The 57,509-nt window shown below is 59.8% G+C and carries 51 protein-coding genes, 1 tRNA gene and 2 pseudogenes (1 of these 54 running past the window's edge); 30 read left to right on the top strand and 24 right to left on the bottom strand.

Annotation, left to right across the window (positions count from 1 at the left end):
- A pseudogene (locus ABD013_RS00270) lies at positions 1-448 on the bottom strand (coniferyl aldehyde dehydrogenase); its annotated part reaches 1,001 nt to the left of the window's first position; the annotation flags it as partial.
- Positions 449-645: 197 nt separating this feature from the next.
- Here ABD013_RS00270 and ABD013_RS00265 point away from each other — a divergent pair.
- The 16 genes from ABD013_RS00265 (at position 646) to ABD013_RS00190 (ending at position 18,189) form a co-directional block, all read left to right on the top strand.
- Positions 646-1,614 (top strand): flavin reductase, encoded by a 969-nt coding sequence (locus tag ABD013_RS00265; protein WP_343800498.1) that lies wholly within the window; start codon positions 646-648, stop codon positions 1,612-1,614.
- Between the two features lie 35 nt (positions 1,615-1,649).
- On the top strand, positions 1,650-2,420 hold the full coding sequence (locus tag ABD013_RS00260; RefSeq protein ID WP_343800495.1) for a glucose 1-dehydrogenase: 771 nt from the start codon (positions 1,650-1,652) through the stop codon (positions 2,418-2,420).
- Between the two features lie 10 nt (positions 2,421-2,430).
- Entirely contained in the window at positions 2,431-3,237 is an 807-nt protein-coding gene (locus tag ABD013_RS00255; protein WP_343800492.1) for a fumarylacetoacetate hydrolase family protein, read from the top strand.
- A gap of 117 nt (positions 3,238-3,354) precedes the next feature.
- A complete protein-coding gene (locus ABD013_RS00250; RefSeq protein WP_343800489.1) occupies positions 3,355-4,266 on the top strand; it encodes an acetaldehyde dehydrogenase (acetylating) in 912 nt (303 codons plus the stop codon).
- A gap of 14 nt (positions 4,267-4,280) precedes the next feature.
- A complete protein-coding gene (gene dmpG, locus ABD013_RS00245; protein ID WP_343800485.1) occupies positions 4,281-5,309 on the top strand; it encodes a 4-hydroxy-2-oxovalerate aldolase in 1,029 nt (342 codons plus the stop codon).
- 36 nt (positions 5,310-5,345) lie between these two features.
- The gene (locus ABD013_RS00240; RefSeq protein ID WP_343800482.1) at positions 5,346-6,665 is read left to right on the top strand and encodes an MFS transporter; all 1,320 of its coding nucleotides are present in this window, start codon (positions 5,346-5,348) and stop codon (positions 6,663-6,665) included.
- 96 nt (positions 6,666-6,761) lie between these two features.
- On the top strand, positions 6,762-7,529 hold the full coding sequence (locus ABD013_RS00235) for an SDR family oxidoreductase (RefSeq protein WP_343800478.1): 768 nt from the start codon (positions 6,762-6,764) through the stop codon (positions 7,527-7,529).
- Between the two features lie 14 nt (positions 7,530-7,543).
- Positions 7,544-8,875 (top strand): serine hydrolase domain-containing protein, encoded by a 1,332-nt coding sequence (locus ABD013_RS00230; RefSeq protein ID WP_343800476.1) that lies wholly within the window; start codon positions 7,544-7,546, stop codon positions 8,873-8,875.
- A gap of 337 nt (positions 8,876-9,212) precedes the next feature.
- Positions 9,213-10,238 carry a hypothetical protein gene (locus tag ABD013_RS00225; RefSeq protein WP_343800473.1) on the top strand — a complete coding sequence of 342 codons (1,026 nt, stop codon included), beginning with the start codon at positions 9,213-9,215 and terminating at the stop codon, positions 10,236-10,238.
- 109 nt (positions 10,239-10,347) lie between these two features.
- On the top strand, positions 10,348-11,394 hold the full coding sequence (locus ABD013_RS00220) for a 2Fe-2S iron-sulfur cluster-binding protein (RefSeq protein ID WP_343800470.1): 1,047 nt from the start codon (positions 10,348-10,350) through the stop codon (positions 11,392-11,394).
- A gap of 188 nt (positions 11,395-11,582) precedes the next feature.
- Complete coding sequence (locus ABD013_RS00215; protein ID WP_343800467.1) at positions 11,583-13,583, top strand: sensor domain-containing diguanylate cyclase; 2,001 nt, start codon at positions 11,583-11,585, stop codon at positions 13,581-13,583.
- Positions 13,584-13,613: 30 nt separating this feature from the next.
- Complete coding sequence (locus tag ABD013_RS00210) at positions 13,614-14,702, top strand: 4Fe-4S dicluster domain-containing protein (RefSeq protein ID WP_343800464.1); 1,089 nt, start codon at positions 13,614-13,616, stop codon at positions 14,700-14,702.
- On the top strand, positions 14,699-15,541 hold the full coding sequence (locus tag ABD013_RS00205) for an FAD/NAD(P)-binding protein (protein ID WP_343800461.1): 843 nt from the start codon (positions 14,699-14,701) through the stop codon (positions 15,539-15,541). Before ABD013_RS00210 ends, ABD013_RS00205 begins: the two co-directional genes overlap by 4 nt.
- Positions 15,541-16,392, top strand: coding sequence for an NADH-quinone oxidoreductase subunit B family protein (locus tag ABD013_RS00200; RefSeq protein ID WP_343800456.1), 852 nt, complete (start codon positions 15,541-15,543; stop codon positions 16,390-16,392). Before ABD013_RS00205 ends, ABD013_RS00200 begins: the two co-directional genes overlap by 1 nt.
- Positions 16,385-17,680, top strand: coding sequence for a Ni/Fe hydrogenase subunit alpha (locus ABD013_RS00195; protein ID WP_343800454.1), 1,296 nt, complete (start codon positions 16,385-16,387; stop codon positions 17,678-17,680). The genes ABD013_RS00200 and ABD013_RS00195 overlap by 8 nt, the downstream gene beginning before the upstream one ends.
- Positions 17,677-18,189, top strand: a complete 513-nt coding sequence (locus ABD013_RS00190; RefSeq protein ID WP_343800451.1) for a hydrogenase maturation protease — start codon at positions 17,677-17,679, stop codon at positions 18,187-18,189. Before ABD013_RS00195 ends, ABD013_RS00190 begins: the two co-directional genes overlap by 4 nt.
- Here ABD013_RS00190 and ABD013_RS00185 read toward each other — a convergent pair.
- Entirely contained in the window at positions 18,129-18,956 is an 828-nt protein-coding gene (locus tag ABD013_RS00185) for an ATP-grasp domain-containing protein (RefSeq protein WP_343800448.1), read from the bottom strand. The genes ABD013_RS00190 and ABD013_RS00185 overlap by 61 nt on opposite strands.
- 168 nt (positions 18,957-19,124) lie before the next feature.
- On the opposite strand from ABD013_RS00185, the gene ABD013_RS00180 reads away from it, so the two are divergent.
- Positions 19,125-20,057, top strand: coding sequence for a DMT family transporter (locus ABD013_RS00180; protein ID WP_343800445.1), 933 nt, complete (start codon positions 19,125-19,127; stop codon positions 20,055-20,057).
- 22 nt (positions 20,058-20,079) lie between these two features.
- On the opposite strand, the gene ABD013_RS00175 is transcribed toward ABD013_RS00180, so the two are convergent.
- Positions 20,080-20,949 carry an oxygenase MpaB family protein gene (locus ABD013_RS00175; protein ID WP_343800441.1) on the bottom strand — a complete coding sequence of 290 codons (870 nt, stop codon included), beginning with the start codon at positions 20,947-20,949 and terminating at the stop codon, positions 20,080-20,082.
- Between the two features lie 38 nt (positions 20,950-20,987).
- Positions 20,988-22,439, bottom strand: a complete 1,452-nt coding sequence (locus ABD013_RS00170) for a DNA recombination protein RmuC (RefSeq protein WP_343800438.1) — start codon at positions 22,437-22,439, stop codon at positions 20,988-20,990.
- 130 nt (positions 22,440-22,569) lie between these two features.
- On the opposite strand from ABD013_RS00170, the gene ABD013_RS00165 reads away from it, so the two are divergent.
- Positions 22,570-23,958: a mannose-1-phosphate guanylyltransferase/mannose-6-phosphate isomerase gene (locus ABD013_RS00165; protein WP_343800435.1), complete on the top strand. Its 1,389-nt coding sequence runs from the start codon at positions 22,570-22,572 to the stop codon at positions 23,956-23,958.
- A 42-nt stretch (positions 23,959-24,000) separates the two neighbouring features.
- A tRNA-Gly gene (locus ABD013_RS00160) sits at positions 24,001-24,074 on the top strand.
- Positions 24,075-24,270: 196 nt separating this feature from the next.
- Here ABD013_RS00160 and ABD013_RS00155 read toward each other — a convergent pair.
- Positions 24,271-25,380 (bottom strand): carboxymuconolactone decarboxylase family protein, encoded by a 1,110-nt coding sequence (locus tag ABD013_RS00155; protein ID WP_343800432.1) that lies wholly within the window; start codon positions 25,378-25,380, stop codon positions 24,271-24,273.
- Between the two features lie 27 nt (positions 25,381-25,407).
- The gene (locus tag ABD013_RS00150; RefSeq protein ID WP_343800429.1) at positions 25,408-26,259 is read right to left on the bottom strand and encodes a class I SAM-dependent methyltransferase; all 852 of its coding nucleotides are present in this window, start codon (positions 26,257-26,259) and stop codon (positions 25,408-25,410) included.
- Between the two features lie 149 nt (positions 26,260-26,408).
- On the opposite strand from ABD013_RS00150, the gene ABD013_RS00145 reads away from it, so the two are divergent.
- Positions 26,409-27,107 carry a winged helix-turn-helix transcriptional regulator gene (locus ABD013_RS00145; RefSeq protein WP_343800426.1) on the top strand — a complete coding sequence of 233 codons (699 nt, stop codon included), beginning with the start codon at positions 26,409-26,411 and terminating at the stop codon, positions 27,105-27,107.
- On the opposite strand, the gene ABD013_RS00140 is transcribed toward ABD013_RS00145, so the two are convergent.
- The 10 genes from ABD013_RS00140 to dctP all read right to left on the bottom strand — a co-directional run bounded on the left by ABD013_RS00140 (position 27,108) and on the right by dctP (position 38,938).
- Complete coding sequence (locus ABD013_RS00140) at positions 27,108-28,355, bottom strand: OmpP1/FadL family transporter (RefSeq protein ID WP_343800422.1); 1,248 nt, start codon at positions 28,353-28,355, stop codon at positions 27,108-27,110.
- A gap of 155 nt (positions 28,356-28,510) precedes the next feature.
- Positions 28,511-28,843 carry a 4a-hydroxytetrahydrobiopterin dehydratase gene (locus ABD013_RS00135; protein WP_343800419.1) on the bottom strand — a complete coding sequence of 111 codons (333 nt, stop codon included), beginning with the start codon at positions 28,841-28,843 and terminating at the stop codon, positions 28,511-28,513.
- 95 nt (positions 28,844-28,938) lie between these two features.
- Positions 28,939-30,150 (bottom strand): glycolate oxidase subunit GlcF, encoded by a 1,212-nt coding sequence (gene glcF, locus ABD013_RS00130; RefSeq protein ID WP_343800416.1) that lies wholly within the window; start codon positions 30,148-30,150, stop codon positions 28,939-28,941.
- 11 nt (positions 30,151-30,161) lie between these two features.
- Positions 30,162-31,226, bottom strand: coding sequence for a glycolate oxidase subunit GlcE (gene glcE, locus ABD013_RS00125; protein ID WP_343800413.1), 1,065 nt, complete (start codon positions 31,224-31,226; stop codon positions 30,162-30,164).
- The gene (locus tag ABD013_RS00120; RefSeq protein ID WP_343800410.1) at positions 31,219-32,727 is read right to left on the bottom strand and encodes an FAD-linked oxidase C-terminal domain-containing protein; all 1,509 of its coding nucleotides are present in this window, start codon (positions 32,725-32,727) and stop codon (positions 31,219-31,221) included. The genes glcE and ABD013_RS00120 overlap by 8 nt, the downstream gene beginning before the upstream one ends.
- Before the next feature lie 24 nt (positions 32,728-32,751).
- A complete protein-coding gene (locus tag ABD013_RS00115; protein WP_343800407.1) occupies positions 32,752-33,177 on the bottom strand; it encodes a GlcG/HbpS family heme-binding protein in 426 nt (141 codons plus the stop codon).
- Positions 33,178-33,220: 43 nt separating this feature from the next.
- Positions 33,221-35,410 (bottom strand): malate synthase G, encoded by a 2,190-nt coding sequence (locus ABD013_RS00110; RefSeq protein WP_343800404.1) that lies wholly within the window; start codon positions 35,408-35,410, stop codon positions 33,221-33,223.
- Between the two features lie 73 nt (positions 35,411-35,483).
- Positions 35,484-37,040 (bottom strand): TRAP transporter large permease, encoded by a 1,557-nt coding sequence (locus ABD013_RS00105; RefSeq protein ID WP_343800401.1) that lies wholly within the window; start codon positions 37,038-37,040, stop codon positions 35,484-35,486.
- Entirely contained in the window at positions 37,037-37,738 is a 702-nt protein-coding gene (locus ABD013_RS00100) for a TRAP transporter small permease subunit (RefSeq protein WP_343800398.1), read from the bottom strand. The genes ABD013_RS00105 and ABD013_RS00100 overlap by 4 nt, the downstream gene beginning before the upstream one ends.
- A 75-nt stretch (positions 37,739-37,813) precedes the next feature.
- Complete coding sequence (dctP, locus tag ABD013_RS00095) at positions 37,814-38,938, bottom strand: TRAP transporter substrate-binding protein DctP (RefSeq protein ID WP_343800395.1); 1,125 nt, start codon at positions 38,936-38,938, stop codon at positions 37,814-37,816.
- A 281-nt stretch (positions 38,939-39,219) separates the two neighbouring features.
- On the opposite strand from dctP, the gene ABD013_RS00090 reads away from it, so the two are divergent.
- The 5 genes from ABD013_RS00090 to ABD013_RS00070 all read left to right on the top strand — a co-directional run bounded on the left by ABD013_RS00090 (position 39,220) and on the right by ABD013_RS00070 (position 45,384).
- Entirely contained in the window at positions 39,220-39,993 is a 774-nt protein-coding gene (locus ABD013_RS00090) for an FCD domain-containing protein (RefSeq protein ID WP_343800392.1), read from the top strand.
- Between the two features lie 94 nt (positions 39,994-40,087).
- Positions 40,088-41,248 carry a N(2)-acetyl-L-2,4-diaminobutanoate deacetylase DoeB2 gene (gene doeB2, locus ABD013_RS00085; RefSeq protein WP_343800389.1) on the top strand — a complete coding sequence of 387 codons (1,161 nt, stop codon included), beginning with the start codon at positions 40,088-40,090 and terminating at the stop codon, positions 41,246-41,248.
- Positions 41,249-41,475: 227 nt separating this feature from the next.
- The gene (locus ABD013_RS00080; protein ID WP_343800386.1) at positions 41,476-42,738 is read left to right on the top strand and encodes an aspartate aminotransferase family protein; all 1,263 of its coding nucleotides are present in this window, start codon (positions 41,476-41,478) and stop codon (positions 42,736-42,738) included.
- Positions 42,731-44,014 (top strand): ectoine hydrolase, encoded by a 1,284-nt coding sequence (gene doeA / locus ABD013_RS00075; protein ID WP_343800383.1) that lies wholly within the window; start codon positions 42,731-42,733, stop codon positions 44,012-44,014. Before ABD013_RS00080 ends, doeA begins: the two co-directional genes overlap by 8 nt.
- Positions 44,011-45,384, top strand: a complete 1,374-nt coding sequence (locus ABD013_RS00070) for an NAD-dependent succinate-semialdehyde dehydrogenase (protein ID WP_343800380.1) — start codon at positions 44,011-44,013, stop codon at positions 45,382-45,384. The genes doeA and ABD013_RS00070 overlap by 4 nt, the downstream gene beginning before the upstream one ends.
- Before the next feature lie 34 nt (positions 45,385-45,418).
- Here the strand turns inward: ABD013_RS00070 and ABD013_RS00065 are convergent, their stop codons facing one another.
- Positions 45,419-45,739, bottom strand: coding sequence for an SMR family transporter (locus ABD013_RS00065; RefSeq protein WP_343800378.1), 321 nt, complete (start codon positions 45,737-45,739; stop codon positions 45,419-45,421).
- Entirely contained in the window at positions 45,736-46,098 is a 363-nt protein-coding gene (locus tag ABD013_RS00060) for a DMT family transporter (RefSeq protein ID WP_343800375.1), read from the bottom strand. Before ABD013_RS00060 ends, ABD013_RS00065 begins: the two co-directional genes overlap by 4 nt.
- A 131-nt stretch (positions 46,099-46,229) precedes the next feature.
- Between ABD013_RS00060 and ABD013_RS00055 the strand changes: the two genes are divergently transcribed.
- From ABD013_RS00055 to ABD013_RS00040, 4 genes are all read left to right on the top strand, one after another.
- Positions 46,230-47,147: a LysR family transcriptional regulator gene (locus ABD013_RS00055; RefSeq protein ID WP_343800372.1), complete on the top strand. Its 918-nt coding sequence runs from the start codon at positions 46,230-46,232 to the stop codon at positions 47,145-47,147.
- A gap of 119 nt (positions 47,148-47,266) precedes the next feature.
- A complete protein-coding gene (locus ABD013_RS00050) occupies positions 47,267-48,133 on the top strand; it encodes an MBL fold metallo-hydrolase (protein ID WP_343803925.1) in 867 nt (288 codons plus the stop codon).
- Positions 48,134-48,173: 40 nt separating this feature from the next.
- Entirely contained in the window at positions 48,174-49,913 is a 1,740-nt protein-coding gene (locus tag ABD013_RS00045; RefSeq protein ID WP_343800369.1) for a bifunctional protein tyrosine phosphatase family protein/NAD(P)/FAD-dependent oxidoreductase, read from the top strand.
- Between the two features lie 33 nt (positions 49,914-49,946).
- Positions 49,947-51,704, top strand: coding sequence for a SulP family inorganic anion transporter (locus ABD013_RS00040; RefSeq protein ID WP_343800366.1), 1,758 nt, complete (start codon positions 49,947-49,949; stop codon positions 51,702-51,704).
- On the opposite strand, the gene ABD013_RS00035 is transcribed toward ABD013_RS00040, so the two are convergent.
- The gene (locus ABD013_RS00035; protein ID WP_343800363.1) at positions 51,688-52,155 is read right to left on the bottom strand and encodes a methyltransferase family protein; all 468 of its coding nucleotides are present in this window, start codon (positions 52,153-52,155) and stop codon (positions 51,688-51,690) included. The genes ABD013_RS00040 and ABD013_RS00035 overlap by 17 nt on opposite strands.
- Before the next feature lie 313 nt (positions 52,156-52,468).
- Here ABD013_RS00035 and ABD013_RS00030 point away from each other — a divergent pair, with 313 nt between their 5' ends.
- Positions 52,469-53,065, top strand: a complete 597-nt coding sequence (locus ABD013_RS00030) for a TetR/AcrR family transcriptional regulator (protein ID WP_343800360.1) — start codon at positions 52,469-52,471, stop codon at positions 53,063-53,065.
- A 52-nt stretch (positions 53,066-53,117) separates the two neighbouring features.
- Here ABD013_RS00030 and ABD013_RS00025 read toward each other — a convergent pair whose 3' ends face one another.
- From ABD013_RS00025 to ABD013_RS00005, 5 genes and pseudogenes are all read right to left on the bottom strand, one after another.
- Positions 53,118-54,404, bottom strand: a complete 1,287-nt coding sequence (locus ABD013_RS00025; RefSeq protein ID WP_343800357.1) for a TRAP transporter large permease — start codon at positions 54,402-54,404, stop codon at positions 53,118-53,120.
- Between the two features lie 9 nt (positions 54,405-54,413).
- Positions 54,414-54,890, bottom strand: coding sequence for a TRAP transporter small permease (locus tag ABD013_RS00020; RefSeq protein WP_343800354.1), 477 nt, complete (start codon positions 54,888-54,890; stop codon positions 54,414-54,416).
- A 55-nt stretch (positions 54,891-54,945) separates the two neighbouring features.
- On the bottom strand, positions 54,946-55,983 hold the full coding sequence (locus tag ABD013_RS00015) for a TRAP transporter substrate-binding protein (protein ID WP_343800351.1): 1,038 nt from the start codon (positions 55,981-55,983) through the stop codon (positions 54,946-54,948).
- Between the two features lie 178 nt (positions 55,984-56,161).
- Positions 56,162-57,151: an FAD-binding oxidoreductase gene (locus ABD013_RS00010; protein ID WP_343800348.1), complete on the bottom strand. Its 990-nt coding sequence runs from the start codon at positions 57,149-57,151 to the stop codon at positions 56,162-56,164.
- Positions 57,151-57,509: pseudogene (locus ABD013_RS00005) on the bottom strand (4-hydroxy-2-oxovalerate aldolase); the annotation flags it as partial. The pseudogene ABD013_RS00005 and the gene ABD013_RS00010, both read right to left, overlap by 1 nt.

Here is a 57,509-nt window from a genome sequence, read left to right as displayed (position 1 = left end):
GGTTACCGGCTGCCAGTGCACAGGCCAGCGGGCTGAAAAGGGTAAACAGCGGCGCGTTCCAGGTGCCGATAATGCCGATACTGCCCTTGGGCTGATGGAGCACTTCCGCCTGCCCACCCAGCTGATCGTAGGGTGCGAACGGAGTACGCGGGTCAGCCTGCATCCACTGTTCCAGATGGTCACGGGCATGCTTCAGCGAGCCCAGCGATCCCAGAATATCATTCATGATCGAGAAGGCTCGAGGACGGCCACCACTTGCGCCCTCACCGAAGTCGGTGCCCATGGCATCAGCAAGCGCATCGCAGTGATCCACCAGCAGATCGATCACCTGCTGGATGCGCGCCTTGCGGGTTTCAGCGCTGACCGCACCGGCACGATTGAAAGCCTGCTGCTGAGTGTCCAGCAGCGCATGGATACCGGAGGGGGTCGTTACGGCTGCAGCCATCGTTTTCTCCTTGGTTTCATCCGGCCACCGAGGCGGCCTTCTTTATTGTTATGACTGTCACATTACTACCGCCAATTGCCCCTGAAAACCTCGTCCGGACGGACGACAGCGGCAATCCGATCTTAGTCCATTAAGACGATGAACCCCCTTGTGGCCACTGCAATACTCGGCTCAGACTCACCGGCCAGCAGAGGCACACTATGACCAATAATAATTTCGACAGCAAAGCCTTTCGTACGGCGCTGGGCACCTTCACCACCGGTGTCACCATCATTACCGCCAAGGCTGCGGATGGCACACCAGTTGGCATCACGGCCAACAGTTTCAACTCGGTTTCTCTGGATCCGCCGCTGGTGCTCTGGAGCCTTGCCAAGAACGCCAACAGCCTGCCGGTGTTTACCGAATCCAAACACTGGAACGTGCACGTTCTGTCAGTCGAGCAGGAGCCGCTGTCCGGCCGCTTTGCCTCACGCGGCGAAGACAAGTTTGCCGGGCTCGAGCTGGACGATGGCATCACGGATGCACCCCTGCTACCCGCCTGCACCGCCCGTTTCCAGTGCCGAACCGCTTTTGTCCATGACGGCGGTGACCACCTGATCTTTATCGGTGAAGTACTGCGGTTTGATCACAACGACCTGCCGCCACTGGCATTTCAGAGCGGCCAGTACGCCCTGACCGCCCGCAAGCCCCGTGAAGAGGTCCGCCTGACCAAGAGCGAACCGCCACCGGAGTGCAGCTACACCGAAGACCTGCTCGGCTACCTGCTCGGCCGTGCACACTTCCAGATGGTCAATCGCCTCAAGGGGCTGCTGGACGAGCAGAAGCTGGCGCAGGAGCAGTTCTTCATTCTTTCCGTGCTCTGTATCCGTGACCGCCTGACCCTCGACGCTATCAACGAATATATCGCCTATACCGGTTATTCGGTCGATCAGAGCGACATGGAAGTGCTGATTTCAGGCGGCCATGTCGTGACAGAAGATGGACGCTATCGCCTGACGGCGGATGGCCGTGAGGCCTCGCTGCACCAGATCGCCCAGGCCAAGGCGATCGAGCAGGAAGTGGTCGAGGCATTGGGGCCGGGTGATGCCATGGCACTCAAGCTGCTGCTCAAGCGCCTGATCGAGCGCACCGACCCGGGCCTGCCGGATCTCTGGGCTGTCTCCGCCTGACGTTACCGCCGACTGAATAAGAACAAGGAGTTGCCGTGTCTATTTTGAACAAGTTCAACCTGGATGGTCAGGTCGCCGTGATTACCGGCGCCGGCCGCGGTTTGGGCCGTGCCATCGCGCTGGCCTATGCCGAAGCCGGAGCCGATGTGGTCTGCTCGGCCCGCACTCTGGCCGATGTGGAAGCCGTGGCCGAAGAGATCCGGGCACTGGGCCGCCGTGCGCTGGCGGTCAGCTGTGACGTGAATGACCAGAGCCAGCGCGCAGCCCTGGTGGCCGCCGCTGTCGAAGGCATGGGCAAGATCACTCACCTGGTCAACAATGCCGGCGGCTCCGGCCCCAACGACCCGCTGCAGATGAGCCCGGAAGACTTTGCCAGCGTGCTGGAGTTCAACGTCACCTCGGCCTACGCCCTGACTCAACTCTGCGTGCCGCACATGCGCGAGGCCGGCGGCGGCAACGTGATCAACATCACCTCCGGCGCCGCACGTTATATCCAGAAGCACTTTAGCGCCTACGGCACCGCCAAGGCCGCGCTGACACATCTGACCAAGCTGCTGGCCCAGGACTTCTCTCCGGACGTACGTGTAAACGCCATCGCACCGGGCCCGATCCGCACCGCCGCGCTGGAGAATGCCGCCCCAGCCGCCATGCTGGAAACCATGGCCAAAAACACCCCGCTGCAGCGTATTGGTGAGCCGGAAGATATTGCCGCTGCAGCGCTGTATTTCGCTACGCCCGCGTCCAGCTGGGTCACCGGCAAGGTGATCGAAGTGGATGGCGGTGCCGAAGGCAGTGTCTGGGGTTAAGGAGACAAAGATGAACACATCCCTGATCAACTCACCCCTTATAAATCAGCTGGGCAGCGAGCTGCATATCGCGCTGAAGGAAGGCTGCACCCTGTCGCCACTGGTCGAGCGCTATCCTGAGTTGAGCATCGACGATGCCTACCATATCTCGCTGCAGACGCTGAAACTGCGTGAGGCCGATGGCGAGCGGGTGATCGGCAAGAAGATTGGTGTCACCTCGAAAGCGGTGCAGGAGATGCTCAACGTGCATCAGCCTGACTTCGGCTTCCTGACCGATCGCATGCACTTTGCCGACGGCGCCGAAGTCAGCCTGTCTGAAACGGGCCTGATCCAGCCCCGCGCCGAGGGTGAGATCGCCTTCTGCCTGAAGGCGGACCTGACCGGCCCCGGCGTCACCGCCGAAGATGTACTGGCCGCCACCGAGTGGGTGGCGCCCTGCTTCGAGATCGTCGACTCCCGTATCGATGACTGGCGCATCAGCATCGTCGATACCGTGGCCGACAACGCCTCCTGCGGCGTCTTCGTCATCGGCGACACCCATACCGACCCGAACACTCTGGATCTGGCCGCCGTAGCGATGCAGATCGAGAAGAACGGCGAGCCGGCCGGCTCCGGCCTGGGCTCAGCCGTGCAGGGGCATCCGGCCGAGGCCGTCGCCTGGCTGGCCAACACTCTGGGCGAGTACGGCATCCCCTTCCGCAAGGGCGAGATCATCCTGTCCGGTGCCTTGGCGCCGTTGATCCCGGCCACAGCCGGTGACCATTTCAGCCTGACCGCCGAAGGGCTGGGCAGCTGCTCGATCCGCTTTGTGGAATAACCGTCGATTGATCGCCTGCAGGCAGGCTCCTACATCCAGCGTTTGTAGGAGCCTGCCCTTGTAGGAGCTTGCCTTGCAAGCGATAGGGCTACCAAAAAAGCACATGTGGAACTGACTATGTCCAAAAAACTGAAAGCGGCCATCATTGGCCCGGGTAACATCGGCACGGATCTGCTGATGAAGATGCAACGCTCCGAGTGGATCGAGCCGGTGTGGATGGTCGGTATCGACCCCGAATCTGAAGGCCTCAAGCGCGCCGCCGAGATGGGCATCAAGACCTGCTCAACCGGTGTCGATGGCCTGCTGGAACACGTCATCGAAGACGATATCCGCGTCGCCTTCGATGCCACTTCTGCCTATGTCCATGCCGAGAACAGTCGCAAGCTGAACGAGCTGGGCGTGATCATGATCGACCTGACCCCGGCCGCCATCGGTCCCTACTGCGTACCGCCGGTGAACCTGGCTGACCATGCCAAGAACCTGGAGATGAACGTCAACATGGTGACCTGCGGTGGCCAGGCGACCATCCCGATGGTGGCGGCGGTCTCCCGCGTACAGCCGGTGGAATACGGCGAGATCATCGCGACCGTTTCGTCTCGTTCAGTCGGTCCGGGTACACGCCAGAACATCGATGAGTTCACCCGTACCACCGCCGGTGCCGTTGAGAAGGTCGGCGGCGCCAGGAAAGGCAAGGCGATCATCGTGATTAACCCGGCCGAGCCGCCGTTGATCATGCGTGACACCATCCACTGCCTGACCGAAGGTGAGCCGGATCAGGCCGCCATCACCGAATCCGTGCAGGCCATGGTGAAGGACGTGCAGAAATACGTGCCGGGCTACCGCCTGGTGAACGGCCCGATCTTCGACGGCAACCGCGTGACTTGCTTCATGGAAGTGGAAGGCCTGGGCGACTTCCTGCCCAAGTACGCCGGCAACCTGGACATCATGACCGCGGCCGGTCTGCGTACCGCCGAGATGTTCGCCGAAGAAGTATCCAACGGCAGCATCAATCTGCCTGAGCGTGGCTAACGGAGGAAAGACACATGAATCTGAACGGTAAGAAAGTCACGCTGCACGACATGAGCCTGCGTGACGGCATGCACGCCAAGCGTCACCAGATCAGCCTGGATGAAATGGTCAACATCGCCACCGGTCTGGATGAAGCCGGCATGCCGCTGATCGAAGTCACCCACGGCGACGGCCTCGGCGGCACCTCGGTGAACTACGGTTTCCCGGCGCACAGCGATGAGGAGTACTTGGGTGCCGTCATTCCGAAGATGAAGAACGCCAGGGTCTCCGCCCTGCTGCTGCCGGGGATCGGTACCGTCGATCATCTGAAGATGGCCAAGGATCTGGGTGTGTCCACCATCCGTGTGGCGACGCACTGCACCGAAGCCGATGTATCTGAACAGCACATCGGCATGGCCGCCAAAATGGAGATGGACACCGTCGGCTTCCTGATGATGGCGCACATGGTCAGCCCGGAGAAAATCCTGGAGCAGGCCAAGCTGATGGTCAGCTACGGCGCCAACTGCATCTACGCCACTGACTCCGCGGGCTACATGCTGCCGGATGAAGTCAGCGCCAAGATCGGCCTGCTGCGTGCCGAACTGCCGACCAACGTGGAAGTGGGCTTCCATGGCCACCACAACCTGGGCATGGGTATCGCCAACTCGTTGGCGGCGATCGAGGCCGGTGCATCCCGCGTTGACGGTTCTGTGGCCGGCCTGGGGGCCGGTGCCGGCAACACGCCACTGGAAGTGTTCTGTGCCGTGCTGGATCGCATGGGCGTCGAGACCGGTATCGACCTGTACAAGATCATGGATGTGGCCGAAGACCGGGTGTTCCCGATCATGGACCAGCCGATCCGCGTCGATCGCGATGCGCTGATCCTGGGCTACGCCGGCGTCTACTCATCCTTCCTGCTGTTTGCTCAGCGTGCGGAGAAGAAGTACGGCATCCAGGCCCGTGACATCCTGGTCGAACTGGGCCGCCGCGGCACCGTCGGCGGTCAGGAAGACATGATCGAGGACCTGGCGCTGACCATGGCGAAAGAGAAGGGCCTGATCTGACCCACGGATTTGACCTGGCAAGCAAGGAGCCTGTTCATGACGATGCTTGACCCCACTGCTATCGCTCCGGCCTGGCGTCGCCACGGATTACTGCTCCTGCTGGCCCTGCTGTATTCCAACACTTTTATTGGCCGCCAGATCATGGCGGTCATGATCGAGCCGATCAAGCTGGAGTTTGACGCCAGCGATACCGCGATGGGGCTGGTATCAGGGCTGGCCTTTGCCGGTGTCTACGCCCTCTTTGGGCTGGGCGCCGGCCGTCTGGCCGACCGTTTGAAGCGAACCCATGTGCTGGCGGCCAGCGCCCTGATCTGGAGCGCAACCACCATGCTCTGTGGGTTCGCCACCGGCTTTGTGGTTCTGGTCATGGCCCGAATGCTGGTCGCCATTGGCGAATCCGCCATCACACCCAGCGCAATTTCAATGATCGCCGACCTTTACCCTCCCCACCGACGAGCCTTTGCCATCAGCTGCTTCAGCACTGCCCCGACACTGGCCGTGATCGTCGCCATGAGTGCCGGAGCCTGGTTGATAGAGCAGTATGGCTGGCGCACCGGCTTTATTGCCGTTGCAGTTCCAACCAGCCTGATAGCGCTGGTCATTTTGCTGGTTCGTGAGCCGGCTCGGGGTACCTGGGATCACCCGCAGACTGAGCAACAAGTGCCCCTGTCCCTGCTGGCGACGCTGAAATCGCTCTGGGCACTGCGTCCCTACCGCTACCTGATTTTCGCGGCCGGCATGAGTACGCTGGGCGCAAACGCCTATGGCATGTGGAACGCCACCTTTCTGGTACGTTCTCATGGGCTGGACCTGCAGCAGGCGGGTATTCTGGCCGGTTTCATTGGTGGCGGTTCAGCGGCGCTGGGCATGCTGTTCAGCGGCTGGTTCACCGACCGGTTGATCAGCGCCCACCCACGCTGGCAGTTGCTGATTCCGCAGTTGGGCCATGGCATCGGCATCATCGCGATGACCGCCTACCTGCTCTGGCCCGCCGACAGCACCCTGATGCTGTTCAACCATCAGATCCCGACAGCCATGATCTGGTGTGCGCTGAACGGCTTTTTTGCCGTCTGGTGGGTGGGCCCCTGTTTCAGCATGATCACGCGACTGGTCTCCCCCGACAGCCGAGCCGTCGCCATGGCCTGTCAAACCGTCCTGGTGACGCTGTTCGGAGTGGGGGTAGGCCCGCTTGCGGTGGGGGCTCTCAGTGACCTGATGGCTGCAACGCTGGGTACCGAGTCTCTGCGCTATTCATTACTGCTGGGCTGCGTCAGTACCTTTGCCGCCATGTTGCTGCTGCAGAGCGCCCTCCCGGGCTCAGCAAGCAAAATCGATATCCGCAGAACAGGAAGTTGAAGGCGCTATAGTCTGAACAGACGAAGCAGCACCGGCGCATCACTTACATAGTCAAAAGCGCCAAATGCAAAAACCAATAACAACGAGGAACGCCACATGTCCACTATCGCCGTAACCGGTGCCGCTTCAGGTATCGGTGCCGCCGTATGCCAGCATCTTGAAGCCGCCGGCCATACCCTGATTCGCGTTGATCTGCGCAATGCCGATGTCAATGCCGACCTGTCCACGGCCGAAGGGCGTCAGGCGGCGATTGCGCAGACATTGGAGGCCTGTAACAACCGTCTGGATGCTGTCGTGGCCTGCGCCGGCGTGGGCGTCACCGCACCGTCCATCGGCCTGATTCTCGGCGTAAACTACTTTGGCGTGACTGAATATCTGGACGGTCTGGAAGATGCCCTGACCGCCGGGTGCAACGGCAAGGCCGTGATCATCGGCTCCGTCGCCGGCAGTCACATGGTCGCCACCCCTCACCCCATGGCCGCGGCCATGCTGGAGAATGACGAAGCCAAGGCACTGCAGATGGCCGAACAGAGCGAGAACCCGTCGGCCGCCTATGCCGCCTCCAAATACGCCGTGACCGTGTATGGCCGTCGCAAATCCGTTGAGTGGGGCAAGCGCGGCCTGCGTCTGAACATCATCGCCCCCGGCGCCGTGGAAACCCCGCTGCACAAGGCCTCACTGGACGATGCCCGCTTCGGCGAAGCGGTGAAGAACTTTGTCGCGCCGATGGGCCGTGCCGGCGTGCCGGATGAGATCGCCGATGGCGTCGGCTTCCTGCTGTCCGACAAGTCCGCCTTTGTAAACGGCTCGGTGCTGTTCATCGATGGCGGTATGGACGCCATGGTGCGCACCAACACGTTCTGATCCAAGGAGGCAAGATGTCCTGTTTCAAGCCCGGCCTCCTTGCGACGGCCCTGTTCGGTTTTACCACATTATCGGCCCACGCCAGCCAGTGTCAGCCACCGGTCGAGAGCAACTTCCTGCCCGCGGCAGAATCCGCCGCCGACCTGATGGGCTGGATGCAGGGCAGCCCCCCTCCTGCAGATCGCCGCGTCAAGCTGGCAGACGGTTCCTTCTTCCGCTTTCCGGCGCTGCGCTACAGCGTGGCGCATATGGGCGAGTTCCTGCCCACCACGCTGGTCAGCCGACGCAACACGCCGCCGGCTTCGCTGGATTACGACCTGGACAAGGGTATCGAGCAACTGACCTATACTCCCTGGGGGCGTGAACAGGCGATCGACTGGCAGCAGGCACTGGGGGAAACCTATACCGATGGTCTGCTGGTCATGCACCGGGGCAAGGTGGTATACGAGCGCTACTTCGATGGTTTCAAGGACTATGACCGCCACCTGCTGATGTCGATGACCAAGGCGGTCACCGGCACCCTGGCGCTGGACCTGATCAAGCGCGGCGAGATCGACGAAAACCAGCTGATCAGCCACTACATTCCGGAGCTCAAGGACTCGGGCTTTGGTGATGCAACGGTCAAGCAAGTGCTCAATATGACCACCGGCATCGACTTCGACGAAAACTACGCGGACCCCAAGTCGGAGATCTGGATGTTCTCCGCCGCCGGTAACCCGCTGCCCAAGCCCAAGGGCTATCAGGGACCGACCGGGTATTACGAGTACCTGCCGATGGTGCAGAAACAGGGCGAGCATGGCACCGGCTTCCATTATCGCACCGCCAATACCGAGGTGATCGGCTGGCTGGTGGCGCGGGTGACCGGCATGTCGGTGGCGGATTACCTGGAGGAGAAGATCTGGAGCAAGATCGGCATGGAACGCGCCGCGCTGTTCCAGGTAGATGAATACGGCACGCCCTTCTCGGGTGGCGGCCTCAACGCCAGCCTTCGCGACCTGGCCCGCTTCGGCGAGCTGATGCGCAACAACGGTCGCTTTGGTGACGCGCAGATCCTGCACCCGGACGTCGTGGCCGATATCCGTGGCGGTGCCCAGTACCCGGCCTTTGCCGAGCCGCTGGATAACAGCATGGCCAGCTGGTCATTCCGCAGCATGTGGTGGGTCACCGGCAATGAGAACCAGGCCTTCATGGCGCGCGGCGTGCACGGCCAGAGCCTGTATATCGACCCGGCCCAGGAGCTGGTGATCGCCCGTTTTGCCTCTCATCCGATTGCAGCTAACAAGGCCAACGACTGCATCAGTCTGCCTCTTTATCAACGTCTGTCAGACTACTTCGCCAACCGCTAAGCTTCCTTCAGGCCTCCCTTCCGGGAGGCTCTTTACCCTCTCCTGCGCCCAGTTTTCCAACCTGTTCCAGGTGTCTATTTTTTGACCTCAGTCAAATACCCACACGCTTTACCCGCCTTAAATCTCACCTCGATCATCGTCGAAAAGCCTTTTTAAAGGCCAGAAATTGAAGACTAACCCTCTGTTTTTAAATGCCTGAAGAATACATCTAGCATTATTCGTGCCCAGCTTTAAAGCGATACAAAACCACAATTTTTTAATTTGATTTATGTATCACGTCCGCCTAGATTCTAGTGGTCTTCAACAACAAGAACACATCAATTCAGAGGTAAGCTCCATGCACGATAAAATCGCTAATACCATGGAATTCCCGCCGGAAACCCCGCAGCCAAACATCTACCCGCTGCGCTGGGAAACCAAGACCTCCAAGATGGAAGAGATCTGGGATGCATCCCTGCGTGAAGCCTGGAACCCGAAAGACCTGCCCTGGGATACCCTCGATGTCTCCAGCTACAGCTGGGAAGAACGTGAAGCGATCGCCTACTGGTGGACTCTGCTCTCTGTATTCGATGCGTCTGCACCGCCGGTGTTTGCTGAAGCCTTCATCAAGACCTATGAAGATCACGAGGAAGACGCCATCCGTCGCTGCTTCTTCTCCGTCACCCGTGACGAGCAGAACCATGAGCAGATGTGTGGCCTGGTGATCACCAAGATGCTGGAATCCGCCAGCCCGCTGGAATACGAGCCGAAGACCGAACTGGGTCGTCGCCTGCAGAAGAACGCCCGCTGGTTGTATTACAACGGCGGCCGCTACTGGAACGGCTACAAGCAGGCCGTACCCAAGTACAACCTGGCGGTCCTGTTCAGCTCCTTCCTGATGGGCGAAATCGCAGCCGCGACCATCTTCAAGCAGATGTCACAGAGCTGCGAAGAGCTGGTGTTCACTGAAGCGTTCAAGAACATCGGTCGTGACGAGGGCCGCCACATGGCGATCTGCCTGTCGCTGATGGAGCGTGACTATCCGAACCTGTCTGCCGAAGACAAGAAGATCATCACCAAGCAGATCCGTGCCGGTTACCTGTTCCTGTCTGCCGTGCTGTTCGAGCCGCCGGCCGAGTTCTGGGACCTGCCGGAAGACTTTATCGCCACTCAGCGTGAAGCCGAAGCGATCGCCCGCGAAGCCGGTTTCGGTATTCCGAGCTATGAGGACAAGCTGGACAACTGGCGCAGCGCCATGCTGAACCTGAAAGCGGTACTGGACAAGTACGACACTCCGTTCCCGGCGATCCCTGAAGTGGATATCACCGGTGAGGAAGTGACCCAGGCCGATCTGGACTCTGCGGACATCATCCCGATCTTCTGATCGCTGTCTGCATAATCCCGGCAGCAGCCGCCCGGCAGGTCCGGCCGGCTGCTTTTCCGTCCCATTTCAGTTTTTCAGGGTCACTGCCATACAGTGTCCGGAGGTACCCATGACAACGATCCGCTTATCCCCGTCCGGCAAGGAAGTCGAAGCCAAAACCGGTGAAACCGTACTCGAAACGCTGGAAAATGCCGGCTACGCCCTGCCCAACAACTGCCGCGCCGGCGCCTGTGGCGAGTGTAAGGTCAAGGTGCTGGACGGCGACTTCGACCAGGGCATGGTGCTGGACATGGCCCTGTCGCAGGAGGAGCGTGCCGAAGGCTACGGCCTGATGTGCATGTGCAAGCCGCTGGGCGAGGTGCTGGAGATCGACTGGGGCACCGACGACGCCAAGCCCAAGCTGTTCCCGCCACGCGAGAACGTGCGCTGCATGGTGGTGGACCGGATTGAGCGCACCGACCGCATCGCCGAGATTCGCCTGCGCCCGATCGGCGAACCGCTCCGCTTCTGGCCCGGCCAGTACGTCAGTCTGACCGACACCCAGAAGACGGTAACACCACGCTCCTACTCCATCGCCAACGCGCCCCGTCCCGATGGCGAAATCGTGCTGCAGATCACCCGTGTACCCGACGGCAAGACCAGCAACTGGGTGCATCAGGACGTACACCCGGGCAGCATGGTGAACCTGTCCGGCCCTTATGGCACCTTCATTGGCGACCCAAGTACCGATGGCCCCGTGCTCTGCCTGGCTGCCGGTACCGGCCTGGCACCGATCCTGAGCCTGACCGATGCGGCCCTGCGTCGCGGCTTCAAGCAGCCGGTACACCTGATGTTTTCGGCACGTACTGAAGCCGACATCTACTGCCGCGGCCTGCTGGAGCTGTGGAACACGCGTCATCGCCGCTTCAAGTTCCTGCCGACACTGACCCGGGAAGAGAAGGAAGGCATGCTGCACGGTCGTCTGCCGGAGCTGATCGCCAAGCAGTATCCTGACCTGTCGAAACACGCCATCTACATCGCCGGCAGCCCCGAGTTTGTCGAGGACTGCATCGCCGCCGTCAAGGCCCAGGGAGCCCAGGCGGAGATGATCTACACCGAAGGCTTCTTCGATCAGGCACTGCCGGAGACACCCTCCAGCGAACGCCTGGTGGGCTAGCATCGCCCCACCTGACGGTAGCCCAACAGCAGGGGGCTACTGTCAGGCATTACTGCGCGTCCCGCATGGAGGCCGAAGAGCCCTGAATTAAGTTGCCAAAAAGGAACATTTATCACGTAAACTGGTGCTCAACCGTGAGGTTTTCACTATACATAAAAAGGCCCCCGTACTTTTTATGAGCGGTTTACATGACAGATTCTTTTGCAACACCGGCGGCCAGCACTTCTGGCCACCTGGATTTGGGGCAGCTGCTTGGCGGGCACAACCCTAAACTGCGTAACCGGATTCTGCTGCTCTGGCTGGTCAGCGGGCTGGCGTCCGTGCTACTGGGCCTAGCGGCTGTTGAGTTCGACTGGAGCGCCCTGCCGATATCGGTGGGATCGGCCACATTCCATGTAACGCTTTATCCGCCCCTGATACTGGCCATGTTCTGGCTGTTCTGGTTCGGTTTCTGGTGGGCCGCAATCCCGACCTGGCTAACCACCTTCGTGCTGGCTACTCACTACGGCATGCCCTACGAATGGGCCCTGCTCTTTGCCTGCTCAGACCCGCTGGGGCTGGCACTGATCGCCATGATCTACCGGGCTCAACCCCAGTCGACAGACCTGCGCTGGCCGGGCAACCTTGTCCTGTTCATCCTGATCAGTTTCGCAGCGGCGGTCCTCAGCTCCATCGGCGCCTTCATCTGGAGCCATGCCACCCATGCCGATATTGCCAGCCTCTACTCCATCTGGGAGGGCTGGTGGCTGGGCTTCCTGCTGCAGAACATGCTGGTTGTCCTGCCCATCCTGCGGCTGGCCTATACCCGCATGCATGACTGGCAGCAAAGCACCCAGCTATGGTGCCGCCGCTATTCCACAGCCGACGGCTTGCGCATGACCCTGATCATCGCCGCAACCCTGGTCACTACGGCCATGCTATTTACCTGGCTCAGCGCCAACCTGACCAAAAACGCCATCGAGACCGCCGCCTTCAGCCGCGACCCCAGCCTCTGGCAGCCGATCGCGCAGATGGTCCGAGATTCGGTTGATGCCCTGATGAGCGTATTGCTGATCCTGATGGTGGCGATGGCCCTGTTCGGCATCTACCTGTTCCGCTACTGGTCCCGGCGCCTGACCCTGTCCAACCAGATGCTGACCCGCAGCAACCGCCAGCTCAGCGCCGAAATCAAGGAGCGCGAAAGTGTCCAGGCCGAACTGCAGGAACGCTACCAGATGCTCAACCTGATGGCAGAGCTGGATGCACGCCTGCATTCGGCCAATTCGACGCGGGAGATCATCAACGCCCTGGCGGAATACCTGCCGCGCCAGTTACCCCGGCTGGAAGGTGTGCTCTGCCGCTTTACCCAGGATCGTCGACTCGAGGTGCTGACCCACTGGGGACGCTTTGCACTGATTGGCGAACACTATGCCGCCAGCCTGGAATTGCCGGCAGAATCCGAGCACTGGGAGCAGGTGGCCCTCTACGACCCTGAGGGGATACGTAACATTCATCGCGTGCTCCCACTCAAGTCAGGGCGCAAGCTGCTTGGCGTCATCCTGCTCGGTCCCGAGCCGACGGACAATACGGCCATTGGATCGGTACTGCAGATCCTGTCCGAACACCTGTCACTGGCCCTGACCAACCTGCAGCTGAGGGAACAACTGAAGCAGGAAGCCAGCCACGACCCTCTGACCGGCCTTTATAACCGCCGCTACCTGCACAACTGGCTTGGCCCAGAACTGATCCGGTGCGACCGCCACGGACGCCCGCTCAGCCTGATGCTGATCGATATCGACCACTTCAAACGGCTTAACGACAGTCTGGGCCATGAGGCCGGCGACGAGGCACTGAAGGGTATCGCCGCGTTCATCACCAAGCAGATCCGCGAAAGTGATATCGCCTGCCGTTTCGGCGGTGAAGAGATCATTCTGGCACTCCCCGAGGCCAGCCTGTTTCATGCTCAGGAGCGTGCCAGCGACCTGGTGCAGGGTATACGTGCACTGCAGCTACATACCCACACAGGAGACCCTCTTCCCCACCTGACCGTTTCCATCGGGCTGGCTGCCTATCCTCAGCATGCCGACAGTGTCGAAAGCCTGATCCGGGCCGCTGACCAGGCGATGTACAGTGCCAAGGCGGAGGGGCGTGACCGCATTGCAGTCGCCGATAAGCCAGCCGGACTTGTGTTCTCACCGCCCGGCACCTAACGTAAGGTAAAAAACGAGTGGAAACGCCCCATGCCTGCTGCGGATTTCCTGCCACGTTCACGCCTGTCGTCCCTGTTTGACCTGCTCAAGCAGCGGGGCTACCTGCTGATCGGCCCCCAGGCCGTGGACGGTGCTATTCTCTACCGCCCGCTGCAACATCCCGAGCAACTGCCCAACGGGATCGAACAGATCCAGCAACCCGGCCAGTACCGTCTGATCCGAACTGACAACCCACGCCAGTTCAGCTGGGCCAATGGCCCGCAGGCACTGAAGCCGCTGACCTTTGCCCCGCGCGAAACCCTCTGGCACAGTGAACTCAACGCCGATGGCAGCCTCAGCTTCCATGAGGAGATAGCCTCACCCGACCCCACCGCCGTGATCGGCGTGCGAGGCTGCGATCTGGCTGCCCTGGCGTTGCAGGACCGGCACTTTGCAGACGATCCCTACTACCAGAAACGGCGCGCTTCCCTGCTGTTGATCGCCGTCGATTGCGCCCACCCAGCCGATACCTGCTTCTGCGCCAGCACCGGTGACGGCCCCGATGCCAAAGCGGGATATGACCTGGCCCTGAGCGAGCTGGACGAAGGGTTTCTGCTGCGCGTCGGCAGCGCGGCCGGCCAGACACTGATAAACGCACTGCCACTGGAAACCGCAACCGAGCAGCATCGCCAGCAGGCGGAAACTCAACAGCAGCAGGCTTGCCAACAGCAACGCCAATTGCCCGAATTCGAGCCGGCTCGGCTGATCCATCAGGGCCAGCACCCGGCCTGGGAGGCCGTCGCCGACGCCTGCCTCAGCTGCGGCAACTGCACCTCGGTGTGTCCCAGCTGTTTCTGCTTCAGCGAGAGCGAAGTGCCGGAGTTGGACGGCACGGCCTCCAGCCACCAGCGCCAGTGGGACTCCTGTTTCAGCGAAGGTCACAGTTACATCCACGGTCACCGCTTCCGCCCCGATACCAAAGGACGTTACCGTCAGTGGCTGACCCACAAGTTCGGCAGCTGGGTAGAGCAATATGGACGCAGCGGATGTACCGGGTGTGGTCGCTGCATCAGCTGGTGCCCGGTGGGGATCGACCCGTTGGAAGTGCTGACTCAGCTGGGCAGGGAGGACAAAGAATGAGTAACCCGGCACTGCCCACCGAGGCACTGATCCTGAACCGAATTCAGGAAACCGACGATATCTTTACTCTGCAGCTGAAGCTGACCGACCCAGAACAGCAGTGGCGCCTCGGCATCCAGCCCGGCCAGTTCAATATGCTGTACCGCTTTGGCGTGGGCGAGATTCCGATCTCGTTCAAGGCGATCAGCGAGGATGACCAGAGGCAACCGGTGCTGGAACACACCATTCGTGCCGTAGGCCGGGTCAGCCGGGCGCTGGCGGCACTGGAGCCTGGAGAGCGCATCGGCCTGCGCGGCCCCTTTGGGCGCGGCTGGCCACTACAGCAGGCTGAAGGCCAGGATCTGTGCGTCGTCACCGGCGGTCTTGGCTGTGCGCCGGCGGTATCGATTATCGAACATGCCTTCGCCAATCGGGAACGTTACGGCCACATCCATATCATTCAGGGCGTGAAGCACTCTGCCGACCTGCTCTGGCGCAGCCGTTACGAATACTGGGCGCAGCAGCCGAACACCACCGTGCTGATGGCCGCCGACGTGGCCGCTCCCGGCTGGCCCTGGTACAGCGGTCGGGTCACCGAACTGCTCAAACGGTTACCACTCAAGCCCGAGCAGACCCTGGTCTGCTGCTGCGGCCCGGAACCGATGATGCAGGCCAGTGCCGAGCAGCTGATCCGCCAGCAGGTACCAGCCGAGGCGATCTGGCTCAGCATGGAGCGCAACATGCAGTGTGCCAGCGGTCACTGCGGTCACTGCCAGTTTGGTGCCGACTTCATCTGCCGTGACGGACCGGTGATGCCTTACCCCCGGTTGCGTGACCGCCTGGGTCTGGAGGGCATTTAATGAAGAGCCTGATGACCAGCCCGAAGACCAGGCCGCGTATCGCCGTACACAAGTTCAGTTCCTGCGATGGCTGCCAGCTCGCCTTTCTCAACCTGGGCGAAGCCCTGCTGCAGCTGAACGAGCAGGTAGAAATTCTGCACTTTCTTGAAGCCGGCATGAGCGATGTCGCTGCGCCTGTGGATATCGCCTTTGTCGAGGGCAGCCTGTCGACCCCGGACGAACAGGAGCGCATCCGCCAGGTGCGCGCCAACAGTCGCTATCTGGTCAGCATTGGTGCCTGTGCCACCAGCGGCGGACTGCAGGCACTGCGCAATCTTGATAGCAGCCATGATGACTGGCGTGATGCCATCTACGCCCGTCCCGAATTTATCCACACGCTGAAGGATGTACGACCGATCGCTGCCGAGGTCAGGGTAGATCTGGAACTCTGGGGCTGCCCGGTCAGCAGCGCTCAGGTCCTGGCGGCGGTCCGCGCCCTGCTGTTCGGCGTAGCGCCGGTCGATGACCGCGACCGGGTCTGCCTGGAGTGCAAGCGCCAGCAGGCGGTCTGCGTGATGGTCACCCAGGGCGTGCCCTGTATGGGGCCGGTCACCCGTACCGGCTGTGGTGCCCTCTGCCCCCGCTTCGGTCGCGACTGCTATGGCTGCTACGGCCCCAGTGAAACGGCCCAAACCGAAACCCTGGCCCGGCGCTTTGCCGGCCTCGGCCTGCTGACCGATGCCATCGCCCGCCGCTTCCTGCTGATCAATTCCCAGGCGCCGGCCTTTTTGCAGACCGGGCGAGTCTTTTACCGCACTTCAGCGGAAGATCAGCCAGTACAACATCAACCGGCAGGAGATCAGGATGACTAGCCGCCGTATCCGCATCGACGTGCCAGCGCTGACCCGCGTTGAAGGTGAGGGCTCACTCAGGCTGGAGGTCAGTAACGGCCAGCTGATTGAACTGGGTCTGTCGATTTTCGAGCCACCGCGCTATTTCGAGAAGTTTCTGGAAGGCCGCGAAGCGAAAGAGGTAGTCGATATCGTCGCCCGCATCTGTGGCATCTGCCCGGTGGCCTACCAGATCAGCGCGCTCAGTGCGCTCGAATCCCTGTCACAGCAGACTGCTTCACCCTGGGTGCAACAGATGCGACGAGCCTTCTACTGCGGCGAGTGGCTGCAGAGTCATTCTCTGCATATCCATCTGCTGGCGCTGCCCGATTTTCTCGGTTTCGACAACGCCATCGCCATGGCCGAACAGTATCCGGATGAGGTCAAGCGCGGGCTCAAACTACAGGGGCTTGGCAACGCCCTGATCCGGCTGTTCGGCGGTCGCTCAGTCCATCCGGTCGGTGCCCGGCTGGGTGGCTTCCACCATGCACCGGCGCCCGAGGAGGTCGCCACGCTGGTAGCAAAACTCAAAGAGGCCAGGGATGACGCTCGTGAGCTGACGCAGTTCTGTGCCGGCTTGCCGCTGCCGGATGACCCTCAGGAATTCATCTGTGTCGCCCTGCACCACCCCGACCGCTACGCCATGGAGTGTGGCGAGATCCGCACCAGCACGGGACTGACTCTAAGTGCCGACCAGTTCGAACAGCACTTTCACGAAACCCACAAACCGGACTCCACTGCACTCTGGTCCGATCTTGACGGCCAGCCCTACCTGACCGGCCCGCTGGCGCGGCTGAACATCAATCACGCCCAGCTGCCCGATTTTCTGCAGGCACGCTTCGGCGAGATCGGCCTGCAGCTGCCGTCCAACAACATGTTCCACAGCCTGATCGCCCGAGCACTGGAGATCGAACTGTCGCTGCACGAAGCGATCCAGCTGCTGCACGAGTACGAGTCTCCGGAAGCTTCTTATACCGTGCTGCCACTTGAATCGGGTGTCGGCTGCGGCATGAGCGAAGCGCCTCGCGGCCTGCTCTGGCACCGTTATCAACTGGATGAGAACGGATTGATCAAAGCCGCCCGTATCGTGCCGCCGACCAGCCAGAATCAGGCTCGCATCGAAGCGGACCTGCACCGTTCGCTGACTGCCTTCGGGCTGGATAATGATGAAGATTCGCTGAGACTCAGGGCCGAACAGGTGATCCGCAATTACGACCCCTGCATCTCTTGCGCGACCCATTTCCTGACACTGATCAAGGATGAAAAGTGAGTACACACCCACCTCAAAAGCACCTGGTACTGGCTGTCGGATCGCCCTCTGGCGACGACCAGGCCGGTTGGCTGGTCATCGAGCAGATGCGCCAGATGGACCTGCCACTCCAGCTGCAACTGCTCTATATGGATCGCCCGGGGCCAGCGCTGATCGAGCAGATGCAGGGCTACGCCAGTGTGACGTTAATCGACGCCATTTACACAGAGCAGTATCCACCCGGATGCTGGCTGAAGCTCAACCTGTTCCAGCTGGCACAACACGACAGCTGCTCCAGCCACGGCTTCGGGCTGAGTGAAACCCTCGCACTGGCACAGCAGCTGGATCAGCTTCCGCCGAAACTCCGGCTGCTGGGTATCAGTATTTGCAAACCCGCGGTGGGTGAAAATGCATCCGAGGATGTAACCAGCGCCGCTCAGGCACTGGCACAGCGGCTGGCGCGAGAGTATCAAACCGCGATCGGCAACGGCGGTGTCGGGTCCTTGGGATCGTCGTCATCATCGTCGTGATCATTGGCCGCCTGCAGATGCGCCTGGATCGCCGCTGACACCTTCTGGCTCAACCCCTGCAGGCCGGTGTTGCCAAACAGACGGTTGAATTCTAGCAGGTAGGGGTAACCGTCCACCATCGCCACATCAAAGCCTGCATGGTCAATCTCCAGCTCCTGCGCTACCTTCAAGGCCAAATCGATGGCGGCCTGGGGCAGCGGCGTCTCGGCATCCACTGAGCCGCCCCGGGACAGGTTATTGTGGAAGCCGTTATGGCTCTGGCAACGCCAGAACCCGGCCACCAGTTGGCCGCCGACCACAACCAGACGCAGATCCCGGTCGATCGGTAACAGCTCCTGTGTGTAGATTACCGGTGTCTGCGCCAGATAGGCGTTCCAGCCCGCACGATTTTCAATCAGGAAAACGCCCTGCCCCATGCTGCTTTTGGGAATCTTGGCCACAAAGGGCAGTGCCATCTGATCCCAGACCCGATCGGCATTCTGGGGGTCATTGGGCTCAATCAGTGTCCAGGGCGTATGGCTCGGCACCAGCATATGGAAGGCACGAGTCATCTGCACCTTGTCATGCCCGATCAGGTAGGAGGACAGACTCGGGAAGATCCGTTTTTTCAGGCCAAACACCAAGGCGTTGACCTGCCAGTACTGCGGGAAGAGAACCCAGTCGGCCGCCTCGATTTCAGCGCGGTGGCGGAACATGTGTTCAGGTTTAATGTAGCGGACATCAGGAAGGTGAAGGGTGCGAAACGCATCAAAGGATACGCAGTTCATTCATAGGTACACCAGAAAGTTGAAAGCGGAATCATAGTGTTAATCAGATGAAGCACAAAGCATTTTTGAGCCTCCCAGCAGCAACTTTTTTCACTCGAGCAGCTGCAAACAAACAGGATAAAATGTAGCCTTGATTACATTCTAATAATTCGCTCATCAGGAGTGCACATGAGCCCCCAACGACGCCATCTCGACCTTTTTGCCATCAGCATTCTGCTGATACTCTGCCTTGGCTGGGGGTTCCAGCAGATCGCCATCAAACTGGCCGCCAATGATATCGCACCCACACTGCAGATCGGTCTGCGCTCGGCGTTTGCCGCCACGGTACTGCTGTTGCTGATGCTGCGCAGCGAAGGCCTGAAGCTGTTCAGTGACGGCACCCTGAAAGCGGGCCTGCTGGCCGGCCTGATGTTCGGCGTCGAATTCCTGTTCGTCGGCGAAGGGCTGGTCCACACCAGCGCCTCGCACATGGTGGTCTTTCTCTACACCTCGCCAATATTCACCGCCCTGGGCATGCATTTTATCCATCCGGATGAACGCCTGAGCCGCAGCCAGTGGAGCGGTATCGCCCTCGCCTTTATCGGTGTCTGCATCGCCTTCCTGGGTTCGGGCAACAGCGAGGGCACCAGTCTGCTGGGGGATGCCTATGCGCTGGCAGCCGGTGCCACCTGGGGCTTCACCACGGTGGTGATCCGTGGCTCGAAGCTGTCGGAAGCGCCAGCGGTGAAAACCCTGTTCTATCAGATGGCCGTAGCCGCTGTGCTGCTGATCGGCGCCGCCTTCCTGATGGGCAACGGCGCGATGAACTGGACACCGGAAACCACCATCAACATGGCGTTCCAGGCGGTACTGATCGCACTGGCCAGCTACCTGACCTGGTTCTGGCTGCTTAAACGCTACCTGGCCTCGCGCATGGCTACGTTCGTTTTCATCACCCCGCTGCTGGGGGTAGTGTTCGGCGTGCTGATTCTGGATGAGGTGCTGACCGCGAATTTCGTTGCTGGTGGCAGCCTGGTACTGCTGGGTATCTTTCTGGTCAGCGCCAAGGACCTGCTCAATCGGCGCAAGGCCAAGCGGATCAGCGAGGCACTGGACTCCTGATGTGACCCGCAAGCGGTCTCGCTCACTCCATCCCCAGGCGCCGCTTTGCGCGCCTTGAGACGCCGTTTCTGAGCGCCCAGCGCAGGGTCGGGGCGAGCAGCTGCATACCCGACTGGATCAGCAAACGCTGAGGCCGGCTGAGCCGGACACCGGCCATTTCCCGCCCCCACTCCGGTAACAGATCAAGCCCGGCTCGGGCCATCAGATAGCCCACCGGCTGGGTCAGTCGATTTGGGGCCGGTGCGGCGAGCAACAGTTGCAGCACCTCCTCCGTCCGGCTGTCGAAACAGAGTTGCGGCCGCATTCGTTCAATATACGCATCGATCTGCTGGCGGTTGCGGGGGACGTTCTCGGCCCCCAGGGCCTCTGCGATAGAGGCAACCTCGTCGAAATAGCGATCCTGATCGCCTGTACTCAGATTGGGGTCGCCATAACGCAGATAGCCTGCCATGAAGCTTCTGACCTCGGCCACATGGACCCAGGTAAGCAGGTCCGGATCATTGGCCGAATAGGCACGTCCATCCGGCGCATGGCCGTGAACATGGCTGTGAATCTCACGCACGCGCTCAATCAGCCACTGAGCATCAGCGGTGGCAGCGAAGGTAGTGCCGGCGATGAACTGGCTGGTTCGGCGCAGACGGCCAATCATGTCCTGTCGGAAGCTGGAGTGGTCCCAAACGCCAGCCAAAGCCAAGGGGTGCAGCATCTGCAGCATCAGCGCGCCGATCCCGCCACAGAGCATGGATGGGAAGTCAGCGTGCACTTTCCAGCAGATACTGTCAGGCCCGAACAGGCCAGGGTCTCCCTTGGGATTTTCGTAATCGATCTGATTGAGCGACAGCCCGGTGAGGCTGAACACCTGCTGCTCGATACGCTGCCTGATAAATTCCATGCGAGTCCTTGATATTCCTTTTACCTGAACCGGGCACCTCAGGTGCCGCTATCCAGCTCCAGCCGTGCCTTGTCGACCAGCTCGGCCGGCAGTTCCTTCTGTACCGACACCCCCAGATCCTTGAATTCGGCCGCCTGCTTGATCAGGTTGCCGCGCCCGGAATAGAGCTGAGCGAAGGCTCGGTCATAGCTGGTACGAGCCCCATCCAGCTTCTTGCCCACATCCTGCATGCTGGTCAGGAAGCTGTTGAGCTTGGTGTAGAACTTTTCGGCCCGATCGGCCAGTTCAGCAGTATGACGGCTCTGGTCCTCGAAGCGCCAAAGCTGACGCACGATGTTGAGGCTGGTCAGCAGCGTGGTCGGTGTTGCCACCAGCACGTTCTGCTCCAGCGCCCGCTGGTACAGCGTCTCGTCCGCCTTCAGCGCTTCCACGTACGCGGACTCAACCGGGATGAACATGATCACGATCTCCGGTGAGTTCAGCCCCGGCAAACGGTCATAGCGCCGCTCGGCCAGTTCCTTGATGCGGTCGGAGACAGCACGGGCGTGTTCACGCAGTGCCTGCTGTCGCTCGCTGTCCTGCTCGGCGTTGACATAGCGGGTGTAGGCCGCCAGCGAGGTCTTGGCGTCGATGATCAGATGCTTGTCACCGGGCAGATAGACGATGGCATCCGGGCGCTGGCGGCCCTCCTCAGTATTGATGCTGACTTCACGCTTGTAGTCTTGTCCCAGGCGAAGACCGGCGTTATCAAGCACGTTTTCCAGCATCAGTTCGCCCCAGTTGCCCTGCACCTTCTTCTGCCCCTGCAGCGCTGTGGTCAGCTTTTCCGCCTGGTCGGTGATCGCCTTGTTGAGCAGCTGCAGATTCTGTAGCTCGGTTCTCAGCTGCACCCGCTGCTCGGTCTCACGCAGGTGGATATGCTCCACCTTCTCGCGGAAGCCTTTCATTTCGTGCTGAATCGGGTTGAGCAGCTGGTTCAGGCTGTTCTGGCTCATCTCGGTGAACGCCTTGCCCTTGCGCTCCAGGATCTCGCTGGCCAGTTGCTCGAACTCCTTCTTCAACTGCTCGCGGCTCTGCTCCAGCTGACGTAGCTGTTCACGGAAATGCAGCTCCTGCTGCTCACGACGCGAGGTCAAAGCGCTGTGTTCAGATTGCAGCTGCTGATACTCGACCTGTAGCGCTTGATGGCGCTGCTGCTCCTGCTGCCACCAGCTCTGGTACTGCTGCAGCGCCTGATCACGCTCCTCGGCACGGGTCTGCAGCCGGCCCAGCTCCACCTGCAACTGGCCCTGCTCCTGCTGCAGAGACAGGCTCTGGTCACGCAGCATATCGGCCTCGTCCTGCAGCTGTTCGGCCTGACGTTGCAGCTGCTCATTGTCTGACTGCAACCGCTGCAAAGCGGTGGAGGCTTGCCAGCGGGTCAGGGCCCAGACCGACAGGGCAACCAGGCAGGAGGCGACAAGGGCAGGAAGCAGGATTTCAGGCGTCATCGGTTCTTAATTCACGGCAAGTTTTTCAAGGTATTAGCCGCATGTTAGCAGACCCGGTGCAGCTGTCTCACCCGTAGCGAGTTGATTCTGGAGTACAATCGCCCTTTTGCAGCAAAGATACGAGCCCGCGATGCAAGCCGTGATCCTGGCCGGTGGTACCGGCAGCCGCCTCTGGCCCCTTTCCCGCCAGCATTACCCCAAGCAGTTCCTGACCCTGGACGGAGAGGCCTCCCTGCTGCAGCAGTGCCTGCACAGAGCAGCCCGGCTGTGCCAACGGCCCGCACTGTTGATCGGACAGGACGAGCACCGCTTTCTGCTCGCTCAGCAGCTGCAGGAAAGCGGCCTTGAAGGTCAGATCATTCTGGAGCCGGAAGGTCGCAACACCGCCGCGTCGCTGACGCTAGCCGCCCTGGCCTGCATTGAAGACACGCCTGACGAACTGCTGCTGGTCCTGCCCGCCGACCAGCGCATCACCCCAGTGGAAGCGCTGCTGCAGGCCGTAGAAGAGGCCAAGTCCGCCGCGCAGCAAGGCGATTTCTGTGTCTTCGGCCTGACGCCGAGCCACCCCGAAAGCGGCTACGGCTATATTCTCGCGCAACAAGACGGCCGGGTGGAGCGCTTTGTGGAAAAGCCGGCGGTGGATAAAGCCGCCCAGTTGATCCAAGCGGGTGCCCTGTGGAACTCAGGCCTGTTGCTGTGCCGGGCGGACACCTGGCTTGAAGCGGTCGAGCGACAACAGCCTGAACTGCTGAAAACCTGTCGCCGTGCCTGGGGTCAGCGGCAGCGGGATCTGGATTTCATTCGGGTTCAACCCGATGCCTTTCGCCAGTCACCATCGATTTCGATCGACTATGCCGTGCTGGAGCATGAACAACGCCGCCACTGTACCCGCCTCGCCGCCGACTGGCAGGACCTTGGCAGCTGGGAAGCGCTGGCCCAACTGAAAGCCGACCAGGCCGATGAACACGGCTGCCAAATCCAGGGCAACACCTTGCTGCAGAGCTGCCGGGATACTCTAATCTTCGGCGAGCAGCGCCTGATCGCCGGTGTCGGGCTGGACCGGCTGCTGGTGGTCGACACGCCGGACGCTCTGCTGCTGGCCAACCGCGATCAGATGGACAGTTTCGCTCCGCTGCTGCGCCGCCTGGGGGAACAACAGCGCCGTGAGCTCAAACTTCACCCTCGGGCCTATCGTCCCTGGGGATGGCATGAGATTCTGACGGAAGGCCCGGGTTTCAAGGTCAAGACGCTGAGTATCAAGCCCGGCGAGTCCCTGTCGCTGCAACGTCATCAGCACCGGACCGAGCACTGGATAGTGCTGTCCGGCACCGCACAGATCACCCGAGGCGATCAATGTTTCGAACTGGAGGCCAACGCTTCCACCTTTATCGCTTGCGGCGAACGGCACCGGCTGCAGAATGCCACCGATGAAGCCCTGTTGATTCTGGAAGTACAGTCCGGTGAACGGCTGGATGAAGAGGATATCGAACGTTTCGAGGACCGGTACGGCCGAACGTAAAAGCTGTACCTCTGCCCTGATCGTGGTAGTCTGGGGTCCTTCGCGGGTGTAGCTCAATGGTAGAGCAGAAGCTTCCCAAGCTTAAGACGAGGGTTCGATTCCCTTCACCCGCTCCAGCCTTATTGGCATTCAGCAAGTCATCTTTACTCCACTTCTTTAAGGGGCTGATTGCTGCTCCCCATGATCAAGAGCACATCAGTAGAGGCTCGGTGGCCAAGTGCACTGGCTTGCAGCCAGCGCACCTGACCGATACAGCGTTCAGGCTTTAGTCAAGTTTCTCGGTTCTGCATCCGGTACCTCATCTAATGAGCTTCAGGCCACGCGTTTTTCCTGCTCTGGTGCTGCGGCAAGGCGGGCAACATGGTTCGCGAAGTAACGCGCTGCCGTGAAGGTCGACCAGGCCAGTATGCGGATGAAGCGTTCCTGATCCCGCTCGTCACCCAGTACCGCCTCAATGATCCGGTCGTCTATCTGGTATGACGCCTTGGCTATCAGCAGCGCAAAGCGGGCTATATCACGCGCCTCACCCTCAAGCCCCTCGGTTTCGGTTTCAACCCATTGGCGGCTGATCGGCATCTTCTCGTTCTGCCAACTCTGCAGCCTTGCATGTACCAGCCGCTGGGTTGCTTCAGGCACAATGCCCTGCGCCTGCCGTTCCACTGCTGCTGTCCACTGGGCCAGGGTGCGAGCGATTCGCGGGTTGGATTCCGCCCAGTGCAGGTCCGCCGGCAGCTCAGCGTCCGGCAGGAGATGCAGGCTTCGGCCCGGTTCCAGTGGCGAGATATGCGTAGCACGCAGCTCCCCGCCGAAAATCCATAGTGCAGCAGCTTTGGCGGTATCCAGACCCAAGGGGGCTTTAACAGGCGAACCATCCATGACGATGTGGCTGAAGCGATTGATATCACTCAACGCCATCAGCGCACCTATCGCTTCAGGCAACTCATCTTCGGTGAAGGGTAAACTCAGGGGAGCTTCGGCCCCTGAAGTGGCAACCGCTCGAACCCATAACAAACGCTCTCTGAGCAATGGGTCATCAATCTGATTTTCCCGCTCGTTGAGAATCCGGGCGGCATCTTCGTGACGATCACCCGCATGCACCAGACTGACCAGCATGTCTCCGCAGTAGGGGCAGTCATTGATACCTGACAGCGTTGCGGTCATCGCCTCCTTGGTGGTGCGATCGAGACGATCGTCCACCAGAGCGGTCTCTCGCCCGGCGCTCCAGATTGCAGCCAGAAGAGAGGGCACCCGAGAGCGACTGGTCAGTGATCCGTTAATGAAAAAGTCTTCGACGATCATGTCATACACTTCCGCCACGAGTCCTGTGGCCTTGTGACGTGGCACCGCCTCCACGTAGCGCATGGTTTTGAGTGACAGGGTATCGAACAGCCAAAAGCGCAGTTTTTTCGGTAAAAGAGCCATAACAGTGTCCTCCTGATTCAGGGCGTTTCAACGTCGTGTGGCAATCACGTCCAGATATTCACCCTGAATGCTGATACCACCGTTACCATCCGGCAGACTATGGGTGCGATAGATCTCCCGCAGCTCATTGAACAGGTCCTGCTGTTCGGTCGTATTGATGGCTTCAAACGCCCTCTTCACCGGCCCGAAGGTGGAACGAAACAGCGTCACCAATTCATCGCAGGAAAATGTGTAGCGCCACTTCGGGTATAGCTTTCGGCTGAGTCGAATATTGGTGAAATGCCCAGACAGTCTTTCTCTGACCGTGGATTCATCGCCCCACAGCATGGGGGAAATCGCTCCAGGCGGTGGCGGCACTCGTTTGGCGATCGCCTTGAACATCTGTGCCGGCATGCTATCAGGCGTCCAGTTACACATGTGGAGAGTGCCGCCGGGGCGCAGCACCCGTCCCAACTCGTGGCTGACTCGATCCGGACGGGGTGCGAACATGGCGCCAATCATGCTGACCACTACATCATAGGTGGCGTCTTCGTATTGCAGTGCCTCGGCATCTCCCTGGTCGAAATGTGCGTCGATTCCCTCGGCTCGAGCCCGCAGGTTAGCGCTGTCGATGAGATTTTGTGCAATATCCACACCGGTAACCCGAAGCCCCAGACGTGCTGCCGGCAGCGCCGACTGACCCGTGCCACAGGCTACATCCAGCAAACGCTGTCCAGGTTGCAGTTGCCAGTTCGACACGATTTCGATGGCGCCCTTCTCCATGTATTTTGCGAAGTGGGCATAATCACCATCCTCCCAGGTTGCCTTCTGTTTCTGCTTGAGGGCAGTAATCGCTTCGCCTGTCCATGTATCCGCAATGGATTGTGCTTGAATAGTCATGGCCTGATCTCCGCATTTCATCGGTTTCGTTGGATTTCGCCCTGCTTTGGGCTATGCCTAGAAGGTAGAAGCAGACCGGAATGGCTGTTAGTGCGTGATGTGTAGTAACCCACTACGCATTGTGTAGTTACTCTTGATGAGACAGTAAAATGCTGAAATACGGGCAGTTTTGCCCTGTTGCCAAAGCGACTGAGATACTCGGGGAGAAGTGGACTCTGCTGATCCTGCGCGAACTGTTGCTTGGTGCCACGCGTTTCAGCCAGTTACAAAAAGGGCTGAGCAGAATATCGCCTACCGTATTGAACAAACGGCTTCAGAGTCTGCAGGAAGCCGGCCTGATCATTCGACGGTGCGTTCCGGACCAGCGGGGTAGCGAGTATCAGCTCACCACAGCAGGCCGCGAGCTGTATCCCATTATCATGCAGATCGCAGAATGGGGCATGCGCTGGGCGCGTGGACAAATGTCCGACGACGAGCTGGACGTAGAGCTGTTGATGAACAACGTACAATCAAGGATCGACCCGGAACAGCTGCCGGGGGGGCGTACTATCGTTCATTTCCACTACACCGACCTTCAGCGCTACAACCACTGGTGGATAAAAGTGGATGGCCGGGATGTGGACCTGTGCATCGACAACCCCGGCGTCGATGTCGACGTCAATATCACCACTGACCTGCGTACCATGACTGAGGTATGGCTGGGTGATATTTCAATCAGGAAGGCCCGGGATACCGGCAAATTGAAGATCGTGGCTCCCTCCGCATATACCCGAAACCTCAGGGCCTGGCTCGGCCTGTATTGCCTTGCCGATGTCAGGCCCATGACGCCCGTTAAAACCGGTGTCTGATCAGAACCGATACTGCCAAGCCACACCAACGATGTTCTGACTCATGTTCAGATTGGCCTCACCGCCACCCAGCATTCCCGGAATGGAGTTCTGCCCTTTCACTTTTTCCTCCAACGCACGGGTGTAGGAGAAGGTCAGCGACTGTTTAGGGCTCAGCTGCCAGCTGGCACCGAAGCTGGCGTGGTCCTGAATCACCCCCGGGGCCAGGATGTTGAGCAGTGTCTGGCTGGCCGGGATCGGCTGATCCGCGTGGCTGATACCGGCACGCAGCGTCAATTTCGGGCTGGCAACGTAGATCACCCCCAGCTTGTAGACATCGATATCCTGCCAGCCGAAGCCCGGACCCTGACTGGCGCCCAGCGGCGCATTGGCCGGGAAGGCATTACCGACCGACTTGACCTCGCTGTATTCGATCCGCTCCCAGTCACCGGCCAACGTCCAGCGCGGGTTAACCTGCCAGGCGAAACCGACACCGTAACTTTCCGGCACGTCGAAACCGCCCTGCTCGGCGAACAGACCGCTGTATTTTTCAAAGCGGTCGGTCTCGATGCGGGATGACCAGCTGGCGCCCAGCGTCAGGCTATCGGTGACCTGGCCCTGCCAGCCCAGTTTCAGACCCCAGCCATCGGCACTGTCGTAGCCGTTGTTGGTGACCGAGCCTGGTGCCGAGCTCCAGCCGGCGTTATCGAAGGCCTGCAGGCCTTCGGCGGCAAAGCGCTGATAGACGTAGGTCACGCCGGCACCGATGCTGTGACGTTCGTTCAGCTTGTAGGCCACCGAGCCGGTGACGAACATCTGGCTCAGATCGACACCGGCAGAACCGCTGGAGCCAAAATTGCTGAAGGGGTTGTTGGCATAGGAGGTGTTCATGCCGCCGTTGGCGTACATCGCCAGACCATAGGCCAGACGGTCGTTATGACGGCGGGCGAAACCGGCCTCGGGAATCCAGAAAGGACCATCCTCGTTGCCGTCATAGTGACCGTCCAGGCCAAAGCCATTGACATTAATGTCGGCACTGCGATTCGGATCAAAGAAGGTCAGGCCGGCGTCGTACTGGCTGCCCAGCGCGATCAGCGAAGCCGGGTTACTGGCGGACTTGATGCTGTCATGGGCCAGCGCCAGGCTGACACCCGCCATACCCTGAGCCTTGACGCTGCTGCCGTGCATGAAATAGCCATTGGTCGCCTGAGCAGCGACTGGCAGAGAGGCAAGAGTCAAAACCAGAGTGGAACGAAGCGCGGGTGTCATCTCGATCTCCTTGGATCTTGGTTATTAATACCCGCGCATTTTAGATCTAAACGTTATAAAGAATAAATACCTTTTGGTTATTTAGGTATACCTAATTAAGGATCAGACTAACCAGCAACCGCTGATATTGCGCTCTGTCTGCCGGTACGAATGACTCAGACTTCAGGCAAGCGATCGATTCTCGCTGCCAGCACAAAATCGTTTTCGTGTAGTCCGCCGATCTTGTGGGTCCATATTTCGACGCTGGCGTACCCCCAGCCGAAACAGATTTCGGGATGATGCCCCATCTCCTCTGCCAGATGACCGACATGGTTCACGAAGGTCAGCGCCGTGTTGAAATCGGGGAAAGTGAATTCACGCCGGATGCGGCTGGCATTCTCCGACAGTTGCCAGTCATCGAGCTGTTCCAGATAGGGCGTAATCTCCTCCCGTGTCAGTGTCGGTACACCGCCTCTGCAGGGTATGCAGCGCTTGTCTGCCAATGACATTTTTCAATCTCCTTCATCCAGATGGGTTACTGACAGTCTAGCCGTTCGAGCCTGTGTTGCTTCCGCCCCGGCTTTCGAGCGGAAGGCAAGGTTCATCACTTCGGATCCAGCAGTTCAATCCAGTGCTGAACCGGAACGGCCGCTTTGGAGCCCAGATGCAGCTGGCAGCCGATGTTGGCCGTTACGATGCGCTCAGGCTCGTCAACGGTCAGTGCCTTGAGCTTGTTGTCCAGCAAGCGCTGGCTCATCTCGGACTGAAGGATGGAGTAGGTGCCGGCAGAGCCACAGCACAGGTGCCCATCGCGGGTTTGTGCCAGGTCGAACCCTGCGCCCTTCAGGAGCTTCTCCACGACACCGCTCTGCTTCATCGCATGCTGCAGCGTACAGGGACAGTGCACCGCCACCTTGCCGCTGTCGGCAGGGGGCTTGAGCAGTGACAGATCCTCCTGCAACAGTACCTCGCCAAGGTCCCTGGTCAGTTCGCTGACACGGCGCGCCTTGTCGGCATACTCGGGATCATGCCTGAGCAGATGGCCGTATTCCTGAACCATGGCACCACAGCCGGAGGCCGTCATCACGATCGCTTCGCAACCGGCCTCGATCGCCGGCCACCAGGCATCGATGTTGCGGCGCATGAAGTCCAGTCCCTCCTCGTGGGCCGACAGGTGATAGCTGACCGCACCACAACAGCCCGCCTCGGGCGCCTCAACCAGCGTAATCCCCAGCCGGTCCAGTACCCGCGCAGCAGCCGCATTGGTGTTGGGCGACGATACGGACTGGGCACAGCCGGCCAGCGCCAGCATCACGCGTTCGTGTCGCTGTGCCGGCCAGGGCGATGCCGCCTGAGGGGATGGCACTTTCTGCTTGAGGGATTCCGGCAGCAGCGGCCGTGCCCATTGCCCCAGCTTCAACAGGGGGGCGAAGCGGCCGGGATAGGGCAAAACCTGCCGGATCGCCCAACGCTTCCACTTCTCAGCGACGGGACGCTCCAGTTTCTCCTCCACCAGGCCACGGCCGATATCGATCAGCCGGCCATACTGCACCCCCGACGGACAGGTGGTTTCACAGCTGCGGCAGGTCAGGCAGCGGTCCAGATGGGTACGGGTGCGCTCGGTCACTTCGCCGGTTTCCAGCAGCTGCTTGATCAGGTAGATGCGCCCTCGCGGGCCGTCACGCTCATCGCTCAGCTCCTGATAGGTCGGACAGGTGGCGGTACAGAAACCACAGTGAACACAGGTACGCAGTATCTCTTCTGCTTCCTGCCCCTCGGGTCGAACCCGATAATGTTCGATCAGATCTGTCTTCATGTTGAGCCTGCTTACATCCAGCTATAGACACGTCCGGGGTTGAACAGATGGTCAGGGTCAAAGGCCTGTTTAAGCCGCTGCTGCAACTGCTGCATGGCAGGAGGCAGCGCGTGCATCACCTCCTGCTGGCGGTCGCCGCCGCGATAGAGGCTGACCTGACCACCCGCGGCGGCTGCAATCGCCTCCATGCGCTCCTTCTCGACCTCTCCCCGGTACCAGCGCTGGGCACCGCCCCAGTCCAGCATCCACTCGCCGTCAAGCGCAGCCATCGCCGCGGACGGATTGACCGAGAAACGCCACAAAGGTACCTCGCCATCGAACAGGGTCAGCTGCTGATCACGCAGCTGCTGCCAGAACTGATCCCCGGCCTCGTCGACTTCGCCTTCCCAGCGTGACACCGTTGCCTCCACCGCCGAGTGCGCTCCGCTAAGCCGCAGGTAGAGATGTCCCTGATACCAGCAGGCGGCCGTCAATGGCCGCGATTCCAGCGCGCGACGATTCATGATCCTGATGGCCTCCTCGGCGCCCACTGCCAGCTTCAGCGTGCAGCTGGCCGCCGGCTTCGGCAGTACCTTCAGACTGACTTCGGTGATCACCCCGAGCGAGCCCATCGCCCCGGCCTGCAGCCGTGACACGTCATAACCGGCCACGTTTTTCATCACCTGACCACCAAAGCGCAGGTCCTCGCCCTGGCCGTTGATCATGCGAATACCCAGCACCTGGTCACGCACCGAGCCCCACCAGGGCCTGCCTGGACCAGACTGGTTGCAGGCCAGAGTGCCGCCAAGCGTCGCTTCAGGACCAAACCGGGGCGGCTCGAACGACAGCATCTGGTGCTGCTCCGACAGCGCCGCTTCCAGCTCGGACAGCGTGGTCCCCGCCCGTGCCGTCAGCACCAGTTCGACCGGGTGATAGGTCAGAATCCCACTGTGACCGGACAACTCCAGTCGTTCATGCTCCTCAGTGGCGCTCCGCCCCATGAAGGCCTTGGTATTGCCGCCGACGATCGTCAACGCTCGCCCCTCAGCGCGTGCCGCGAGTACCTGCCCCTGAAGCTGTTGACTCAGATCAGCCATGTCCTTTCTCCTGATGCGAATGGGTCTGGGCCGCAACCGAGCTGTTGGGTTCCAGCCTGGGGTTGAGCGAACGGTACTCCTGACACTGGCGCAGGGTCGGGACCCCCTTGCCCGGGTTCAGCGTGCCCTGTGGATCAAAAGCATCCTTGATGTGATGGAACTGGCCCACTTCCCGGTCGTTGAACTGCACCGGCATCTGTCGGATCTTCTCGATACCGACACCGTGCTCGCCGGTGATACAGCCTCCCACCTCGACACAGAGTTCGAGGATACGGCCACCAAATTCCTCCGTTTTCTCGAATTCACCCGGCGTATTGGCATCGAAAAGAATCAGCGGGTGCAGGTTACCGTCGCCGGCATGGAAGACGTTGGCCACACGCAGGCCATACTCATTGGACATCTTCTGCATCTCGGTCAGCACCTGTGCCAGCTTGCCGCGGGGGATTGTGCCATCCATGCAGTAATAGTCGGGCGAGATACGACCTACTGCCGGGAAGGCCGACTTGCGCCCCTTCCACAGAAGCGCCCGTTCCTCTTCGGAGTGCGAGGTCCTGACGGAGGTGGCACCGAGATTGCGAAACAGGCTTTCCACCGCTTCGATATGCTCGTGTACTTCCTCCTCGGTACCATCCACCTCGCACAGCAGCAACGCCTCGGCATCCACCGGATAACCAGCCTTGGCAAAGGCCTCGGCGGCCACGATGGCGTGACTGTCCATCATCTCCAGCCCACCCGGGATGATCCCTTCGGCGATGATGCGCCCGACCGCGTCACCGGCAGCCTGCACCGAGTCAAACCCGGCCATCACCACCTGAGCCACTTCCGGCTTCGGCAAAAGCTTGACCCGAACTTCGGTCACGACCCCGAGCAGGCCCTCCGAGCCGGTCATCAGGGCCATCAGGTCCATACCGCAGCTGTCGAGCCCCTGGCTGCCCAGCGTCAGCTTCTCGCCTTCAACGGTCAGCAGATCAATGCTGAGCAGGTTATGGACTGTCAGGCCATACTTGAGACAGTGCACGCCGCCCGAGTTTTCAGCCACATTGCCGCCGATGGTGCAGGCGATCTGCGATGAAGGATCGGGCCCATAGTAGAGACCGAACTCCGCCGCCGCTTCACTGATGGCCAGGTTGCGCACACCGGGCTCTACCCGGGCCGCCCGGGATTCCGCATCGATCTCCACAATCCGGTCAAAGCGTGCCATCGACAACACTACCCCTTCGGCATGCGGCATGGCACCGGCACACAACCCGGTACCGGCGCCACGTGCCACGACGGGAACCGCTTGCTGGTGACAGATCTTCAGCACCTGCTGCACCTGTTCGACCGTGCCCGGCAGCACGACCAGCAATGGCATCTCACAGTACATCGACAGGCCATCACACTCGTAGGGGTGCAGTGTCTCGTCATCACTGATCACATATTCGGGCTCGATGAACGCCCGAAAGCGCTCGGCCAGCTCACGCCGTTGTGCCTCTCGCGCGACCGTGTTTACCTGAGTCATAACCTTTCTCCACTGGGGCCCCGGTTAGCCTCTGGCCTTGAGGAAGTGATCGATACCCGCCTGGGCGCAGGCCATATCCTGGTCGGGGGTACCGGAACTCAGGCCGATACCCCCGACCACTTCACCGTCGACACTGACCGGCAGGCCGCCGCCGACGACACAGAGCCGTCCGCCCATCGCCGTGTGGATGCCGAACACCAGGCTGCCGGGCACACACTTTTCGTTGTATTCATGGGTTGCCTTGCGGGCAGCCGCGGCGGTAAACGCCTTGTCCTGGGCGATGGTGACGCTGGTGATCTTGCCACCATCCATGCGTTCAAACGCGACCAGGTTGCCGGACTCGTCCACGATGGCGATACACATGGGCACGCCGATCTCATCGGCCTTCTGTCTTGCCCCCTGGATCAGCAGGCGAGCATCCTGCTGATCCAGTCGAGTGATGGTTAACATGTTCTGGATACCTTCAAGAATGAACTCAGCTACATGACGGGGCTCAGTGCCCCGCCGCCTGTTTCAGTACACGCCGGTGATGGTGCAGCAACGGCTCCGTGTAGCCGTTGGGCTGGTCACAGCCCTTGAAGATCAGGTCGCAGGCGGCCTGGAACGGAATGCTGACGTCGAAAGCCGGCGACATGTTGGTATAGGCCGGATCGCCGGCATTCTGCTTGTCCACCACCTCGGCCATCCGCTTCAGGGTTTCCATCACCTGGTCGTCGGTACAGATGCCGTGTTGCAACCAGTTGGCCAGGTGCTGACTGGAGATACGCAGCGTCGCCCGGTCCTCCATCAGACCGACATTGTGGATATCGGGCACCTTTGAGCAGCCGATCCCCTGCCCGACCCAACGCACCACATAACCGAGAATGCCCTGCACGTTGTTGTCCAGCTCGGCCTGGATCTGCTCGGGGCTCAAGGGCATGTCGCCCAGCAGAGGCGGCGTCAGCAGCAGCTCAAGCGGCGCCAGCTGACGCGACATCAGTTCCTCCTGACGGGCCTGCACATTGATCTGGTGATAGTGAGTCGCATGCAGGGTCGCGGCTGTGGGTGAGGGTACCCAGGCACAGTTGGCCCCGGCGCGCGGGTGCGCCAGCTTGGCTGCCATCATCTTCTTCATCTCGTCCGGCATCGGCCACATCCCCTTGCCGATCTGCGCTACCCCTTCCAGGCCGCAGGCCAGCCCGATATCGACGTTGCGATCCTCATAGGCCTGGATCCAGGGCTGGGCCTTGATCGCCTCCTTGGGCAGGACAGGCCCCGCTTCCATACAGGTGTGGATCTCATCACCGGTCCGATCGAGGAAGCCGGTATTGATGAACATCAGGCGGTTGCGCACTGAACGGATGGTTTCCTGGAGGTTGGCTGATGTGCGGCGCTCTTCGTCCATGACGCCCACTTTCAGGGTATTAGCCGGCAGTCCCAGCGCCTGTTCGACCCGGTTGAACAGCCTGTCGGTCAGCGCTGATTCCTCCGGCCCGTGCATCTTCGGCTTGACGATATAGACGCTGCCGGTGCGGCTGTTGCGATAGCGCCCCAGCCCCTTGAGGTCATGCAGGGCACAGAGGGTGGTCACCATGGCATCCAGAAAACCTTCGGGCACTTCCTGGCCGTCGGCATCCAGTACCGCATCGGTGGTCATCAGGTGCCCCACATTGCGCACCAGCAGCAGGCTGCGGCCATGCAGAGTCAGACTGCTGCCGTCGGGGGCGGTATAGGTCCTGTCTGCGTGCAGGCGACGGGTCAGCTTTCGTCCCCCCTTGGAGAAGGTATCCTCCAGTGTGCCGCGCATCAGGCCGAGCCAGTTACGATAGACACCCACCTTGTCTTCGGCATCAACCGCCGCAACGGAGTCTTCGCAGTCGATGATGGTGCTCATTGCCGACTCCATCAGCACGTCACGCACACCGGCCGGTGACAGCTGCCCGATCGGGTGCTGAGGGTCGATCTGCAGCTCTACATGCAGACCGTTGTTGCGTAGCAGCACACCACAGGTTGCGCCTTCTTCGTGATAGCCGGCAAAGCGCTCCGGATGCTGCAGTTCGGTACGGGTACCGTCTGCCAGCTGCACGCTGAGACTGATCGCCTTGCCCTGCCCCTTTTGCACCCGATACTCCGTCACCTCGGCATGCCCCCCCTGCGCCAGCGGGGCAACGCTGTCCAGGAAGTCTGCCGCCCAGGCGATCACTCGCCGACCACGTTCGGGGTTGAAACTGCTGCCCTTTTCACAGCCATCGGCTTCATCGATGACGTCAGTGCCATAGAGCGCATCGTAGAGGCTTCCCCAACGTGCATTGGCAGCGTTGAGGGCAAAGCGGGCATTGCTGCAGGGCACCACCAGCTGAGGGCCCGCGATCCGTGCGATCTCGTCATCCACATTCTCGGTCCCTATGCGGAAGGACTCACCTTCCGGCAACAGGTAGCCAATCTCGGTCAAGAACTGCATGTAGGCTTGCACATCGAAAGGCGTATGCTTGTTCGCCTTGTGCCAGCCATCGATTTCGGCCTGGAGGCGGTCCCGCTTCTGCAGCAAGGCCAGGTTTTCGGGCCCCAGGTCGTTCAGGATCTGCTCAAAAGCGCTCCAAAAATCGACCGGGTCAACTCCGGTTCCGGGTGCAATTTCATCGTTAACAAGGGCATAGAGGGACGAGTCGACCTGCAGGCCACCCGCCTGGATTCGATTATTCATATCCAGATCTCTTTTTCTGATTATTGTTTAAGGTCTGGCGGAGCCTGGGCCCCGCAAAGGGAAAATCAGTTCATCAGCCGTACACCAGGTTGGGCAGCCAGGTGATCAGTCCCGGGAAGAGGATGCACAGCATCAGCCCCGTCGCCTGAAGCGCCAGGAACACCAGAGAAGAGCGGAAGATGGTGCCCATGGAAATCTCCGGCGGACAGACACCGCGGATATAGAACAGGGCATAGCCGAACGGCGGGCTGAGGAAGGACATCTGCATGTTGACCAAATAGAGCACCCCGAACCAGAGCACCACGTCCTTGCCCGGTACTGGCGGCAGACCGAACAGGCCTTCGAACTCCAGTGCCTGCACGATCGGGATGAAGATCGGCACTGCCAGCAGCAGGATACCCACCCAGTCGAGGAACATGCCCAGGATCACCAGCAGCACCATCAGCAGGAACAGGATGCCGTAGGGCGACAGCCCGGTACCGAGAATGGTCTCGGTGATGAAGGCCTGACCTCCCTGCAGGATGTAGAAACCGACGAATACTGAGGCACCGAACATGATCCAGAGCACCATGGCAGATGCCTTGGCGGTGGTGACCGAAGCCTCACGCAGCGCCTGCACCGAGAAGGAGCCGTGCTTCCAGGCCACCAGTACGGCACCAAAGGAGCCAATGCCGGCCGCTTCCACCGGCGTGGCGACGCCACCGAACAGAAGCCCGAGAACCAGCATCACCAGAACGATCGGCGCGATCAGATCTTTCAGCAACATCAGTTTCTCTGAGAAGGATATCCGTTCCTCCACCGGCACCGGTGGCCCCAGATCCGGATTGAGCATAGTGCGAATCAGGACGTATGCGATATACATGCCGGACAACAGCAGGCCCGGTACAACCGCCCCCAGGTAGAGTTCGCCCACGGACTGCTGTGCCACCACGGCGTACAGAATCGCCAGGATCGACGGCGGGATCAGTATGCCCAGGGTGCCCCCGGCCATGATCGAGCCCAGCGCGATCTGGTGATCGTAGTGTCGCTTGAGCATCGCCGGCAGCGCGATGATGCCCATTGTCACCACGGCGGCACCGATGACGCCCACCATGGCCGCCAGAATCGTGGAGGCGATGATCGTCGCCGTGGCCAGGCCGCCGCTGAGACCGCCCATCCACTTGTAAACCACGTTGAACATCTCCTCGATCAGGCCGGCACGCTCAAGCATCGAGGCCATGAAGATGAACAGCGGAATCGCGGCCAGGTCGGAGTTGGTCATCATCGGGAAGATACGACCCGGGATGATGTTCAACATCATCGCATCGCCCACCAGATAGATGAATACAACGCCAAGGCCACCGGTCACGAATGCCAGCGGCAGCCCCATCATCAGTGCTACCAGCAGGGAGCCGAACATCAGGTAGGTCAGCGGGCCTATATCCACATTGCCGAGGATGCCCGCCAGGCGAAACAGAAAGTACTCATCACCGTAGGGGTCGTAGAACAGGATATTGATCATTTCGATCAGTACCACAAAACCCAGGCCAAGGGTTGCGATGATCATCAGCCAGGTGCCCAGCACACCGCTCAGCGGCCTCTGGTGCTGTAACGGATGTTGAATTTTGGTATCTGCAGCAGAACTGCTCATTGTGCACCCTCCCGGCCCATGCGCACGTACAACGCAATATCCTTGATCAGTTTTGACACACCCGCGAGCAGGATCAGCAAAGAGCCAAGCAGCATCATTCCCTTCACCGGCCAATACTGGATGCCCCAGGTTTCCACCGTGGTTTCACCCATGCCGAAGGAGTCCTTGAAGAAGGTCCAGGAGGTGCCTGCCAGTGCCAGCGTGAAGATGAAAAAGAACATTGAAGTGAAGATATCCATACCCACCCGGCCTCGTTCCGGCAGCAGGTTGTACATGACGTCTACCCGCACATGCCCCCCCTCCAGCAGGGTGTAAGCCCCCGCCAGCAGATACTGCATCCCGAGCAGCAGAAAGCTGGCCTCGTGGACCCAGATGGTCGGCATATTGAAGAAGTAACGCATGATCACTTCATAGAAGTAGAAACAGACGGCATTGATGGTCCAGAATGAGACAAAGACACCCGATTTTTCACTGGTCCAGTCAATCAGCCGTGTCAGCGCGTTACCCTTGAACCGGGTATGAATGACCGGGTCTTCATCCGCCTGCACTTCGCCCATGATCGGGTGAGACTCGGCCAGATGCCCCTTGCGTTTTTCGGCGCGCCAGTTCAGCGCCATCATGATCAGCGGCATTACCGCCAACCAGCCCCAGTAGAGCCAGTGCGGAAGTACAAAGCCGAAACCTTCAAGATCGGACATGTTCAACTACCTCATAGCTACACAGCAAAGAGACTGGGGGAGCCGGTCTCCCCCGTCAGATTCAAGTCGGGAGGATTACTCCATTCCCTCGATATCCTCTTCGGTGATATAGCCAACGGTATCATTCATCATGTACTTGAGCTGCAGATCGAAGATCGCCCTCGCATCCTCGTCCTTGTTGGCCCACTTGTACCAGACCGGAATCGCGGCCTTGCGGAACCGCACAAGATCTTCCTGGCTCAGTCGGGAAACCGTGTCGCCCGCCTCCTTGAACTTCTCCATGGCCTCAATATTGCGCTTCTGAATCATCAGATAGTGGCGCTGGGAGTAGTTGCGTACCTCCTCCTCGACGATTTTCTGGATCTTGGGATCAAGCCTGTTCCATGATCGCAGGTTCACGGTCAGGTCCATCAGGTCTACCGGCTGGTAGACTGACATCACCCCAGGCGGGCCGAACAGAATGTAATCAGTGACCTGGGAGAAGCCCAGTTCCCAGTTAACCGCCGGCCCCACATAGTCCGCCGCATCGATAGTGCCCTTCTCCAGTGCCGGGAAGATATCCGACCCCGGCAGACTGACGGTGGATACACCGAACTGCTGGAACACCTCGGCCACCATGCCACCCGGCAGACGGACCTTCATGCCCTTGAGATCATCCAGGCTGTTGACCGGCTTCTTGGAGTGGATGATGTTGGCGTCATGCTGAATCGGGCCAACGTAGAAAAGGCCGAACTTTTTGTAGATCTCGCGGGTCTTTTCCAGCATCCCGAGCGAGTAGAACATGGTGTCCCACTGATGCGGCTGATCCGGACCTGCCGGATAGGATGAGAGGAAAACCGATGCCGGGATCTTGCCAGACCAGTAAAGAGTAAAGGGGTTCATGCCCTGAATAACGCCATTTCGCACGGCATCAAAGAGCGCATTGTTGTCAGCCGCTACGGATTTGGCCGGGAAGGGTTTAAAGATCAACTCACCGTTGGTCTTGTCCTCCATCTCGTTGCACCACTCTTCAAACAGGGTATAGCCCACGGTTCCGGCATCCCAGACAGACTGGATTTTCCAGGTCTGGGCGGCCTGCGCCGGTGTCGCTGCCAGCATCGACGTACCAGCTACAAGTGCTCCTGCCAGAGCGACGGATTTAAGGAACCCGCGTCTGGGCTTCAGGCCCTCCACGGAAAGGTGCAGATCATCTTTGCTCATGTTGGTTCTCCATGATTGTTATTGTTCGAGCGGAAAACAGAACGGGGCGGAATAGCAGCAGCGGCCGGGTAGCCGTCGAAACCAGCTATCTATGGCGCTGCGTGATGGGAATCATTGGTGAGGGAATCCGGTCCGTCCAGCCAAAGGCAAACTGGTCGGACCAGTTTTTAAACGTTTTACATGGACGCTCTCGGCTGAATGACCGATATTTACTCAAGTGTCGCCGGACACCAGCGGTAAAACCTAAACAATAACGACAACTGGTCGAACCAGTGGATAAGATGCCAAACAGACAGCCCCACTCGACGGCCCAGTCGATCGCCCACCACCTGGAAAAGATGATCATCGATGGCACCCTTGCACCAGACCGCAAGATGCCATCCGAGCGCCAGCTATCGGCACGACTGGGCGTATCGCGATCCATCGTGCGTGAAGCGCTGCACGAGCTGCATGGCCGCGGGATGATCGAAACCCGGCACGGAAAAGGCTCCTTCGTCACCTGCGCGCTGCCTATGCTCGAAGAGAACAGCCCGTTGATGCAGGCCTTTTCCGACCACTCGCGCACGCTGTATGACCTCTTTGAAGTCCGCGAGCAGCTCGAAGGCCAGGCCGCTGCGCTGGCCGCCGAGCGAGCCACCGAGATGGACCAGATTCGTATCACTCGCGCCTTCGAGGCAATGGAGACCGCCGACCCACTGAGCAATGCCGATCTGGATCACGCCTTTCACAGTGCCATTGTTGAGGCCTCCCATAACCCGATCCTGGTGCATATTCTGAGCAGCCTCAAGGAGCTGATGCTCGGCTCGGTACAGGCCTCGGTGATGAACCTGAATCATCGCGAAGCATTCAAACAGCAGATCGACAAGCACCACCGCCAGATCTACCACGCCGTGATCAGCCGCCAGGCTCGCTGGGCACGCAAGGCAGCCATGGCACATGTACGCCATGTCAGTGAAGCACTGCGGCAGATTGAAGAACAGGAGCATCATCTCACCCGCAACGCACTGGACCAGATCGCCAATGACGCGGTCAAGATCTCGCACAAACTGCAGTAGCCGGAAGCCCACCTCGGATACGGTGGACTCGTACTTGAGCTGAACTCCCGCTATCAACTAGTCTGAACAGACTCATCCCAGGCGAGGAAGTACCATGCAGAACCGATGGCAAGAGATAATCACGGCTGCTGTGCAGTTTCGCCACCAACTGCACCGCCAGCCGGAGCTGACCTGGCAAGAGGAAAACACCAGCCGCCTGATCCGTGAACAGCTGGATACACTGAAGATTCCCTGGCGCAGCTGTGCCCGTTACGGCACGGTTGCCACCCTGGCCCCTGATGCCCCGGGCACACACATTGCCCTGCGTGGCGATATCGATGCCCTGCCAATCGATGAGCTGACTGATTTGCCCTACCGCTCCGAGCAGCCGGGTTGCATGCACGCCTGCGGCCATGACGGCCATACCGCCGCGCTCTGGGCTGCCGCCGCCTGGCTGAAAACGCACGAGGCTGAACTGCCCGGACCGGTAACGCTATTGTTTCAGCCCGCCGAAGAGGGCGGACACGGTGCTCACAGCATGATTGAGGACGGTGCCCTCAATGGCGTCGAGCAGATCTATGGCTGGCACAACTGGCCCGCCATTCCTTACGGCCAGGCGGTTTGTCCGGACGGACCGGTGATGTCCGGTAATGGTACCTTCGAAATCGAGCTGCACGGCCAGGGTGGCCATGCCAGTCAACCGGAGCTGTGTCGCGACCCGGTACTGGCTGCTGCCGCCATAACGCTCAACCTGCAGCAGATCGTTAGCCGCCGGCTGCCGCCACAGGCCGCCTGTGTTATCAGCGTCACCCAGATCAAGGCGATCAGCGCTGCCAACGTGACACCGGAAACCGTCTCGCTGGGTGGCAGCATCCGCCTGAGCCAGCCGGAACTGCGTGATACCATCAACTGCCTGATCAAGGAAATTACCGAGGACACCGCACGCAGCTATGGCGTCAACGCTCAGGTCGAAACCGCCAAGCGCTACGAGGCAACCATCAACCATGTCGATGCCGCTACCCGCTATCGCGATGCACTGGAAGCCAGCCTGGGCAGCGACTGGAGCTGTAACAGCATTCACCTGCCCATCATGGCCTCGGAAGACTTCAGCTACTACCTGAACCGTATTCCTGGCGCTTTTGCCCTGATCGGTATGGCACGTGAGGATAATTACCAGCACTCCTGCCACAGCCCCCACTACGTCTTCAACGATGACCTCATCCCCAAAGTGGTAGAAGTATTCGCCCGTCTGGTCGGCGCCCCACTCCCCGAGTAATTCTTCGCTAACAGCCGGAAGCAGAAAGAATATTCACTTCCGGCTTGCTGACCCGCTTTTTGTCTCCTACGTTGAAGGGGAAACAACGTCAAACCGGCTCGCTCAGGGCTGCTGTTTTACTTTCAGCTGTACATCTTCCGGTCATGCACCGGCTCACAAACCCAGATCACTGCTGCAGGCACAGCCTGCGGATGCCGAGCCACAACCCGATGCAGAAGGAGATCTGTATGGAACTGTTTGAACGCTGGGAATCCGAAATCCGTGGTTACTCTCGTGCCTATCCGACGGTTTTCACCAAGGCCTCCAATGCTCGCCAGATAGATGAACAGGGGCGCAGCTATATCGATTTTTTTGCCGGAGCCGGCGTACTCAACTTTGGCCATAACAACCCACGCATGAAGGAAGCGCTGATCCGTTTTATCGAGGCGGACGGTGTGGCCCACAGCCTCGATATGGCCACTGACGTCAAGCGCGACTTTATTCAGGCCTTCGTCGACACCATCCTCAAACCGCGCAACTGGGAATACAAGCTGCAGTTCATGGGTCCCACCGGCACCAACGCCGTAGAAGCCGCACTGAAACTGGCTCGCCGGGTGACCGGTCGCAGCCATATCATCGCCTTCAGTCAAGGGTTCCATGGCATGACGCTGGGGTCATTGGCCTGCACCGCAAACCAGTATTTCCGCAACGCCGCCGGGGTACCGCTGAACCATGTCAGCCATGCACCCTTCGAGACCACTGGCGGCTGCGGCATGGGCTGCCTGAACACCTTGCGCGAAACGCTGGAGAACAGTTCCAGCGGGGTCGATGCACCGGCAGCCTTCATCATCGAACCACTGCAGGCCGAGGGTGGCGTCAACATCGCCAGCCGCGAATGGCTGCTGGAACTGCAGCAACTGGCCCGCGATACCGGTGCCCTGCTGATATTTGACGATATTCAGGCGGGCTGCGGCCGCACCGGCCAGTATTTCAGTTTTGACGGTATGGGACTGGATCCGGACATCATCTGTCTGGCCAAGGGGATCGGAGGCTACGGCACACCGCTGGCGATGAACCTGGTCAAACCGGAGCACGATGCCCACTGGCAGCCGGGTGAACATACTGGCACCTTCCGCGGCCAGGGCTTCTCCTTCGTCGCCGGCCGCGAGGCGCTGCGCTATTTCGAGGATGATGAACTGATGCGTCAGACGCGCCAGCGCGGCGAGCAGGTTCATGCCCGCCTGCAGGCACTGGCCGAGCCCTACCGGGAAGCGGGCTTCGAAGTCCGCGGCAAGGGCATGATGCAGGCACTGGATGTGGTCGATGGTACCCGCGCCAAGGCAATCGCCCGCCAGTGCTTCGAAAGCGGGCTGCTGGTCGGCCCCTGCGGCGTGGGTGGTCGGGTGGTCAAGCTGATCCCGCCATTGACCATTCCCGATGACGACCTGGAACAGGGGCTGCGCCTGCTGGAGGCCGCCGTCAAGCATGTGATGGGGGCCGAAAATGCGTGAACGTGACGATATGACCTTCCCGATCGAGGAATACCAGCGTCGCCTGGGTGAGCTGCGCCAGCGCATGCAAAAGCGGCTGCTCGATGCGGTGATCATCACCGATCCGGAAAATCTGATGTACCTGACCGACTATCAGACCACCGGCTATTCCTACTTCCAGGCACTGGTGGTACCGATTGATGACGAGCCGTTCATGATCACGCGGATGATGGAAGAGTCCAACGTCCACGCCCGCACTTGGGTAGACAAGACGCGCCCCTACTCCGACACCGGCGATGCCATCCAGATGCTGATCGAGTCGCTGCGCGAATTCGGCCTGTCCGACAAGGTGCTCGGCTATGAGCGCAACAGTTACTTCTTTCCCGCCTACCATCAGGACTACTTCAAGACCGCCTTCAAGGGCGGTCGGCTGATGGACTGCTTCGGCATCGTTGAGGAGGGCCGCAAGTGCAAGTCGGCCGCTGAACTGGATGTCATGCGCATCGCCGCCCGTGCCGCTCGCGCCGGCATGGAGGCCGGCATTGAGGTCTGTCAGGCCGGCGTGACCGAGAACGAGATCGGCGGCGCCATCAGTGCTGCCATGTTCCGTGCCGGTGGCGACTTCCCGGCGGTGATGCCCTATGTCACCTCGGGGCCGCGTACCATGATCGGCCACGCCACCTGGGAGGGTCGTACCGTCCAGCCCGGCGAGCATGTGTTTCTGGAGGTCGGCGGCTGCTACCGACGCTACCACACGGCACTGATGCGGACCGTGATCTGCGGCGAACTGAGCGAGTCCATGTACAAGGCGCAGGAAACGATGAAGAACGCCCTGCACCAGATTCGCCATGAGCTGCGACCGGGACTCACCGTCTCCGATGCCGACCATATTGTACGTTCGATCATCACCGATAACGATGTCGGCGCCCGTCTGATTACCCGCTCGGGCTACTCCATCGGCATCGCCTTTCCACCCAGCTGGGACGAGGGCTACATACTCAGTCTCAAGGGGGGCGACAGTTCGGTACTCGAGCCCGGCATGACCTTCCATATCATCCCCTGGATGTGGGGCGTGGACGGCAACAAGACCTGCGGCATCTCCGACACCTTCTACATCACCGAGCGCGGCTGCGGCTCTTTCTTCGAGGAAGTGCCTCAGGACTTTGCCGTCAAACCCGAGACAGACGGCCGCAACCAAATCCCCCAGACAGCGGACGACCACAAGGCTCCGGTTCCCATTACCTCGGCCAGCAATGACAAGCGCAGGCAGAAACGCAAACAGGGAGGCGCCAAATGATGCTGAAAGTGATCAACCCTACCAACGGCCAGCTGCTGCATGAATATCCGGCGCTGGACCCGGCCGGCATGGAAGCACGCATCGACACAGCGACCCAGGCCTTTGCACATTGGCGCAAGCAATCGATTGCGCAGCGTGCCGAAGTACTGAACCGCGTGGCCACGCTGATGCGTGAGCAGGAAACCGATCTGGCGCGCCTGATGACGCAGGAGATGGGCAAGCCGGTCAAAGAAGCGCGAGGCGAGATACAGAAAGCGGCCTGGTGCGCCGAGCATTATGCCGCCCATGCCGCTGATTACCTGGCCCCCCTGACGCTGCTCTCGGATGCCAGCAGCAGCTATGTACAGCACCTGCCACTGGGGCCAGTACTGGGTATTTTGCCGTGGAACGCCCCCTTCTGGCTGGCGTTCCGCTTCTGCGCTCCGGCACTGATGGCGGGCAACACCTGCCTGCTCAAGCACGACCCTCATGTCCCGGCCTGTGCCGAAGCAATCGCCGACCTGTTCGTGCAGGCCGAGGCTCCCGCTGGCATCCTGCAGAACCTGCCGCTGGCCACGACTGCTGTCGAAGGGGCGATCCGCCACCCTCAGGTGCGGGCCGTGTCCTTCACCGGCTCCAGCGCAGCCGGCAGCCGGGTAGCGTCGCTGGCCGCCGCCGAACTCAAGCCAGCGGTACTGGAACTGGGCGGCTCGGATCCGGCCATCGTGCTCAAGGATGCAGACCTGGAGCAGGCCGCCGACGCCATCGTGCTGTCACGGATCATCAATGCCGGCCAGTCCTGCATCGCCGCCAAGCGGATTATCGTGGAAGCGACCGTGCATGACCGCTTTGTCGAACTGTTGAAAGTACGGCTGGAGAAATTACGCCTGGGCGACCCAGCCGATCCGGCAACGGATATCGGCCCCATCGCACGAGAAGATCTGCGGGCAGAACTGAGCCGGCAGGTGGAGGAAACCCTGGCCGCCGGTGCGCGCTGCCTGCTGGGTGGACAAGTCCCTGAAGGAGATGGCTTCTTCTACCCCGTCACCCTGTTGACCGAAGTAACCAATGAAATGGCGGCCTGTCGTGAGGAGACCTTCGGCCCGGTGGCCGTGGTGCTGAAAGCAGACAGTGCCGCGCAGGCTCTGCAGATCGCCAACGACACCGAATATGGCCTGGCCGCCTCCATCTGGACCGAGCGGAATCGAGGCGAAGCGATGACAAAAGAGATCGAAGCCGGGCAGGTGGTGGTCAACGGGCTGGTGAAAACCGATCCACGCCTGCCCAGCGGCGGTATCAAGCGCTCGGGCTATGGCCGCGAATTGGGGCCACACGGCATCCTGGAGTTCGTCAATGTGCAGCAGATCTGGATAGGCCCCAAACGGGAGTGAGCCACCGCAGGGGCGCTATAGACAAAGGCCGAACTCAACCGCCCAGCCGCATCAGCAGGATCGCCAGAATCAGCAGGCTGATACCCAGCCAGCTGATCCAGTTCAGGCGCTGGCCGAATACCATCCAGGTCGCCAGCGCCGTGCCGGTAATCGACAACACACCCCAGATCGCATAGGCGATGAACAGATCCATCGTCTGCACCGCCAGCGCCAGCAGCGCGAAAGCGACCATGATCGCTACAACGGCCAGGGCGCCCCAAACACGGCGACGAAAGCCGTCCGAGTGTTCCAGCGCCAGATTGGCCAGAACATCCAGTACCACCGATCCCAGAAGATAGACCAGAGCGACATTCATACGGCCTCCTTGCGCGCCGGCTCCTCTTGGGTCTGCTGATAATGGTGGCCATAGTTGGTCAGCGCCACACCCACCAGCGCCAGCACCAGACCTGCGGCCTGATACCCAGTGATCTGCTCTCCCAGCCACAACAGGGACATCAGAGCAATGAGTACCATTCCCATGCCTTCCCAGAAGGCGTTTGCCAAGGTAATCGGAATGCGCAGAGTCGCACGACTCAAAAACAGGTAGGACAACCCCACCATCGCTACCGCCACCAAAGTGCCGTACAGCAGATAGCCTTCTTCCACGATCAATTTCATCAGGGTAGTGCCCAGGACTTCCCCCACAACCGCCAGAATCAAAAATATCCAATGCATATATGCCTCAACCTGTGCCGAATCCCGGCACCCTGCCCATGATATGCCTACTTTATCGGCGGTAGATGACAAACCCTAATCGCTCAGCGTCAACTATAATGACGCTGAACTCCTAATAGGCCGATATCACCATGCGCACTGAACACCTGCTCTATTTCGTAACCGTCGCCGAGCAAGGCTCCATCGCCGCTGCCGCCGCTGAACTGGGTCGCAACCGCAGCACGCTCAGCATGGCGATCAGCGCACTGGAAGATGAACTGGATACCCAACTGTTCGTGCGTCGGGGAAACAGCCTGGCCCTGTCTCCGGTCGGCGAGCTGATTCTGGATGACTGCCAACGTCTGCTGACATTGCAGGAGAAGATTCTGTATCGCTGCGCCCTGCCTCCCGGAGAGGAACTCTGCGAACTGAACATCGGCCGTGATGATGTGATGAGCGAATCCTTCTGGCGCCGGGTGATAACCCGGATCCGCACCTCCCTGCCCGGCATCCGCCTGAGCATGCGCTTCGCCGGTGCGGACGAGTTGCCGGAACTGGTACGCCAGGGGCAACTGGACCTGGCCTATGCCATGGCCTTCAACCCCGACTATGCGGGCGACAGCCTCTACCAGCAGATCATCACCCGGATCCGCATGCAGATGATGGCGGCCGAGCACCACCGCCTGGCCCGGCTGACCCACCTGAACAACACCGACCTGTCCGGCTCGACCCAGGTCACCTACCTGGACAGTGACCAGCAGGAACGTTTCTGGCTGGCCAACCTGGGCACCGAAACCCTGGCGCTGAGCAGCTTCGAGCTGATCCGTGATGCGATCAAGGATGGACTGGGCTGGGGCTATGTACCCGAACCTCTGCTGATTATGGAAGAGGAGGATTCCGCCGGTCTGCGCTTTCTCAATCACGGCCTTAACACCGCCTGGTACCCCTACCTGGCCTACAGTCGTGACCCCCTGTCATCACTGAGCAAACCGAACAGCCATACTGACAGGGCCGTGCAGCAGGTTCACCGGATTGTCATCGAAGAGATGCAACAGGCCGGCATCCTCTGACAAAAACATGAAAACCTTGCCGTTTATAACCTTTCCCTATTTGGCAGACAGCCAAATACACATTAGTATTGATGAATAAGTTATAAGCATATAATAAAAAGCAATTTAACCCTGGAGGCATCATGCAACCGATTGTTACCGCTTTCTTCGACGAGCCGACCTTTACCTACAGTTATGTCATTCAGGACCCTGAATCAAACCACTGCGCCATCATCGACTCGGTGCTCGACTTCAACTATGCCGCCGGCAAGACCGCCACTGACTCGGCGGAAGCGATCCTCAGCTTCATCACCGAGCAGAACCTGACCGTGGACTGGATTCTCGAAACTCACGTCCATGCCGATCACCTGTCTGCCGCGCCCTGGTTGCAGGACAAAACCGGCGCCAAAACCGGCATCGGCGCTCATATCACCACGGTCCAGGAAACGTTCGGCAAGGCGTTCAATGCCGGCTCCGAGTTCGCCCGTGACGGCAGCCAGTTCGACGCCCTGTTCAACGACGGCGACGGCATCCGCATCGGCAATCTGGAAGGCAAGGCGATGCATACCCCGGGCCACACCCCCGCCTGCATGACGTACGTTTTCGGTGATGCTGCCTTTGTCGGCGACACCCTGTTCATGCCGGATTACGGCACCGCACGCTGTGACTTCCCCGGTGGCGATGCGCGCACCCTGTTCAGCTCGATCCAGAAGGTGTTCACCCTGCCGGATGAAACCCGCCTGTTCATGTGCCACGACTACAAGGCGCCTGGCCGTGAGGAATACGCCTACGAAACCACCGTCGCCGAAGAGCGTGAACACAACATCCACGTCAAGACCGGCATCAGCGAGGAAGACTTCGTCAACATGCGCACCGAGCGTGATGCCACCCTCGACATGCCACGCCTGATCCTGCCGTCAGTGCAGATCAACATGCGTGCCGGCCATATGCCTGAGGCAGAGGATAACGGCCAGGTTTACCTGAAAGTGCCGATCAACCTGTTCTGACCCAAGCCGGATATACAATAACAATACAGGAGCCGCCAGAATGGAAATTCATCAGTTAACGCCATTTCTCAGTGTCAGTCCGCAGATTACCGCCGCCGATGTGGGCGTTGCCGCCTCCAGAGGGTTCAAGGCCATCATCTGCAACCGCCCCGACAAGGAAAGCCAGGACCAGCCCGGCATGGAGGAGATCCGTGAAGCGGCCAAGCGACATGGTCTGGACTGGCACTACCAGCCGGTCGTTTCGGGTCAGATCACCGACGCTGACGTCGCCCGATTTACCGAACTGATGAACCAGCTCAAGGGGCCTGTACTGGCGTTCTGCCGCACTGGCACCCGTTGCAGCACCCTCTGGGCCCTGTCTGAAGCACCGCGTCTGGACGTGGATGCGATCCTGAAAACCACGGCGGCCGCCGGCTACGACCTCAGCGCCCAGCGCGAGCGAATCGAGCAACTGGCTGCCAACACTCAACCGGCGGAAAAAGGCGCCCGGGTGGCGGCCAAACGCCACGATGTGCTGATCATCGGCGGCGGTGCCGCCGGCCAGGCCGTCACCGGCAGTCTGCTTAAGCGCCGTCCGGACCTGGATATTGCCATCATTGAACCACGCCAGGAACACTACTACCAGCCGGGCTGGACGTTAGTCGGTGGAGGGGTATTCGAACGCAAACAGACCGTCCGCCCGATGTCAGAAGTGATGCCGAAACAGGTCAAGTGGTACCAGGCCGCGGCCTCATCCTTCCTGCCGGAGCAACAACAGGTGGTACTGGAAGATGGTGAACATCTGGGTTACCGCATCCTGATCGTGGCCCCTGGCCTGACACTCGACTGGGACGCCATTCCCGGTCTGCGCGAGACCCTGGGCCGCAATGGCGTCACCTCCAACTACCGCTTTGATCTCGCGCCCTACACCTGGGAACTGGTACAGAGTACGCGCAAGGGCAAGGCACTGTTCACCCAGCCGCCGATGCCGATCAAGTGCGCCGGGGCACCGCAGAAGGCGATGTACCTGGCCTGCGACCAATGGCTGCGCAGCGGCGTGATCAAGGACCTCGACATCGAATTCTGTACCGCCGGTGCCGCCCTGTTCGGTGTCGCCGACTATGTACCGGCACTGATGGAGTATGTGGAGCGTTACGGCATCAACCTCGCCTTCCAGCACACGCTGATCGCGGTGGATGGCGATAAGCGTCTGGCGCGCTTCAAGGTGACCCGAGCCGACGGCGAGGTGGAAGAGGTCGAAAAGTCCTTCGACATGCTGCATGTTTGCCCGCCCCAGCGCGCTCCCAGATTCATCAGCAGCAGCCCGCTGGCTGACGACGCCGGCTGGGTCGAACTGAACCCGGAAACGCTGCAGCACAGTCGCTACGGTGACATTTTCGGACTGGGCGACGCCGGCAACACGCCCAATGCCAAGACGGCAGCCGCCGTACGCAAGCAGGCTCCGGTAGTCGCCGAGAATGTACTCATGGCTCTGGACGGCAAGCCCCCCCGTGCCATTTACGATGGCTACGGTTCCTGCCCGCTGACCGTCGAGCGCGGCAAGATCGTACTGGCTGAATTCGGCTATGGCGGCAAGCTGCTGCCCAGCTTCCCGAACTGGCTGGTCGAGGGCACCCGCCCGAGCCGTTTCTCCTGGCTGCTGAAAGAGAAAATGCTGCCCTGGATCTACTGGAACGCCATGCTCAAAGGCAAGGAGTGGCTGGCCGAACCGGAGATCCTGCGTCACCGCCCGGCCGAACACGAAGCCTCGGCCGCCTGTGACTTTGCCGACAAGAAATAACCCTTGCAACACCCCCGAACAGGATGCGAATCGATGTTAGAACGCTACCTTCCGATACTGCAGTGGCTGAAGGTCTATAACCGCAGCACCCTGACCAGCGACCTGGTTGCAGCCATGATCGTCACCATCATGCTGATCCCGCAATCGCTGGCCTACGCCCTGCTGGCCGGCCTGCCGGCGGAGGTCGGCCTCTATGCCAGTATCCTGCCACTGGTGGCTTATGCCATTTTCGGCACCAGCCGCACCCTCGCGGTGGGGCCCGTCGCGGTGGTTTCGTTGATGACCGCCGCCGCCGTGGGCAACCTGGCACTGCAGGGCACGGCGGAGTATCTGGCCGCTGCCGTCGCGCTCGCGTTCCTGTCCGGGGTCATCCTGATTCTGATGGGCCTGCTGCGCCTCGGCATTCTGGCCAACTTCCTTAGCCACCCGGTGATTTCGGGCTTCATTACCGCCTCCGGGATCATCATCGCGGCCAGCCAGCTCAAGCACATCCTCGGTGTCGATGCCAGCGGCCATAACCTGCTCGAAATCCTGATGTCCATTGGCGGGCACCTGGATCAGCTCAACCTGCCGACGCTGGTCATCGGCGTCAGCGCCACCGCCTTCCTGTTCTGGGTGCGCAAGCAGCTTAAACCGCTGCTTATCAAGCTGGGCATGCAGGCTCGCCTGGCCGACATCGTCGCCAAGGCCGGGCCGGTTCTGGCGGTGGCGGCCACCACGCTGGCGACCTGGGGCATGGATCTGCAGGGCAGTGGCGTCAAGGTGGTGGGCGAGGTTCCCAGCGGCCTGCCCGGGCTGCAACTGCCCAGCTTTGATGCCGACCTCTGGCAGCAACTGCTGGTCTCTGCCCTGCTGATCAGCATCATCGGTTTCGTCGAGTCCGTCTCCGTGGCCCAAACGCTGGCAGCCAAGCGCCGTCAGCGGATCTCACCGGACCAGGAACTGATCGGCTTGGGCAGTTCCAACATCGCCTCGGCGGTATCAGGAGGCTTCCCGGTCACCGGCGGCTTTTCCCGCTCGGTGGTCAACTTTGACGCCGGCGCCGAAACCCCGGCGGCAGGTGCCTTTACCGCCGTGGGTATCGCCATTGCGACCCTGCTGCTGACGCCGCTGATTTTCTTCCTGCCCAAGGCGACGCTGGCGGCCACCATCATCGTGGCCGTACTGTCACTGGTGGATCTGGGCGCCCTGAAGCGAACCTGGGACTATTCGCGCAGTGACTTTGCCGCCATGCTGGCCACCATCCTGCTGACCCTGGTGGAAGGCGTGGAGCTGGGCATTATTGCCGGCGTCGGCCTGTCGATCCTGCTCTACCTGTACCGCACCAGCAAACCACACAGTGCTGTGGTAGGGCGTGTACCCGGTACCGAGCATTTCCGTAATGTAGACCGCTTCGAAGTTGAAACCTGCAACCAGATTCTGACCCTGCGCGTAGACGAAAGCCTCTACTTCGCCAACGCCCGCTATCTGGAAGACCGGATCTATGATCTGGTGGCACGGAAACCGGACGTAAAACACCTGGTGCTGATGTGCCCGGCCGTCAATCTGATCGACGCCTCGGCACTGGAGAGCCTGGAAGCGATCAATCACCGTCTCAAGGACAGTGGCGTTACCTTCCATCTGTCCGAGGTCAAAGGCCCGGTCATGGACCGCCTCAAGCGAACCCATTTCCTCGAGGACCTGAGCGGACAGGTGTTCCTCAGCCAGTATGAAGCCTGGGAAAGTCTGGGTAATCAGACCGGCTGCGGGCATACCGACAGGGACAGCAACAAGGCTAAAGCCACCGCCTGACCTGACGACAGTAGGCTCGATACTCCTCACCGAACAGCCGCTCCAGCATCCGCTCCTCGGGGCGGATCTGGAAACGGGTGATCCACAGCACGAAAAGTACCCAGCCCAGGGGCGCCAGCAGCCAGCCCAGATGGAGCGACCATGCCACCAGAATCAGAAGCAGTGACAGATACATGGGGTTGCGGCTGTAGCGATAAATGCCATGTACAACCAGGCAACTGCTTTTTTCCGGACAGTGAGGGTGTACCGTGGTGCCCGCCTTGAAGAAGTGCCCTACTGCCATCAGTGCCAACAGCAATGACAGCCCCAGGGGCAGCAGAGCCCAGAGCGGTTCCAGACGGACTCTGAGACTATCCGGTGAAAGCCAGTCACCGGCGTATATCAGCAGTGCCACGACCACCGCCACTAGCGGTGGCGGCAATTTCAGCTCCAGTGACCGCATCACTTTCATACCTCTCTATACGAACCCGGCACCGTCAGCACAATTGCCGAGTCAACATCTGCCGTATGAATTCTAGACTGGATCGCGCACAACCATAAAACAAACATTAATGTATGCCTTAAGCAGCAACTTGATCACCATCAGCAAACCTGCCTCAACTAATTGAAACAACAACAGGTAAGATCGTGTCTTGAGCTATAGCAGAAAACAACAATGCATCCTGATAATGCAGCCATAAATTCGCTGTATCCCGGTCACCTTGAATAATATTTCGCGGTATACTGGGACGCACCGACTTATAGATGGAGTGACACTACCAATTATGGCTACCAAACGCCTGTCACGTGCCGACTGGATAAATGCGGCCACTCAAGTTCTGGCCACCAGTGGCATTGATATGGTCCGCGTTGATAACCTGGCCAAGAAGCTGAAAATCACCCGTGGCAGTTTCTATTATCATTTCGACAGCCGTAAAGACCTGCTGCAGGCAATTCTGGACAGCTGGCGCCTCAAGGCCACCGAAGCGGTTATCGAAAGCCTCAAGCAGCGTTCATCCGACAGCAGGGAGCAGCTGTTCGAACTGATGTCCCTGCCGCTTAAGGGCGACAAGGCCCACAAGGCGGCCTCGATCGAGATTTCACTGCGCGCCTGGGCTCGACGTGATGAGATTGCCCGTGCCACCGTGGACGAAGTCGACAGCTATCGTATCAGCTTCATCGAAGACCTGTTCAAGGATATGGGGCACCCCTCCCAGCAGGCCAGTGACCTGGCCCACCTGGTCTACTCCTTCCTCATCGCTTCGTCTCTGGTAGACCCTGATGCGTCTGAAGACACCCGCCGGGAACGCTCCGAGCGTATCGCCAGCTTTCTGGCTGACAACTGCCCGCTGTCCGAGTGCAAATTCCGGGGCCAGGCATAAAAAAACGGCTACCATCCAGGCACAGGACGGTAGCCGCGGTTCAAAGCCCTGATTACATCATGTCGACGAGAACCAGGGACAACGCAGGGAAAGCAATAATCAGCATCAGGCGGAAGATATCCGCGACCAGGAAAGGAAATACCCCTTTGAAGATCACCTTAAGGTCGACATCGGGTACCACTGATTTCAAGACAAAGACATTAAGCCCGACAGGGGGGGTAATCAGACTGATCTCGGTTGCGATCACCACGATAATACCGAACCAGATCAGATCCATCCCCATACCCTGCACCACCGGATAAAACACCGGCACCGTGAGCAGAAGCATGGAGATCGATTCCAGCACGGCGCCCAGTACAAAGTAGATCAGGATGATCACCATCAGCACGCCGATCAGTCCCAGATTGAGACCTTCGATCCACTCCACAATGGTGAACGGCAGGTTGGATACGTTGACCAGGTTGGCAAAGATCAGTGAGCCGATCAGGATCGCCACCAGCGAAACCGTTGTCGCCGCCGAGTCTTCCAGTGCATCCTGCATTTTCTGCATGCACAGCTTGCCGCGAATCAGCGTGATCAAGATGGCACCAACAGAGCCAACACCTGCCGCTTCAGTCGGCGAGAAAAAGCCGAAGTAAATGCCGCCGAGCACAATAAAGATCAACAGCGAAAAGGCCCACAACTGACGAATCGCCAGCAGCTTGTCCTTGAGACTGGCCTCGTCACTGTCAGTACACTTGTCCTTGAGCACATGCACGGTGAACAGCACTGCTGCAATGTAGAACAGCACACCGATGATGCCCGGTATGACCCCGGCCACAAACAGCTTGCCGATATCCGTTTCCGTGATGATGCCGTAGAACACCAGCGCAATGGAGGGGGGGATCAGAATACCCAGAGTACCGCCAGCGGCAATGGAACCCGTTGCCAGGCCATCACTGTAGCCGAACTTTTTCATCGAGGGGTAGGCGATACGTGTCATCGTAGCCGCCGTGGCAAAACTGGAACCGCAGAAGGTGCTGAAGCCCCCTGAAGCACCAATCGTGGTAATGGCCAGCCCGCCCTTGTGGTGCCCGACCAACGCATGCGTCGCGTTATACAACTCCTCCGCCAGCCCTGAGCGGCTGATGATGTTGCCCATCAGGATGAACAGCGGAATGACGGCAAACTCATAAGACAGCACGGTTTCCGTAGCAATCATGCCCAACTGGCTCAGCGCTGCACTCCAGCCCTGGTAGTGTGACAGTCCCAGGATACCCACCAGACCAGTGGCGATGGCGATAGGCACCCGCAGAAAGAGCAATACCAGCAGTACTGTAAAAGCAATCAGCATTTCCATAGGTCGTCCTCAAGCCTCTCCGTTTTCTCTGTCCGGATAGGCCACAACAAGGCTCACCAGCGCAATAATTGCAAATACAGCCATAGCGGCAATGACCAGCCACTTATCAAGCCCCAGGAACATGAAAATATCACCAAACTGCCTGGACTCTTCCATCTGCTTGTAGACCATATAAACAAGTGTGGAGAAAAACACGAGTTCGACTAAATACCCAAACCAGGCAATGACCTCTCCGGCCTTGCCCCTGAACAGTTTTTCCAACAAATCAATCCGGACATGCTTGCGCTTTTTATGGACGTGATAAAGCCCGGAGTAAAAGCAGACCCCCAGACAAATACCCACAACCTCATAGGAAAAGCCGATGGGATGGTTGAAAACAACCCGTCCAAACACATCCATGAATGTAATGCCGGACATGACGATCAGCGCCAGAATCGAAATTTTGGCGCACAGATATTCCATCAAGTTAAGCAATGAAATCCGCATAACAACCTCGGTGGGAAGGTGTCATATCTCGCTTTGAGATATGACACCTGGCCTTTTATTGAGAGATTTTTGCAATCTCTTGACGGTAGAAATCGATCGCTTCCTGACCATCTACGCCCTCTTCTCCGGCTTTCGCCAGCCAGGCCACGCGAACAGGCTCGAAAGCCAGGTCGATGGCCTGATTCAACTGATCGTCCGCCAGCATGTAGTCATCGCCAAGACGGGCCTTCAGCTGCTCTCGCGCCTGCACATCATTGTCATGCCAGAGGCTGCCCATGCGCACCGCCAGCTTTTCACCCGAGATCGCCATGATCGCCTCACGGTCAGCCTCGCTGATCTGGTTCCACTTGGCCTTGTTCATGATGACGAAGGTGCTGTTGGTAAAGATGCCGCCGGGGATCTGAGTGATCTTTTCGACGTAGTTGTCCACCTTGAAACCGGTCAGCAGCTCATCGGACAGCGTCGTACCATCGATGATGCCGCGCGACAGAAACTCACGCAGCTCGGACAATGAACCGGCAATGGGCACCGCCCCCAGCGTCTTCAGGGCCTCCCCCACGACACTGGTCTGGACGCGGATTTTCTTGCCGCTGAAATCGTCCGGCTTGGCGATGGCATCCTCTTTCATGTGGATGTTGCCACCGGATGTCACATGGACCGCCAGGGTCACGACATCATCATGCATGCCTGCCGGCTTGAAGTATTTCTCAAACAGACGCCAGTAGGCAGCCGAGCTGACACCGGCGTTCTCATTGGTAAACGGCAGTTCCACCATCTCCGTCAGCGGGAAGGCACCCGGCGCATAACCATGCGGCCCCCAGGCAATATCGGCAATGCCATTCACCACCGCCTGATAGTTGCGTGTGGGCGGAGCCAGCGGTTTGGCTGAAGGCATCACCTTGACGCGACCTTCGGTCACTTTTTCGATTTCGTCGAAATATTGGTACAGGCCATCTTTTTGCGACCAGTGCTGAGAGGGGAACCACTGGTTGTACCTGAGGGTTACATCAGCAGCCCAAGTGGCGGTAGAAGTGACGAGGGCACCGGTCAGAACGAGTCCGGCTTTGAACGCTTTGCTAGTCTTCATCGACATGGCTATGGCTCCGGTTGTTATTATCTTTTTAACATACAGTACAGTACTGTATTTTCAACATACAAATTCAACTTTGCAACAGCCCCTTGCTAGAACTTAAGTCGGTAGGCTTTTTGGGAAGCTGTCTAAAAGAATGAAACACCGGGGCCGCCTGAGCTGCCCCGGTCAGAAAGATCAATCAGACAAAGGCATCTGCGAAGAAGTTGCCTTCATCAAGACCACATTCGGCGGTAAAGTCACGACGGGCCGAATCGATGACGATAGGTGCGCCACAGGCATAGACCTGATGCCCGGACAGGTCAGCGTAGTCCTCCATGACCGCCGCATGAACAAAGCCCGTGCGTCCGGCCCAGCCTGAAAGCTCATCAGAAAGTACAGGTGTGTATTCAAACCAGCCCAGATCGCTCTGCCACTGACGGCAGAGTTCATCCATGTAAAGATCCTGCGCAGCGCGACCACCCCAGTACAGGTGAACCTTGCGGCCATTGCCACCGGCGATCAGCTGCTCCATCAACGCCTTGATCGGCGCGAAGCCGGTACCACTGGCGAGGAAGAGCGCAGGCGCCTCACTGTCACGCAGATAGAAGGTACCAAACGGCCCCTCGATCGCAACCACGTTTTTCAGCTGGACTTCATCGAAGATCATCGGCGTCGCCTGTCCGCCCGGCACCAGGCGGATATGCAGCTCAATGCATCCATCCACGGCTTCTGCCGTCGCCATGGAATAACTGCGGGTCACCACATTCTTGATGGTCAGATCGACATACTGGCCCGGCACGTAATTGAATACCGTGCCCGGCGCCAGCTTGCAGGTCAGCTTGACCACATCCTCAGCCAGCTGCTCCTTGCCCATCACGCGCGCTGCCACCTTCTGTACCGTTACGCCCTCAAAGCTGGTCACTTCCGGCGAATGCAGTACAACGTCGCTCTTGGCACGTGCCTGACAGGTCAGCACGGTAGCACCGGCACGGTCGGACTCACTCAACTCCAGGCCTTCCGGGTATTCCACCTCACCGGATTTCAGCTCGGTACGGCAATCGCCACACTGGCCATCACGACAACCGTGCTTAAGGACGACACCCGCCTTCAAGCCGGCATCCAGAATGCTGTCAGCCGCGTCGGTTTCGAACGCCTTGCCGACCGGATCAACGGTTACGACATGGTTCATCAGATCAGCCCCTTCTCTTTCGCCATGGTCAGTGCCAGGTCTTCAATCATGTCTTCCTGACCGCCGACGGTACCGCGGCGGCCCAGTTCGACCAGAATGTCACGGGCCTGAATGCCGTACTTCTTCTCCGCGCGCTGGGCAAACAGCAGGAAGGAAGAGTAAACACCGGCGTAACCCAGAGTCAGCGCATCGCGGTCAACGCGGATAGGCTGATCCATGATCGGGAAGACGCGGTCTTCGGCCACATCCATGATCTTGTACAGGTCGATGCCGGTCTCGACACCCATACGGTCCAGCACGGCGCAGAACACTTCCAGCGGCGTGTTGCCGGCACCGGCACCCAGGCCAGCGACAGAGC

It is taken from the genome of Marinobacterium maritimum (assembly GCF_039523155.1).
In the GTDB taxonomy this organism is placed as follows: Bacteria; Pseudomonadota; Gammaproteobacteria; order Pseudomonadales; family Balneatricaceae; genus Marinobacterium; species Marinobacterium maritimum.
Note: the sequence above shows the minus strand (reverse complement) of the source record. Positions and strands in the feature narration are given on the sequence as shown.

Coding starts and splice junctions, on each gene's coding strand:
- ABD013_RS00265 (WP_343800498.1), top strand. CDS start 646: ATGACCAATAATAATTTCGACAGCAAAGCCTTTCGTACGGCGCTGGGC.
- ABD013_RS00255 (WP_343800492.1), top strand. CDS start 2,431: ATGAACACATCCCTGATCAACTCACCCCTTATAAATCAGCTGGGCAGC.
- ABD013_RS00250 (WP_343800489.1), top strand. CDS start 3,355: ATGTCCAAAAAACTGAAAGCGGCCATCATTGGCCCGGGTAACATCGGC.
- dmpG (WP_343800485.1), top strand. CDS start 4,281: ATGAATCTGAACGGTAAGAAAGTCACGCTGCACGACATGAGCCTGCGT.
- ABD013_RS00240 (WP_343800482.1), top strand. CDS start 5,346: ATGACGATGCTTGACCCCACTGCTATCGCTCCGGCCTGGCGTCGCCAC.
- ABD013_RS00235 (WP_343800478.1), top strand. CDS start 6,762: ATGTCCACTATCGCCGTAACCGGTGCCGCTTCAGGTATCGGTGCCGCC.
- ABD013_RS00230 (WP_343800476.1), top strand. CDS start 7,544: ATGTCCTGTTTCAAGCCCGGCCTCCTTGCGACGGCCCTGTTCGGTTTT.
- ABD013_RS00225 (WP_343800473.1), top strand. CDS start 9,213: ATGCACGATAAAATCGCTAATACCATGGAATTCCCGCCGGAAACCCCG.
- ABD013_RS00220 (WP_343800470.1), top strand. CDS start 10,348: ATGACAACGATCCGCTTATCCCCGTCCGGCAAGGAAGTCGAAGCCAAA.
- ABD013_RS00215 (WP_343800467.1), top strand. CDS start 11,583: ATGACAGATTCTTTTGCAACACCGGCGGCCAGCACTTCTGGCCACCTG.
- ABD013_RS00210 (WP_343800464.1), top strand. CDS start 13,614: ATGCCTGCTGCGGATTTCCTGCCACGTTCACGCCTGTCGTCCCTGTTT.
- ABD013_RS00205 (WP_343800461.1), top strand. CDS start 14,699: ATGAGTAACCCGGCACTGCCCACCGAGGCACTGATCCTGAACCGAATT.
- ABD013_RS00200 (WP_343800456.1), top strand. CDS start 15,541: ATGAAGAGCCTGATGACCAGCCCGAAGACCAGGCCGCGTATCGCCGTA.
- ABD013_RS00195 (WP_343800454.1), top strand. CDS start 16,385: ATGACTAGCCGCCGTATCCGCATCGACGTGCCAGCGCTGACCCGCGTT.
- ABD013_RS00185 (WP_343800448.1), bottom strand. CDS start 18,956: ATGAACTGCGTATCCTTTGATGCGTTTCGCACCCTTCACCTTCCTGAT.
- ABD013_RS00180 (WP_343800445.1), top strand. CDS start 19,125: ATGAGCCCCCAACGACGCCATCTCGACCTTTTTGCCATCAGCATTCTG.
- ABD013_RS00175 (WP_343800441.1), bottom strand. CDS start 20,949: ATGGAATTTATCAGGCAGCGTATCGAGCAGCAGGTGTTCAGCCTCACC.
- ABD013_RS00170 (WP_343800438.1), bottom strand. CDS start 22,439: ATGACGCCTGAAATCCTGCTTCCTGCCCTTGTCGCCTCCTGCCTGGTT.
- ABD013_RS00165 (WP_343800435.1), top strand. CDS start 22,570: ATGCAAGCCGTGATCCTGGCCGGTGGTACCGGCAGCCGCCTCTGGCCC.
- ABD013_RS00155 (WP_343800432.1), bottom strand. CDS start 25,380: ATGGCTCTTTTACCGAAAAAACTGCGCTTTTGGCTGTTCGATACCCTG.
- ABD013_RS00150 (WP_343800429.1), bottom strand. CDS start 26,259: ATGACTATTCAAGCACAATCCATTGCGGATACATGGACAGGCGAAGCG.
- ABD013_RS00145 (WP_343800426.1), top strand. CDS start 26,409: ATGCTGAAATACGGGCAGTTTTGCCCTGTTGCCAAAGCGACTGAGATA.
- ABD013_RS00140 (WP_343800422.1), bottom strand. CDS start 28,355: ATGACACCCGCGCTTCGTTCCACTCTGGTTTTGACTCTTGCCTCTCTG.
- ABD013_RS00135 (WP_343800419.1), bottom strand. CDS start 28,843: ATGTCATTGGCAGACAAGCGCTGCATACCCTGCAGAGGCGGTGTACCG.
- glcF (WP_343800416.1), bottom strand. CDS start 30,150: ATGAAGACAGATCTGATCGAACATTATCGGGTTCGACCCGAGGGGCAG.
- glcE (WP_343800413.1), bottom strand. CDS start 31,226: ATGGCTGATCTGAGTCAACAGCTTCAGGGGCAGGTACTCGCGGCACGC.
- ABD013_RS00120 (WP_343800410.1), bottom strand. CDS start 32,727: ATGACTCAGGTAAACACGGTCGCGCGAGAGGCACAACGGCGTGAGCTG.
- ABD013_RS00115 (WP_343800407.1), bottom strand. CDS start 33,177: ATGTTAACCATCACTCGACTGGATCAGCAGGATGCTCGCCTGCTGATC.
- ABD013_RS00110 (WP_343800404.1), bottom strand. CDS start 35,410: ATGAATAATCGAATCCAGGCGGGTGGCCTGCAGGTCGACTCGTCCCTC.
- ABD013_RS00105 (WP_343800401.1), bottom strand. CDS start 37,040: ATGAGCAGTTCTGCTGCAGATACCAAAATTCAACATCCGTTACAGCAC.
- ABD013_RS00100 (WP_343800398.1), bottom strand. CDS start 37,738: ATGTCCGATCTTGAAGGTTTCGGCTTTGTACTTCCGCACTGGCTCTAC.
- dctP (WP_343800395.1), bottom strand. CDS start 38,938: ATGAGCAAAGATGATCTGCACCTTTCCGTGGAGGGCCTGAAGCCCAGA.
- ABD013_RS00090 (WP_343800392.1), top strand. CDS start 39,220: ATGCCAAACAGACAGCCCCACTCGACGGCCCAGTCGATCGCCCACCAC.
- doeB2 (WP_343800389.1), top strand. CDS start 40,088: ATGCAGAACCGATGGCAAGAGATAATCACGGCTGCTGTGCAGTTTCGC.
- ABD013_RS00080 (WP_343800386.1), top strand. CDS start 41,476: ATGGAACTGTTTGAACGCTGGGAATCCGAAATCCGTGGTTACTCTCGT.
- doeA (WP_343800383.1), top strand. CDS start 42,731: ATGCGTGAACGTGACGATATGACCTTCCCGATCGAGGAATACCAGCGT.
- ABD013_RS00070 (WP_343800380.1), top strand. CDS start 44,011: ATGATGCTGAAAGTGATCAACCCTACCAACGGCCAGCTGCTGCATGAA.
- ABD013_RS00065 (WP_343800378.1), bottom strand. CDS start 45,739: ATGAATGTCGCTCTGGTCTATCTTCTGGGATCGGTGGTACTGGATGTT.
- ABD013_RS00060 (WP_343800375.1), bottom strand. CDS start 46,098: ATGCATTGGATATTTTTGATTCTGGCGGTTGTGGGGGAAGTCCTGGGC.
- ABD013_RS00055 (WP_343800372.1), top strand. CDS start 46,230: ATGCGCACTGAACACCTGCTCTATTTCGTAACCGTCGCCGAGCAAGGC.
- ABD013_RS00045 (WP_343800369.1), top strand. CDS start 48,174: ATGGAAATTCATCAGTTAACGCCATTTCTCAGTGTCAGTCCGCAGATT.
- ABD013_RS00040 (WP_343800366.1), top strand. CDS start 49,947: ATGTTAGAACGCTACCTTCCGATACTGCAGTGGCTGAAGGTCTATAAC.
- ABD013_RS00035 (WP_343800363.1), bottom strand. CDS start 52,155: ATGAAAGTGATGCGGTCACTGGAGCTGAAATTGCCGCCACCGCTAGTG.
- ABD013_RS00030 (WP_343800360.1), top strand. CDS start 52,469: ATGGCTACCAAACGCCTGTCACGTGCCGACTGGATAAATGCGGCCACT.
- ABD013_RS00025 (WP_343800357.1), bottom strand. CDS start 54,404: ATGGAAATGCTGATTGCTTTTACAGTACTGCTGGTATTGCTCTTTCTG.
- ABD013_RS00020 (WP_343800354.1), bottom strand. CDS start 54,890: ATGCGGATTTCATTGCTTAACTTGATGGAATATCTGTGCGCCAAAATT.
- ABD013_RS00015 (WP_343800351.1), bottom strand. CDS start 55,983: ATGTCGATGAAGACTAGCAAAGCGTTCAAAGCCGGACTCGTTCTGACC.
- ABD013_RS00010 (WP_343800348.1), bottom strand. CDS start 57,151: ATGAACCATGTCGTAACCGTTGATCCGGTCGGCAAGGCGTTCGAAACC.